This is a genomic window from Agromyces badenianii (genome assembly GCF_003070885.1).
Classification (GTDB): domain Bacteria; phylum Actinomycetota; class Actinomycetes; order Actinomycetales; family Microbacteriaceae; genus Agromyces; species Agromyces badenianii.
The window spans coordinates 1,881,088-1,937,179 of record NZ_CP028913.1; the positions used below are offsets into that span (position 1 = coordinate 1,881,088).

Sequence of the window (56,092 nt, forward strand, 5' to 3'; positions counted from 1 at the left end):
CCGCGGAAGCAGGCGGCACGCCGAGCCTCACCGCCTGAGGCGCCTCACCACGGCAGCCGCAGCATCCTGGCGGCGCGTTCTCCATCGCCGCTCGGCGACACGAGGAAGCCGTCGGCATCGGCGAGGCCGCGCAGCATCGCCGATCCGCGCCACCGGCTCGGCTCCGGCACGCCGTCGCGCCATTCGAACGGCGTCAGTCGGCGCTCGTGACCGGTGCTCGGGATGTCGAGAGCCGCGACACGGTCGAGCTCGGCCATCGGACGCCCCGATGCCCCGTCGAGCCATGGCGGCAGGAAGCTGAGCAAACAGGCGAACGCCGCGAGCGGGTTGCCCGGCAGGCCGAGCACCGGGATCCCGGCGCTCGTGCGGGCGAACAGCACGGGATGCCCCGGACGCATCGCCACCCCGGCGAGCTCGACGGTGCCGCCCTCGGCCACGATCGCCCGACGAAGCAGGTCTCCATGCCCACCGGCGGTGCCGCCCGTCGTGACGAAGACGTCGGGACGACCCGTCGCGAACGCATCGATGAACGGGTCGAGCCGATCGGGGATGCGCCTCGTCGTCGCTGCTGCGCCGAGTCGCCCGAGCAGCGGCGGCAACGACGGCGTGAACGCGTCGCGCACGGCGCCGGGAGCCGGCACCCCCGCCGCGACGACCTCGTCGCCCGTGACGATGAGGTCGACCCGCGGGGTCGCGAGCACGCCGAGCGTGTCGTGGCCTGCAGCCGCCGCGAGTGCCAGACGGGGCGGCGTCAGCCGCGCGCCCGCTCGGATGAGCGGCTCGCCGAAGCGCAGCTCTTCACCGCGGCGGCGGATGTCGCGGCCCTCGTCGATGGCCTCCGTCGCGATGGCGCGCAGCACTTCGGGTTCACCGGGCAGCGGTGCACCGTGCTCGGCCCGCAGGATCCCGAGCGTGCCGAGCGGAACGGCGGCCCCGGTCGTGATCACGCGTGCGGTGCCCGCGCGCAGCCGTTGCGCGGGCGGCACGCCCATCGCGACGGCGCCGTCGAGCCGCCACGGCCCGGAGCCGGCCACCGCCCAACCGTCCATGGCGCTGACGTCGACGGTGGGCAGGTCGACCAGGGCGTGCACGGCGGCCCCGAGCCGTCGGCCATCACCACGCTCGACCGGGATCGTCTCGACGCCGAGGGGGCGGGCGGCGCCGGCGCGCCAGGCGATGGCCCGCGCCTCGTCCCAGCCGGTGCCGCTCACGTCTGCTCCTGGCGGAGTCGGCGTTCGACCTCGGCGACGACGGCGTCGAGCGGGATGCCCCGGGCGACGGCGTACCCCGCGAGAAACGTCGTCAACGGCGCGGCGGGGCGGGCGACACCGTGCGCGGCGATGCGAGCGAGGTCGAGCACGGCCGCGACATCCGGCTCGGAGTCGAGCCCGAGCGCCTCGGCGAGCTCGCGCGACCAGCTCTCGACGTCACGCGACCCGGACACAGCGCACCTCCCCGGTCGGCACTGCGATGCCGTGCCTGGCGGCGTCGGCCGCGGTGTCGACGTCGGCGCACCAGCTGTCGCGGAGCGCCACGCCGCGCACCTCGAGTCGGTCGAGGACCGCGCGCATCGAAGCGCCCTTGCCCCTACCCATGCGGCTGCCGCTGCCGCTCGGCGCGCCACCCGTCGTGCCGAGCACGTCGGCGACCGCCGCGGCGAGAGCCGGGGTGCGGTACACGGCGAGCAGCGGTTGGCGGTGCCCATCGGGGTCGACGCCGATGACGCCGTCGACCGTGTACGGCACGCGGGCGAGCAGCTCGGCGACGGCCGGTGCTGCACCGACCAGGTCGCCGGCGAGCACGACCGTGAATTGTTGTGCATCATCGTCGAGTCCGGCGAGTCCTGCGGCGATCGCCGGGACCGGCCCTCCCCACGGCGGCTCCTCGCCGGCGACGCGGATGCGCCGATCGGCCGCGACCCAGCGCGGCACGGGGGCGTGCGAGACGTAGGCGACCGCGCGAGCGTTGCTCACTGCCCGGATCGCGAGCGCGGCGAGGCTCACGCCGTCGATCGTCAGCGCCGTCTTGTCGATGCCACCGAGCCGTGAGCCGCGGCCCCCCGCGAGCACGATCGCGTCGTGGGCGACCGCATCGCGCTGCGCGGCGACGATGCCGGACGCGCCGGAGTTGCCGGTCATGCTCGCTCCAGGCGAGTGACCCCGACGTCGGCATAGCGCTCGAGCACGAGTTCGACGAGCTGCTGCGGCGCCGGCTCACCCGGCAGCAGCAACGGCTCGGCGATGGCGTCGGCCCCGACCGCCCTGGCGGCGTCGTAGAAGGTGCCCGGTGCGAGCAGGTAGCTGCCGACGACGACCCTCGCCCCGGGGTGCACCTCTCGGATCATCTCGATCGCGTCGGGCAGCCGCGGAATCGCGGCGGCGATGAATCCGACGGTCACCGACCGCCCGAGGCGCTGGCCGAGCCGGCGAGCGGTCTCGAAGCACTCCCGCACCGCACGCGGGTCGTTCGATCCTGCCGCGGCGAGCACGATCGCGTCCGTCTCGGCGAGACGCAGTCGGTCGAGCCGGGCGGCGAGCACCTCGACGATCCGGTCGTCGGGTCCGAGCTCCGCCGCGAGGCGCGTGCCGGCGCCGAGGTGATCGAGCCCGAGCGAGAGCCCCGTGCGCACGTGGAATCCGGCTGAGAGCACGAGGGGCACGATGACCGCCTCATGATGGGCCTGCGAACCGAGCGCCGTCGCGACATCCGACCGGCTCGCGTCGATGAAGCTGATGGACACGTCGAGGTCTGGGCGCGCAGAGGCGACACCGTCGACGAGCCGGATCACCGCCTCACGGTTCGCGCTCGAGGGTGCGCCGTGTGTGACGGCGACGAGCCGGAGGGGGTGCGCCGCTTCGTGCTCCGCCGGGGAGCCGGCACTTCTCGACCCGACCATGTGCTGACCCGCGCTCTCCGGCGGAACCTGTTGCACCCGCCGCTTCGACGCTAGGGAGGGCGTGTTTCGCGCATCGCTCCCGCGTGTTTCGGGCACGTGAAGACTGCCGCGCCGCAGGGCGGAGCGCTGAGCCGCCGAATGCTACTCGCCGAGGAGTTCGGGCCGTACGCGGCGCGTGCGCTCGATCTGCTGCTCACGCCGCCAGGCGGCGATCGCGCCGTGGTTGCCCGAGAGCAGCACCGGTGGCACCTCGCGTCCGCGCCACGACGCGGGCTTGGTGTAGCTCGGATACTCGAGCAGCCCGTCTTCGTGCGATTCCTCGACGAGGCTCTCGGGGTTGCCGACGACGCCGGGCACGAGACGACCGGCCGCCTCGATCATCGCCATGACCGCGACCTCGCCGCCGTTCAGCACGTAATCGCCGAGGCTGATGAGTCGCACGCGCATGCGCGTCGCGTAGTGATCGACCACGCGCTGGTCGATGCCCTCGTACCGACCGCACGCGAACACGAGGTGCGTCTCGGCGGCGAGTTCGCGGGCGATCTGCTGGGTGAACGGCTCCCCGGCGGGCGACGGCACGATCAGCAGGGCATCGGATGCCCCGTCTCCGACGATGCCGTCGAGCGCCTCGCCCCACGGCTCGGGCTTCATGACCATGCCCGCACCGCCGCCGTACGGAGTGTCGTCGACCGTGCGGTGCCGGTCGTGGGCGGCGTCGCGCAGGTCGTGGGCCGTCACCTCGATGAGGCCCGACTGGCGGGCCTTGCCGAGCAGCGACAGGTCGAGCACCGAGAAGAACTCGGGGAAGATCGTGACGATGTCGATGCGCATCGGCCGGCTATTCGTCGCGCTCGGCCTCGGCGGGCGCCGCGGCATCCGCCTCGGTGGTCTCGGCCTCGGTGGTCTCGGCGGAAGCCTCGGGAACCGCCTCTGCCTCGGGGAGCTCTTCGAAGAGCCCTGGTGGCGGCGTCACCGTCAGGGTGCCTGCGGCCAGGTCGACCTCGGGCACGATCGCCGAGACGAACGGCACCATGACCTCGCCGCCGCGGGTCTTCACGATCAACAGGTCTTGCGCCGGCAGGTGATCGACGTGCGCGACCTCGCCGATGCGCTCACCGTCGCGCACCACCGCGAGGCCGATCAGCTGGTGGTCGTACCAGGCGTCGTCTTCGGGCGCCTCTTCTTCGACGTGGGTGACCCAGAGGATCGCCTTCGCAAGGCCCTCGGCCGCGGTGCGGTCATCGACGCCGTCGAAGAATCCGACGGCGTGCCCGTTGTACCAGCGGAGCTCGCGGAGCACGAGGTTCTTGCCATGCCAGGGCGACGAGTCGGGCACCTGGAGGGAGAACTCGGCGCCGGGCACGAAGCGGCGCGCGGGGTCATCCGTGTAGAGCTCGACCTTGATCGCGCCCTTCAGGCCGTGGGCCTTCAGGAGGCGGCCGACCCGGAGTTGCGTTCCTGCGGTGTCGGCCACGTCAGTCGTCGGTGTCGACGACGTCGACGCGAACGCGGCGACCGTCGGCGAGGGCGGTGACGAGGGTGCGGAGCGCCTTCGCGGTGCGGCCGGCACGGCCGATCACGCGACCGAGGTCCTCGGGGTTCACGTGAACCTCGAGGACCTCGCCACGTGCGCTCGACGCGGAGACGACCTTCACCTCGTCAGGGTGATCGACGATCCCCTTGACGAGGTGTTCGAGCGCGGACTGGAGCAAGGCTTTACGCCTCGTCCGTCGCGGTCTCGGCGGGAGCCTCTTCGACCTTGGGTGCGGGCTTCTCGGCCTTGGGCTTGAGCACCGGCTTCTTCTTCTCGTCGGCGACGAAGGCGGCCTTCGGCTCAGCGACCTGCACGGTCGAGACGGCGTTCTTGTCGCCCTTGAACTTGCCCCAGTCGCCCGTGAGCTTGAGGATCGCCGCGACCTGCTCGGTCGGCTGCGCGCCGACGGAGAGCCAGTACTGCGCGCGGTCGGAGTCGACCTCGATGAACGAGGGGTTCTGGGTGGGGTGGTACTTGCCGATCTCCTCGATCACGCGACCGTCGCGCTTGGTGCGCGAGTCGGCGACGACGATGCGGTAGTACGGCGCACGGATCTTGCCGAGGCGCTTGAGACGGATCTTGACAGCCACAATTCTCCTGAAGTGTTGTGAGTTGGCGAACTGACAGCCGTGAGAGTGGGGTGCACACTCGGCGGAAGCTCAATGGGGTTCTGCGTGCCGGATAGAGGGTCGGGCGTAACAGAACTCGACTGACCATTCTTGCAGATCTCGGGCCGCAACGGTAATCGCCCGGGCGAGGTGCCGGTGCCGCGTCATCGGGTGACACGGCGCACATCACCGCCGGAGACCGGCGTGGCATGATGTCTGCACGTCGGCGCACGCGCCGCGGGAACGGGGGTCGTGCCATGACGATCGGGTTCGCGGACTCGCCGCGCTCGAGTGTGGGCCTCGAGTGGGAGGTCGCGATCGTCGACCGGGCCAGCGGCGAACTCGCCTCGATCGCCGATCGAGTGCTCGAGGTGCTCGACCGCACGAGCGATGGGGCGGCGCATCCGTTCATCACCTCCGAACTCCTCACGAACACCGTCGAGCTCGTCAGCGGCCCCCACGCCCGCGTCGCCGACGCGGTCGCCGACCTCGAGACCCAGCTCGCCGAGGTGCGGACCGTCATCGACGGCCTCGGCGAGTACGAGCTCATCTGCGCCGGCTCGCACCCGTTCAGCCAGTGGTACGACCAGCACCTCACCGACAAGCCGCGGTACCACAAGCTCATCGAGCGCACCCGGTGGTGGGGCCGCAACATGATGATCTGGGGCGTGCACGTGCACGTCGGCATCGAAGATCGCGACAAGGCCCTGCCGATCCTCGACGGGCTGCTCGCCTACCTGCCGCATCTGCAGGCCCTCTCGGCCTCGAGCCCGTTCTGGGCCGGCGTCGACACGGGATACGCCTCGAACCGCGCCCTCATGTTCCAGCAGCTGCCGACGGCCGGACTCCCCTACCCGCTCGCGGACTGGCCGGCGTACGAGCGCTACGTCGACGACCTCGTGCGCACGGGCGTCATCGAGGATCACAGCGAGGTGCGCTGGGACATCCGGCCCTCACCGAAGTGGGGCACCGTCGAGGTGCGCGTCTGCGACGGGCTTTCGACCGCCGCCGAGATCGCCGCGATCGGGGCCCTCGTGCAGTGCCTCGTGGAATGGATGAGCACGACGCTCGACGAGGGCGGCACGCTGACCGTGCTGCAGCCGTGGTACGTGCGCGAGAACAAGTGGCGGGCGGCGCGATACGGGCTCGAGGCCGAGGTGATCACGGATGTCGCGGGCACCGAGCGTCCCGTGGCCGATCACCTCCGGGAACTCATCACCACGCTCGCGCCGATCGCCGAGCGCCTCGGCTGCGCCGTCGAACTGCAAGGCGTGCGCGGCATGCTCGACGCGGGCGCGAGCTATGCTCGCCAGCTTCGCGTCGCCGAGGCGGCAGGCGGCGACCTCAGGGCCGTGGTCTCCCACCTCGCCCGCGAGCTGCGCGACGGCATCGAGAGCGGGCCGTCCGCAGCATCCACCGGTCGTTGAACCGGCCGGCCGAGACTACGCGGGCGGGAGCCGCCGCGTGCGGATCAGCTCGGCATACCAGTGCGCGCTGTCTTTCGGCAGGCGTTCGAACGAGTCGTAGTCGACGCGAACGATGCCGAATCGCTTGGAGTACCCGTAGCCCCACTCGAAGTTGTCCATGAGCGACCACACCTGGTACCCGCGCAGATCGACGCCGCGCGCCATCGCCCGATGGGCGGCCGTGAAGTGCCGACGCAGGTAGTCGGTGCGCTGCTCGTCGTGCACGGCCGGCCCCTCGGGCCCGTCGACGACGACGTCGGGGAACGCCGCCCCGTTCTCGGTCACCATGAGCGGCAACTCGGGGTACCGCTCGCTGAGCGAGACGAGCAGGTCTTCGAGGCCCGAGGGGTCGATGTTCCAGCCCATGTCGGTGTACGGGCCGGGTTGCTCGAGGAACTCGACGTGCTCGGAGCCGGGCCACGGCGTGCCGCCCATGTCCTTGTGCCCGTCGGCGTTGACGCGCGGCGAGACGCCGTTCCACATGTCGACCGTCACGGTCGAGTAGTAGTTCACGCCGAGCAGGTCGAGCGGCTCGGCGATGATCTCGGTGTCGCCTGGCCGCACGAACCCCCAATCGGTGACTTCCGCCGTGTCGGCGATCACGTCGGCCGGGTAGCCGTCACCGAGCAGCGGCCCGAGGAACACTCGATTCGCGAGCCCGTCGATGCGTCGCGCGGCCTCGGCGCCGCCCTCGCCCGAGGGGCGGATGACGTGCAGGTTCAGGGTGATCGAGTAGCCGGGGTCGTTCGTCGCGACCTCGCGCAGGGCGGCGATCGCGAGCCCGTGGGCGAGGTTCAGGTGGTGCACCGCGGCGAGCGCCTTCGCACCGTCCATGAGGCCGGGCGCGTGAGCGCCGGAGCCGTAGCCGAGGTAGGCGCTGCACCACGGCTCGTTGAGGGTCGTCCACACGGCGACCCGGTCGCCGAGCCGTTCGCCGACGATGCGCGCGTATTCGGCGAACGCGTACGCGGTCTCGCGGTTCGCCCACCCGCCTTCGTCTTCGAGGGCCTGCGGCAGGTCCCAGTGGTACAGCGTCGCAATCGGGCGGATGCCGCGGGCGATGAGCCCGTCGACGAGGCGCTCGTAGAACGCGAGCCCGGCCTCGTTGGCGACGCCGCGCCCGGTCGGCTGGATGCGCGGCCAGGCGATCGAGAAGCGGTAGGCCTCGAGGCCGAGCCCGGCCATGAGGTCGAGGTCTTCATCGAGCCGGTGGTAGTGGTCGCACGCGGTATCGCCGGTGTCTCCGTTCCACACCTTGCCCGGCGTGTGGCTGAAGGTGTCCCAGATCGACGGTCCGCGGCCGTCTTCGCGCACCGCACCCTCGATCTGGTACGAAGCGGTGGCCGAGCCGAACAGGAAATCCTCGCCGAATTCGAGGCCTGCATCTCGGTAGTCGGGGGTGCCGATCGTCATCGTCAGGGCTCCAGTCGTCGCGCCGTATCGTGCAGGGGCACCACTGTATCGCGCAGACCGCGTGCCGTGCTCGGCTGCCGGAGCGCGACGCGGCCGCCTCGTCGCGGCATCGCCTAGGGTCGAATCATGGAGACTCCGCCGACCCTCGAGACCGCTGAATACCGGGCCGAGCTCCAGCCCGATCGCGGCTCGAACGGCGGCTTCTCGCTCGTGATCGACGACGTGACCCAGTCCCACGTCAATCCCGACGATCCCCTCGACCTGCAACTGCCCTACGTGCGCCGCATCGCGGCGGCCCTCTCGGCCCTGCCCGTTGGGGAGCCCGCGGTGCTGCACCTCGGTGCCGGCGGGCTGACGCTCCCCCGCTACGTGCACGCACTGCATCCGCGCAGCCGGCAACGCGTCGTCGAGCTGCATCCTGAGCTGCTCGAGTTCGTCACCCGGCATCTGCCACTCCCCGAGGGTGCACCCATCGAGCTCGCGATCGGCGACGCCAGGGCCGAGGTGCAGCGGCTCCGCGCCGACGACGACGCGAACTGGGACCTCGTGCTCGTCGACATCTTCGCTGGCGGCATCGTGCCCCGGCACGTCACGACGTTGGAGTTCTTCGAAGAACTCGTCTCCCTGCTCTCGCCGGGCGGTGTGCTCATCGTCAATTGCCTGAACGGCGCCGAGCCGCGGGTCACGAGCGACACGCTCGCGGCTGTGCTCGACGTGCTGCCGCAGACGCTCGCGATCGCCTCCGAGGCCGTGCTCATGGGCGTGGCACCCGGCAACACGATCATCGTGGCGTCGCGGCATCCGCTCGACGCGGCCGCGGTGGCCCGTCGGCTCGCCGCCGACCCGGTCTCGGTCGCCACCGGAGCCGCGGTCGTCGACGGGCAGGCCCTCGAGATGTTCGCGGGTGAGGTGCGCCGCGACGCGCTGCCCTGACCGACCCGGTCGGGCACCCGCTCCGCCGTGCCTAGCGGCGGAGCATCCGCTGCAGGGCGGCGAGCTCCTCTTCGCTCGGTGCCGCCTTCGCGCCGCCGCCGCCGAGCCCGAAGCCCGAACCGGCCGGTGCGCTCGACTCGCCGGGTGCGCCGCCCGAAGCTATCGCCGCGTTCTCGGCGGCACGCTTGGCGGGATTGCCCGACCGCGACGCGTTCGACTTCTTGCCCTTGCCCGACTGACGCTTGCCGCCGCCGTGGCCGCCGCCGCCCGGAATCGGCCCCATGCCGGGGATCTGCGGCATGCCACCGCGCGCGACCGTCTTCATCATCTTCGCGGCCTGCTCGAAGCGCGAGACGAGCTGGTTCACGTCGGTGACGGTCATGCCCGAGCCCTTCGCGATGCGCAGGCGCCGCGAGCCGTTCAGCAGCTTGGTGTTCTCGCGCTCCGCTGGAGTCATCGACTGGATGATCGCCTCGGTGCGCACGATCTCTCGCTCGTCGAAGTTCTCGAGCTGTTGCTTCATGCCGCCGGCGCCCGGCAGCATGCCGAGCATCTTCTTGATCGACCCGGCGCCGCGCAACTGCTGCATCTGGCCGAGGAAGTCGTTGAGGGTGAACTGGTCGGTCGCGAACTTCTCGGCGACCTTCAGCGCCTCTTCTTCGTCGAAGGCGGATTGCGCCTGCTCGATGAGGGTGAGGATGTCGCCGAGGTCGAGGATGCGGCTCGCCATGCGGTCGGGGTGGAACGGCTCGAAGTCGTCGAGCCCTTCACCCGTCGAGGCGAAGATGATGGGCCGGCCGGTGACGGAGGCGACGCTGAGCGCGGCGCCGCCGCGTGCGTCGCCGTCGAGCTTGGAGAGCACGACGCCGGTGAAGTCGACACCTTCTTGGAAGGCCTTCGCCGTCGTGACGGCGTCTTGGCCGATCATGGCGTCGATGACGAAGAGCACCTCGTCGGGGTTCGTGGCCTTGCGGATGTTCGAGGCCTGCTTCATCATCTCGGCGTCGACGCCGAGCCGGCCGGCGGTGTCGATGATGACGACGTCGTGCTGGGCGCGCTCGGCCTGCTTCACGGCGTCTTTCGCGACCTTCACGGGGTCGCCGATGCCGTTGCCGGGTTCGGGGGCGAAGACCGGCACGCCCGCCTGGCCGCCGACGACCTGCAGCTGGTTCACGGCGTTCGGGCGCTGGAGGTCGGCCGCGACGAGCAGTGGCGTGTGCCCGTCTTTCACGAGCCACTTCGCGAGCTTGCCCGCGAGCGTGGTCTTGCCGGCGCCCTGGAGGCCGGCGAGCATGATGACGGTGGGCGGGTTCTTCGCGAACTGCAGGCGCCGCTGCTCGCCGCCGAGGATCGCGATGAGCTCGTCGTTGACGATCTGCACGACCTGCTGCGCCGGGTTCAGCGCCTTGTTGACCTCGTCGCTGAGCGCGCGCTCGCGCACGTGCGCCGTGAACTGCTTGACGACGTCGAGCGAGACGTCGGCGTCGAGCAGTGCGCGGCGGATCTCGCGAACGGTGCCGTCGACGTCGGACGCGGAGAGCTTGCCCTTGGTGCGGAGATTCTTGAAGGTCTCGGCGAGGCGGTCAGACAGGTTTCCGAAGGTAGCCATGGTCTGCCAAGTCTAAATGAGGTCGGATGCCGCGTCGGCGCCCGGTCGGCCGAAGCGCTCGCCGACGCGGCCGGAACGGCCGCCCTTCCCTGCGACGAGCTCAGGCGTCGAAGCGGAGGTCGACCAGGTCGCGGCCGATGTCGATGGAGGCGACGAGGCGGGCGTCGAGGTCTTCCGGCGCGAGGCCGTATTCGAACTCCGCGAAGGTCTCGCCGTCGCCGTCGGCGTCGGGGCGGAGGTCGACGCGCACGAGGCTCAGCGAGCGCAGCGCGTCGATGTGGCGGTCGCCTGAATCCCGGGTGATCGCGTCGGCCGCGGCATCCGCGTCGTCGCCGTCGAGCACCGCGACGAGGAATTGCGAGACGACGCTGCCGCCTGAGTCGAGCTGGCCGACGAAGACGCCGCGCAGCTCGTCGTCGATGAGCTCGAGTTCGCCGACCATGGTCGCCGCCGCGTCGAGCGACGCCGTGGAGACCGCGTCGGAGTCGGCGTCGAGCACGACCTCGACGTCTTGGTCGCCGTACTCCTTGCGCTCGGCCCAGTAGTCGCCGATGAGTCCGAAGTAGTCGTGTTCGATCGCCATGTCGCTTCTTCCTCTCAGCCGACGAGCTTCTGCGCGAAGACGTGCGGCGTGAATCCCGTGAGGTCGCCGATGCCCTCGCCCTGGCCGATGAGCTTGATCGGCAGGCCGGTCTTCTCCTGCACCGCGAGCACGAACCCGCCCTTCGCGCTGCCGTCGAGCTTGGTCAGCACGAGGCCGGTGACGCCGCCGTGCTCGATGAACGCCTCGGCCTGGGCGAGTCCGTTCTGGCCGGTCGTCGCGTCGAGCACGAGCAGCACCTCGCTGATCGGCGCCTGCTTCTCGACGACGCGCCTGATCTTGCCGAGCTCGTCCATGAGCCCGCCCTTGGTGTGCAGCCGGCCCGCGGTGTCGATGATGACGATCTCGGTGCCGTCGCGCTTGGCCTGCTCGACGGTCTGGAAGGCGACGGATGCGGGGTCTTGCCCTTCGCGCTCGGGGCGCACGATGCCGGCCCCGGCGCGCTCGGCCCACGTCGCGAGCTGGTCGACGGCGGCCGCACGGAAGGTGTCGGCCGCTCCGACGACGACGCTGCGGTCGTAGTTGCGCAGGAACTTCGCGAACTTGCCGATCGTCGTGGTCTTGCCCACTCCGTTGACGCCGACGACGAGCACGACGGCCGGCCGCTCGGTGAGCTTCAACGTCGGGTCGTACTTCGCGAGCCGCTCCTCGACGATCTCGCGGAGCATCCGCTGCACGTCTTTGGGGTCCGTCGTCTTGAACCGCTCGACCTGCGCCCTGATCTGCGCCACGATCTCCTCGGTGACGGCCGGGCCGAAATCGGCTCGGATCAGCGCCGACTCGAGGTCGTCCCAGGTGTCGTCGTCGATCGTCTTCGCACCGAAGACCCCGCGAAGGGCCGCGCCGAGGGACCACGATGCACGTTCTGCCATGGCTCCAGCCTAGGGCGCGCTCCCGGTACACCGATCCAGGGATGAGCCGCAAGGGGTTGCCGGGCACCGTGCGACGCGGAAGCCTCGAGGCAACGGAAGGAGTGCGAATGACGATCGTGGGATTCCACGCCTCGCACGAACAACTCCCGCCGAGCCGCCTCCTCGACGCGGTCAAGCACGCAGAGCAGGCCGGTTTCGATGCCGCGTTGTGCAGCGACCACCTCGAACCCTGGAGCGTCCGCCAAGGACACTCCGGGTACGCGTGGAGCTGGCTCGCCGCCGCACTCGAGGCGACGAGATTCTCGCTCGGCGTCGTCACGGCTCCCGGGCAGCGATATCACCCGGCGATCGCCGCGCAGAAGATCGCGACGCTCGCCGAGATGTACCCGCATCGGTTCTGGGCGGCGATCGGCAGCGGTGAGGCGATCAACGAGCACGTCACCGGCGACCCCTGGCCCGAGAAGGCCGAGCGCGACGCGCGGCTCGCCGAGACCGTCGACGTCATGCGGCGGCTGCTCGCGGGCGAGCAGGTCTCGGCCGACGGCCGCATCAGGGTCGATCGAGCCCGCATCTGGAGCCTGCCCGAGTCGCCGGCCCCGCTGTTCGCGGCCGCGGTGAGCGTCGAGACGGCCCGCGAGGTCGCCGCGTGGGCCGACGGTGTCATCACGGTCGACCAGCCGCGGGAGGAGCTCCAAGAGTTCATCGGCGGGTATCGCGATGCCGGCGGGCGCGGCCCGGTCGCCGTGCAGGTGCACCTCAGTTGGGCGCCGACCGACGATGAGGCGCTCGCCATCGCGCACGACCAGTGGCGCCAGAGCCTCGTTCCCGCGCACCTCTCGTGGGAGCTCGACACCCCCGAGGCGTTCGACGAGCGCACTGCGGATGTCTCGGCCGAGCAGGTCGCCCGGACCCTGCAGGTCTCCTCCGACCTGAGCCGGCACCTCGATCACCTGACCGGGCTCGCCGAACTCGGCGTCGACCGCATCTACCTCCATCACGTGGGCACCGAACAGGCCGGATTCATCGACGCCTTCGGCGAGCACGTGCTTCCCGCCCTCAAGGAGGCCGGCCGATGAAGATCACCGATCGCAGCGACCTGTGGTGGAAGACCGCCGTCGTCTACTGCCTCGACGTCGAGACCTACATGGACTGGAACGACGACGGCTTCGGCGACTTCGAGGGCCTCGCGCACCGGCTCGACCACCTGGCGGAACTCGGCGTGACGTGCATCTGGCTCATGCCCTTCCAGCCGACCCCCGATCGCGACGACGGGTACGACATCACCGACTTCACCGGAGTCGACCCGCGTCTCGGCGCCCTCGGCGACGTGGCCGAGTTCACGCGCACCGCCCGCGACCGGGGCATGCGGGTGATCATCGACTTCGTCATGAACCACACCTCCGACCGCCATCCGTGGTTCGCGGCCGCGCGCCGGAGCCGCACATCGCCGTATCGCGACTACTACGTGTGGCGTGACGAGCCGCCGGCGAAGCAGGCGAAGACCGTCTTCCCCGGCGAGGAAGACAGCGTGTGGGAACTCGACGAGCGCAGCGGGCAGTACTACCTGCACAGCTTCTACCGCCACCAGCCCGACCTCAACATCGCCAACCCCGCGGTGCGCGACGAGATCGCGAAGACCATCGGATACTGGCTCGAGCTCGGCATCTCGGGCTTCCGGGTCGACGCGGTGCCGTTCCTGATCGAGCCGCCCGAGGGCGTCGACATCGGCGACCCGCACGAGTTCCTCCGCGACATCCGCCGCTTCCTGCAGCGCCGCTCGAGCGACGCCGTACTGCTCGGCGAGGTGAACCTGCCGTACGACCAGCAGCTCGAGTACTTCGGCCGAACCGGCGCCGCGCCGGAGCTCACGATGCAGTTCGACTTCCTCGGCATGCAGGCGCTCTACCTCTCGCTCGCGAGGGAGGACGCCCGCCCGTTCGCGGCGTCGCTCGCGCAGCGCCCGCAGCTCGAACCCGAGGCCCAGTGGGCGAACTTCGTGCGCAACCACGACGAACTCACCCTCGACAAGCTGAGCGAAGCCGAGCGTCACGAGGTGTTCGAGGCGTTCGCGCCCGAGGAGTGGATGCGCGTCTACGACCGCGGCATCGCACGGCGCCTGCCGACGATGCTCGACGGCGATCCGCGTCGCATCCGCATGGTCTACAGCCTGCTCTTCTCGTTGCCGGGAACCCCTGTGCTCTTCTACGGGGAGGAGATCGGCATGGGTGAGAACCGCAACGGCGGCGGCCGGATGACGGTGCGCACCCCCATGCAGTGGACCGACGGGCCGAACGGCGGCTTCTCCCGCGCCGCGCCGCGCCGGCTCACCGCGGCACCGCCCGCCGACGGGTACGCCCCCGAGCACGTGAACGTCGAGGCGCAGATGCACGACCCCGATTCGCTGCTCAACCACATCCGGAGCTTCGCGGTGCGGTACCGCAGCTCCCCCGAGATCGGCTGGGGCCGCCACGAGGTGCTTCCGAGCGGGCAGCACGCCGTGCTCGCACACCGCATCACGGCGGATGTCGGGCGATTCGTGGCGGTGCACAACTTCGCTCCGACCCCGACGGTCGTTGCGCTCGAGCTCGGACCGGTGGCGCCCGACACAGTGCTCTCCGACCTGTTCGCCGTCGACACCTTCGCCCTCGACGAACGGGGGCGCATCGACGTGCACCTCGACGCCTACGGCTATCGCTGGTTCCGCATCGTCGAACCCGACGACCGCCGGCTCACCTGAGCGGCGCGGCGGCATCGACGAGCGGATGCCGCGGCATCCTCAGCTCGCCTTCGCCTCGCGCTCCTCGCGGACGCGCTGGCCGACGACCGCCGACACGCCGTCTTGTCGCATCGAGACGCCGTAGAGCGCGTCGGCGATCTCCATGGTGCGCTTCTGGTGCGTGATGACGATGAGCTGCGAATCCTCGCGGAGGGACTCGAGGGTCGTGAGCAGCCGGCCGAGGTTCGCGTCGTCGAGCGCCGCCTCGACCTCGTCCATGATGTAGAACGGGCTGGGCCTGGCCTTGAAGATCGCGATCAGCAGTGCCACGGCGGCGAGTGAACGCTCACCGCCCGACAGCAGCGAGAGACGTTCGATCTTCTTACCCGCGGGCTTGACGCTCACCTCGATGCCGGTGGTGAGCATGTTCTCGGGGTCGGTGAGCGAGATGCTGCCCGCGCCCCCAGGGAAGAGCACCGGGAACACCTCGGCGAACGCCGCCTTCGTGTCGTCGAAGGCGCTGCGGAAGATCGACTCCATCTTGCCGTCGATCTCCTCGATGATCGTCAGCAGGTCTTTGCGGGTGTTCGCGAGATCGGTCAGCTGCTCGGTGAGGAACAGATGGCGCTGCTCGAGCGCCGCGAACTCCTCGAGCGCGAGCGGATTCACCCGGCCGAGCTGGGCGAACTTGCGTTCGGCCTGCGCGAGCCGGCGCTGCTGCTCCTCGCGCCGGAAGGGGCGGGATTCGCCCTCGCCGTCCTCGGCCGGGACCTCCTGATCGGGGCCGTACTCGTCGACGAGCACGTCTTCGGTCAGCCCGAGCTCCGACTCCGCACGTTCGACGAGTCCGCCCACGTGGAGCTTCTTCTCGTAGATGCGCAGCTCGAGCCCGTGCACGTCTTCGGTGACCGAGTGCAGCCGCTCGCGCGCGGCGGCCTCCTCGCGGCGCACCGCCTGCAGCTCTTCGTTGCGGCTCGCGCGTTCGGCCTCCGCGCGTCCGAGCGCCACGCGCGCCTCGGCCACCGAGGCGTCGACCGACGAGAGCGCCGCGGGCAGCGCGTCGGCGACCCGGGTGGCCGCCTCCAGCTGGGCGCGGCGGATCACGGCCCGCCGCGCCGCATCCGCTGCGGCCTGCCGCTCGGCTTCGAACTGCGCCTCCATGGCACGGATGCGGGCCTCCTCGGCACGCACGCGCTCCCTCGCCGTCTCGAGGCGCAGCTTCGCCTCCACCTCGGCCTCGCGGGCCGTCTCGAGGGCCGCGAGCGCTCCGTCGCGCGCCGCGGTCTCGAGCACCGGTCGCGGCTCGGCGCGCGCCGCGTCGAGCGCCGCCCTCGCGGCGACCGCGAGCTGCTCGGCCTCGGCGACGCGCTCCTCGGCGTTCGCTGCGGCCTGGCGCAGTCGTTCGGAGTCGGCATCGGCCGCCTCGGCCTGCACGCGCGCCCGGTTCAGTCGCTCTGTTCGCTGCGCGAGCTGCGCGTCGAACTCGCGGAGCGCGGCGAGCGCTCCCTTCGCCTGATCCTTGGACTGCTGCACGATCTGCCGCTGCTCGGCGAGCTCGAAGCGCGCGCGCTCGATCTCGGCGCGCACCTCTTCGAGACGGGCGGCGGCGCGATCGCGCTCGGCGATGAGCTCGATGCGGCTCTGCTTGCGTCCGGAGCCGCCGCGCAGCACGAATCGGCCGACCACGGTGCCGTCCTTCGTGATGACGGTGGCCGGCGATTGCCGCTGCGCGAGGGCGGTCTCGGCCGTGCGAGCTGCCGCGAGGTCGTCGGCGATCAGCACCTCGGCGAGGAGGCCGAGCACGCCGGCAGGGGCCGTGACGACGGCGGATGCGGCGGTGAGCCCTTCGACCGGCGATGCCGGTGCCGGCGCGGAGCCGGCGTCGGCGAGCGCAAGGGCGACGCGGCCGAGCTCGCCGCGTTCGGCGTGCTCGAGGGCACGGAAGGCGGCCGCGCGATCGTCGACGAGCACGGCGTCGCCGAGGGAGCCGAGCGCTGCGGCGATCGCCGGTTCGTAGCCGGGTTCGACCTGCACCGCCTCGGCGAGGAGGCCTCGCACACCGGCGACGCCGGCGGTGACGAGCGCCGCAGAGCCGTCTTTCTGGTCGAGGGCGAGCGAAAGCGCCTGGGTGCGGGCGGCGAGCGCCCCGTGCTCGCGTTCGCGGTCGTGCAGTGCTTCGCGAATGCGCTCGATCTCGGCTTCGGCCTCGAACACTGCCGCCTGAGCCAGTTCGTAGGCCTCGTCGAGGTCGGTCTCGGCGGTCTCGCCCGAATCCGCGTCGGCCTCGGCCGCGGCGAGCGCCGTGGCGGCTGCAACGCGTCGCTCGGCAGCGGCCTCGAGCGCGTTCTCATGCCGCAGCACCTCGCCGCGCACCGCGGCGAGCTTCGAGGCTGCGGAGTCGGCCTGGCCTGTGAGCTTGGAGATCTCGAGGTCGTATGCCGAGACGAGCGCGCTCTGGCGCGCGATGCCCTCGTCGACGGCGTCGAGTTCGGTGCGGCGCAGCATCGTCGCCTCGTGGGCGTCGTCGAGCGCGGATGCCGCGGTGCCGACGCTGTCTCGAATGCCGGTGAGTTCGGTCACCGCCTCGTCGATCATCGCGCGGGTGACGCTCGGCGAGGCATCCGTCTGCTCTGCTGCACTGCCGAGCAGGGCGATGCGCTGGCGGGCGAGGGAGTCGAGCGAGCGGAGACCGCCCTGCGCCTGCTCGAGCGCGAAGGTCGTCGACCGCGCCCGGTCGACGGCATCGCCGACCTGCGCCTGCTCGAGCCGGGCCACCTTCGCCTGGTGCTGCTCGAGCTGGTCCTGCAGCACGAGTCGCTCGGCGTGGCGCTCGTGCTCGCTCTTGCCGTGCTCGTCGAGGGCCCGGCGGAGGCCGACGACCTCGTCGGCGAGGAGCCTGGCCTTGGCGTCGCGCACGACGGCGGCGATCGTCGCGGCCTCGCGCGCGACCTCGGCCTGGCGACCGAGGGGCTTCAATTGACGGCGGATCTCGCCGGCGAGGTCGGAGAGTCGGGTGAGGTTCGCCTGCATGGCATCGAGCTTGCGGAGCGTCTTCTCCTTGCGTCGCCGGTGCTTCAGGATGCCGGCCGCCTCCTCGATGAAGCCGCGCCGGTCTTCGGGCGTCGCCCGCAGCACCTGGTCGAGCTGGCCCTGCCCGACGATGACGTGCATCTCGCGGCCGAGTCCTGAGTCGCTGAGCAGTTCCTGCACGTCGAGCAGGCGGCAGTTCTCGCCGTTGATCGCGTATTCGCTCGCGCCGTTTCGGAAGAGCGTGCGCGAGATCGTGACCTCGGTGTACTCGATCGGCAGCGCGCCGTCGCTGTTGTCGATCGTGAGGCTGACCTCGGCGCGGCCGAGTGGCCCGCGCGTCGACGTGCCCGCGAAGATGACGTCCTCCATCTTGCCGCCGCGCAGGGTCTTCGCACCCTGCTCGCCCATGACCCAGGCGAGCGCGTCGACGACGTTGGACTTGCCGGAGCCGTTGGGACCGACGATGCAGGTCACGCCGGGCTCGAACGCGAACGTCGTCGGCTGTGCGAAGGACTTGAAGCCCTTGAGCGTCAGGCTCTTCAGGTACACGTCCCACCCTCTCCTGGTCGCGAGAACGCTGCGGACTACGGTATCCGAGGTTCGGGCGGGTGCCGCGCGCGCGCGCCGGTCGGGTCCCGATCCGCGCTTGCCGGCATCTGCCGCCCGCCGATATTCTGAACGGCTGCCACTGGGGCGGCGAGGAGGCAGACGTGGACATCGACATCCGACCACTCGACATACCCGAGCGACTCGGCACGCCCGAGGCCGCAGACTTCGAGGCCTTCGTCGAACTCACCGCCGACGTGCAGGAGTCGGTCTGGGGACACCGCCGGTTCGCCCAAGAGGCAGCGGAGCTGCTGCCGGAGTTCCGCGACGACCGGTACACCGGCCGTCAGGCGTTCGCGGCGTGGAAGGACGAACGCTGCATCGGCCGCGCCGAGGTGCTGTGGGAGCGCGGCGAGGAGGCACGCACCGCCGAGATCTCGGTCGGCGTGGCCGTCGACGAACGGGGCCGCGGGCTCGGCGCCGAACTGCTCGCACGCGCCGAAGCGCATGCGCGATCGCTCGGACGCGACATCGTCGCGGGCTATTCGGATGTCGCGCTCGCGAACCTCGACGCCCCCGGGCCGCGCCTCGAGGCGCCCGACGGCACCGGCTCGATCCCGGCGGGGGCGGTCGGCGCATCCTTCGCGCTCCGCCACGGCTACCGGCTGGCGCAGCTCGAGCGGGTCAGCGGCCTGAGCGTGACGGGCCGGCTCGAGGAGTTCCGCACGTTGCTGTCCGCTCGGCTGGCCGCTCAAGGGGCGGATTCCGCGGCGTATCGTCTCACCGGCTGGGTCGACCGTGCGCCCGAGGAACTGCTCGACACGCTCGCCGTGGCGCATGCCTCGATGGCGACGGACCCGCCGTTCGGCGCGGTCATCGTCGACGAGGAGGTCTGGGACGCAGCGCGGGTGCGCGCCGGTGAGGCGCGGGCGCTCGAGGCCGGGCGGACGACGCTCGTTCAGGCGGCCATCGCCCCCGACGGGTCGGTCGCCGCCTACACCGAGCTCTCGCTGCCCTCGAACTCGACCGCCGCGTTCCAGTGGGACACGATCGTGCTCGGTCCGCACCGTGGCCACGGGCTCGGCATGCTGCTGAAGCTCGCCAACCTCGTGCACCTCGGCGAGACGACGCCCGATCGCACCGACATCTACACCTGGAACGCCGATGAGAACGACCACATGCTCGCGATCAACATCGCGCTCGGGTTCACGCTCCGCGGGATGAGCGCGGAATGGCAGCGCGACTGAGTCGCTGACACTTCGGGCAACGGTGCGAGGAGCGGTTCATGAAGGGCTCCCGCACCATCGGCGTGCCGCACCGCGGGCACGGCAGGCCGGTGCGCCCGTAGGCGTTCAGCGAGTGCGCGAAGTAGCCGGATGCGCCGTTGACGTTGACGTACTGGGCGTCGAAGCTCGTGCCGCCCTCGGCGAGCGCCTTGCCGAGCACCTCGCGAACGGCGTCGAGCAGCTGCCGTGCCCGACGGGTCGACAGCGACGATGCGGGCTGGTCGCCGTGCACCCGCACCGCCCACAACGACTCGTCGGCGTAGATGTTGCCGATGCCGCTGACGACGCCCTGATCGAGCAGCACGCGCTTGACGGCCGTGTGCCGCTTCGCGAGCGCCGTGAGGAACGCACGGTCGTCGAAGGCCGGATCGAGCGGATCCCGGGCGATGTGGGCGACCTGTGCAGGCACGTGCCGCGCCCACTCCCCCGAGACGCCGCCGGAGAACCCGCCGACCTCGCCGTCGGCCGTGGGCACGAGCCGATCGACCGCGAGCGAGCCGAAGATGCGCTGGTCGACGAAATCGACCCGAAGCTCACCGAGGCCTGGATGCTCGAGGTGCAGCCGCACGCGCGCGTGCGCGTCGTCGCCGGGGTGGTCGGGCGTGCGCAGCAGCATCTGCCCGCTCATGCCGAGGTGCCCGACGACCGCCCGCCCCTCGCGTGCGCGGTCGCCGCCGAGCGGAAGCCAGAGGAACTTGCCGCGGCGCACGGCCGCCTCGATGCGCGCCCCCGTGACGAGGGCCTCGAAGTCACCGGATGCCGCGTCGTGCCGTTTCAGCGAACGGGGCTCGAGCACCTCGACCGCCGACACGACGGCGCCCGTGACCGCCGGCGCGAGTCCGGCCCGCACGACCTCGACCTCGGGCAGTTCGGGCACGTCAGTGCGAGTTCAGGCGGGTCCAGGCCTCGAGCGCGGCGGCCATCTCGGCCTGCTTCTTGCTCGACCCCTCGCCAGACGCTTCGACGAGGTCGCCGACGGCCACCGTCGCGATGAAATGCTTGTTGTGGTCGGGCCCGCTCTCGGCGACGGTGTACACCGGTGCAGCGGCTCCGCGGCGTGCGGCGACCTCTTGCAGGCTCGTCTTCGGATCCATGGCGGCGCCGAAGCGGGCGGGATCGCTCATGAGGGGGGCGACGAGCCGCAACACGAACTCGGTGGCGGCATCGCCGCCGGCGTCGAGGTACACGGCACCGATGATCGCCTCGACGGTGTCGGCGAGGATCGACGGCTTGTCGGCACCGCCGGTCAGCGTCTCGCCTCGGCCGAGGCGCACGAACGGCCCGATGCCGACCGAGCGGCCCACTTCGGCGAGCGCGACACTCGACACGAGGCTCGCCCGCCGCTTGGCCAGCTCGCCCTCGTCGAGGTCGGGATGGTCGCGGAAGAGCTTGACCGTCACCGCCTGACCGAGGATCGAGTCGCCGAGGAACTCGAGGCGCTCGTTGGTCGGGATGCCGCCGTTCTCGTACGCGAATGACCGGTGCGTGAGCGCGAGCAGGAGCAGGGCGGGATCGATCGAGATCTGCAGGCGTTGCTGCAGCTCCTCGAGCGTCTGATCCATTGCCCCGGTGAGTTCCGTTCGCGTCACGACCGGTCGTTCGGGTGTCTGGGGCCGACTAGACGTCGGCGACCTTGCGGCCCTTGTACTCGAGGAAGAGCGGGGTGCCCGCAGAGTCCTCGACGACCTTCGCGCGGTGCGGAAGGCTGTAGGTGACCTTGCCGTTCTCGACGGTCTTGACGAGCGTGGGAACCTCGGCCTTCCACTGCGAGCGGCGCGCGTGGGTGTTGGAGCGTGACTTCTTCCGCTTCGGAACAGCCATGACTATCTCTCTTCTCTCTGCTGGTCGGCGTCGGATGCGTCATCCGAGCCGTTGTCTTCGGAAGCCTGGAACCCGGCGAGCGCGGACCAGCGTGGATCGCTGTGCTCAGGGGTGACGAGTTCCGGATGATCGGCCAGTCGGAGCCCGGTCTCGAGGTCGAGTCCGGGGCAATCCGGTCGGCACACCGGCTGGAACGGCAGTGCCAGCACTACCGCATCGCGGATGAGTGGTTCAAGATCCACGTGGTCGTCTTGAACCTCATACTCGATGGCTTCCCCAGAATGATACCCGAAGAGTTCTTGGAACTCGACTTCGACCGGCAGGGCGATGTCGATCAGGCAGCGCCCGCACTCCCCCTCGGCGACGGCGTCGACCTCCGCAGTGACGAGAATGCCCTCGTGCACCGACTCGAGCCGGACGTCGACATCGAGCTCGGAGCCGGCGCGTACGGCGACGAGCCCCTCGCCCATCTGGTCGGCGGCGACTGCGGTGAAGGGGTGTTCGCGCATCTCACCGGGACGATTGACGAGGTCCCGCACGTTCACGCGGAAAGGGGAATGCTTGATGGCCACGATCGACGAGTCTACGCGTCGGCGGGTGGGCGTTCGCCGAGTGCACGGCGCGCGGCGTCGAAGAGCGATCGCGGCACGAGCACGGCCCTGATGCGCACCGGCGGTGTTGCGTCCGCGAGCAGGGCCGCGCGGACTCGCGCGAGCGCGTCGCGCAACTCCGTTCCGTCGACCGGTGACCCGGGATCGGGGCCGTAGCGCTCTCGTTCCACGGCGTCGCGCAGCACGGTGAGTGCGGCGGCGGGCTCCGCCGCGCCGAAGGCCTCGCGCCCCGCGAGCGAGGCCGCGAACGCCCGGGGCGTCTCGACGGCGCCGCCGCCTGCACCGAGGTCGCGCGCGGTGGCGATCACCTCGTCCCACGCGGCATCCGCCGGTCGATCGCCCCTCGCGAGCCGTCGGCGACGCGACCAGCGCTGGCCGAGCCGCAGACCGGCCGGGATCAGCAGCAGGAGCACCACGACGAGCGCGACCGGCGCACCGCGCTGCCACCACGAATCCGCGGAAAGGCCGTCGCCGCGCTGCCCCGCGAGCCCTCGGTCGGGATCGAGTTCGGGGCGACCGTCGGCCCCGGGCGTCGAGGGAGCCGCACTCGGCGCCGCGGCACCGGTTCCCTCGCCGGCACCCGGGCGCGAGTACTCCGGCACGCTGCCCCGGCCCGGGGTCGGCTCGAACGGCACCCAGCCGACGCCCTCGAAGTACAGCTCGGGCCACGAGTGCAGGTCATGGGAGTCGACCTCGACGCGCTGCACGCCGTCGACGCGCTCCTGGGCGGGCCTGCCCTGGGTGTAGCCGAGCGAGATGCGCGAAGGGATGCCGACCTCGCGCGCGAGCACCGCCATCGTCGACGCGAAGTGCACGCAGTAGCCGGCCTTCGTCTCGAGGAACCGCGCGACGACGTCGAACCCGCCGCCGTCGTATCCCTCGGCGACCGGGGCCTCGGTCGAGTAGTCGAAGTCCGCCGAACGCAGATACGACTGGATCGCGACCGCCGCGTCGTATCGCGAGGTGGCGATCGCGGTGATCTCGGCCGCGGTCTGGGCGATGATCGGCGGCGCATCTTCGGGCAGTTCGAGATACGGGTCGAGATCGGACGGAAGATCGCCGCTCGCACCGCGCAGCTGCGCCACCGTCGGCTCCACCTCGAGTCGGGTCACCCGATACCGCTGGCCTCCGGTATTCGTGTCGACGCTGCGAACGGCGAGGGAATCCGAGTCCCAGAACCAGGATCCGCTCAGCCCTTCGATGCGCGACGACGGATACGGCACCGGCAGCCACGTCGTTCGGACCTCGTCGACGATGACCTCGATCGGATGCTCCGAGGTCGCGACGTCATCGGAGAGGCCGTCGGGCCGCGGCATCGCGTCGACGGTGTTGTCGCCGTCGACGGCCGCGTCGGTGGCTCCCCACACCTCGCCCTCGAATCGATCGAGCGTGAGGAGCGTGAAGTAGGGCCGGTCGGCGTCGCGCGCGAAGTAGTGGAACGCGGGTCGCGCCTCTGGGCGCCGAAGGTCTCGACCGAGGTCGATGAACGGGCTCACCCCACGCGCGAAGAGCGTGCCCTGGCCCGGCGAGCCGAGCAGGAGGCTCGTCGACACGCTCGGCGTCGACGCGGCGAGCACCGATGCCGTGAGCAGGCCGACCGCGGCGAGGCCGAGCGAGGCGCCGAGGGTCGACACGATCGGCACGCGCTTGGGCGGCACGATCGTCGCGGCATCGTCGCCGTCGCCCTCGCCGTCGCCGAGCAGGCGCGCGCGTCGGCGCACCCGCACGTCGACGCGGAGCAGCAGCAGGTACGCGGCCGCGGTCAGCACGAGCGTGGGTGCCTCGGCCCCCGCTTCGATGATGAACCCCGGCACGAGCACGGGCACGAGCGCCGGTGCCGCGGCGAGCGCCGGCACGCGCAGCGTCTGCACGAGGATGTCGACGACGACCGCGAGCAGGCCCACTCCGACGGCCAGGGCGAACAGCAGCGGCGGCACCGGGATGGCGGGCACCGACTGCTGTTCGATCGTGCGCTGTGCGCCCGACATCAAACCGCCGAACGTCTCGAACGTGCCCTGCGTCGGAATGATCAGCGCGATGCTCGTGGTGCCGCCGAACACGAGCGTGAGCAGCAGCAGGAGCACGACGAGTTCGAGCACCGGCACGAGCGACGCCGGAGTGCGCAGCGCGCGCAGCCCCGCCCCCGCGAAGAGCGTGCCGGCTGCGATGAACGCGCACAACCACCACCAGCCGCTTCCCGCGATGAGCGGGCCGAGTGCCATCGTGGCGATCGCGAGCAGGAGGAACGACGTCGACGTCAGGGCCAGCCGTTGGGCCCGCGAGAGGGGAACCGGGTCAGGACGCATCAGCCGTCACCGCCCCATCGCCGTCTCTGTGCGGCGTCGCCGCGCCGCCGCCCGAGGTGCCGCCACCGCCCGACCTCGCGGGAACGGTCGTGCCCGACCTCGCGGGAACGGTCGTGCCCGACCATGCCGGCCCGATGTCGGCGGACCGGCGCACGCGCACCACCCGCCAGTCGGACTTCTCGAGCGCCTCGACGACGCCGGCGGCGACCCCCTCGGTTGCGAACACCACGGCAGGCTCGAACGTCGATCGCAGCGCGACGAGCGCGCGGGCGTCGTGCTCGTCGGGGTCGACGAGCACGGCGAAGCCCGGCATGCGCGCTTCACGGCCGCGCGGGGCCGCCGCGTGGGTCGGAGCGCGCGACTCCGCTCGCGCACCGGACTGCCGGGAAGGACTCTCGAGCCGGGCGAGGTCTTCGAGCAGCAAGCGGTCGCCGCCCGGCAGTCGGTACCCGGCGCCGGACTCCTCGGAGAGGATGCTCCGCTCGGGATCGTCGACCCGGTCGCATCGCACGCGATACCCGCGCTCCAGCAGGTGCATGCCGATCGAGGCCGCGACCTCGACGCCGAGCTCGAACCCGAAATGCGTGCGATCGTCACCGTCTCGGCGCACGGCCGACGCCTTGCCCCGCCCCGAGAGGGTGGTGTCGAGGATGATGCGCACCTCGGGGTCGCCGCGCTGCTCCTCTTCGCGCACCATGAGCTCGCCCCGGCGAGCCGTCGCGGCCCAGTTCACCCGGCGCAACGGATCACCGTAGCGGTACTCGCGCGCGATGAGCTCGTCGGAGTTCGGATGCGTGCGCCGCTGCAAACCGTTGAGCACGCCGTCGACGCTCGCGGCCGACCCGAGCGCGGCGTCGAGCGGGGTCACGCGCGGCGTCACCGCGACCTCGCGACCGGTGCCCACGTCTCGGTCGACCCGGGCGAGGCCGAACGGGTCCGTGATGCCGACGCGGAGCGGCCCGATCTGGTAGACGCCTCGCCGCGGCGTCAGGAGGCGGTACTCGACACGGACGGTGTCGTCGCCCGTCGGGAGCATCGACTCGTGCGGCCCGATCGCGGGCAGGATCGCCTCGGCGGGTGCGGTGAGGCCGGAGGGGACGCGGTCGCGCCAGTGCGCGCCGTCGAACGTGCGACGAGCGCGATTCTTGACGACGAGCGAGACCTTCGTCGATCCGCCCGCTGAGACGACCGGGGGCGCGAACCGCCGCGTGACGGCGAGTCGGGGCTTTCGCAGGGCGACGAAGGCCGCCGCCACAGCCGGCATCGCGATGCCGACGAAGGCGAGCACGAGGATGTCGCGAAGATCGAACCACAACGACACCGCGAGGAGCAGGACACCGACGATCACGAGCGTGGCACCCCGGCGCGTGAGTCGCGGCCAGGTCGCGATTCGAGCGGAGCGGGGGCGCCACATGTCAGTTCCTTCGCGCGCTGCCGACCGGAACCGGCGTCTCCCCTACGATGCGGCGCACGATGGCGTCGATGAGCGGCCCGCTGTCGCGGTCGTGCGCCCCGATCGCACGGCTGGTCGGGACGAGGCGGTGGGCGAACACCGGAACCGAGAGCGCGTCGACGTCATCGGGCAGCACGAAATCGCGGCCGTGCATCGCCGCGTGCGCCTTCGCTGCGCGGATGAGCTGCAGCGTGGCGCGCGGACTCGCCCCCAGTCGCAACTGCCGGTCTTCACGGGTGGCCCGTGCGAGATCGACGGCGTACTCCTTGACCGGTTGCGAGGTGAACACGTGCTGCACGGCCTCGATCATGCCGCGCAGCTCGTCGAGCGTGACGACCGGCTCGAGCTCGTCGAGCGGGCTCGACGTCTCGCGGGTCGAGAGCATCGCCAACTCATCGGCCGACGACGGGTACCCCATCGAGATGCGGGCCATGAACCGGTCGCGCTGCGCCTCGGGCAACGGGTAGGTGCCCTCCATCTCGACGGGGTTCTGCGTCGCGATCACCGTGAACGGCGGGTCGAGCCGGTAGGTCGTGCCGTCGGCGGTGACCTGGCGCTCCTCCATGCACTCGAGCAGCGCCGATTGCGTCTTCGGGCTCGCACGGTTGATCTCGTCGCCGATCACGATGTTCGCGAAGACCGGTCCGTGCTTGAACTCGAAACGACGGCTCGCCTGGTCGAATACCGAGACGCCGGTGACGTCGCTCGGCAACAGGTCGGGGGTGAATTGGATGCGGCTGACGGTCGCATCGACCGAACGGGCGAGGGTCTTGGCGAGCATCGTCTTGCCGACGCCCGGCACGTCTTCGATGAGGAGGTGCCCCTCGGCGAGCAGCACCGTGAGGGCACTCGTCACGGCGTCGCGCTTGCCGGCGATGACCGCTTCGACGTTCTGCACGATCGTCGCCGCGCGGGCGCCGACCTCGTCGATGCCCATCTGCGCCACGACGGCCGTGGTCTCGCTCATGGCGTCATCGCCGCCTGGAGGTAATCGGCCACGACGGCCGGCACGTAGGGGGCGACGTCGCCGCCGAGGGCGGAGACCTGGCGCACGAGCGAACTCGACACGTGGGCGTTGGCCGGGTCGGGCAGGAGGAAGACCGTCTCGACCCCTGCGAGGTGGCGGTTGACGATCGCCATGGGCGTCTCGTAGCCGACATCGAGCTGCGACCGCACCCCCTTCACAAGCACCGTCGCGCCGACGTCGGTGCAGTAGTCGACGAGCAGGCCCATGCTCCACGACGCGACGACGATGCGACCCTCGATGCCGGCATCGGCGATCGCACGCTCGATGAGCGAGACCCGCTGGGCGATCGGCAGCAGCGCCGACTTGCCGGGGTTGTGCACGACGACGACATGCAACTCGTCGTAGAGCCCCGCCGCCCGCTCGATGACGTCGAGATGACCGAGCGTGACAGGGTCGAACGATCCGGGGACGACGGCGATCCGCTGCATATGCAACAGCGTACTGCCCGCGTGGCGCTGCGAGCGGGGCAGTGGAGAGTTTCAGCCCTTGCTCAGGTACCCGCTCGTCTCCTCGTCGAGCCGTCTGCGCACCGCGGCCGCGAGCGCCGGGTGGCCGGCCAGGCCGCCCGCCTCGGCGAGCACCCCCTGGGCGAGCTCTCGCGCTTCGGCGATGAGGTCGCCGTCGCGAGCCACCCGGAGCAGTTTCAGCGATGAACGCCCGCCCGACTGGGTGGCGCCCAGCACGTCGCCCTCCTGCCGCAGCTCGAGGTCGGCCTGCGCGAGTTCGAACCCGTCGAGCGTCGCCGCGACGGCTTCGACGCGCTGCAGTGCGAGCGAGCCGGGTACGGCCGAGGTCACGAGCAGGCAGAGACCCGGTACACCGCCTCGACCGACCCGCCCGCGCAGCTGGTGCAGCTGCGAGACCCCGAAGCGGTCGGCGTCGACCACGACCATCGCGCTCGCATTGGGCACGTCGACGCCGACCTCGATGACGGTCGTCGCGACGAGCACGTCGAGCTCACCCGCCGAGAAGGCCCGCATCGTGGCGTCCTTCTCCTCGGCCGACATGCGGCCGTGCAGGGGTGCGATGCGCGTCTCGGCGAAGCGCGGGTGGGCGCGCAGCTCGGCGAGCACCGCGGCGACGGATGCCACGGGGGCCGCGGAATCGGCCGGCCCGTCGCCGCGCGGCGCCGCGTCATCTGCTGCACCGCGGGCGACCGTGTCGCCCGCACCGTCGTCTTCGACGACCTTCGCCTCGATCGCGGGACACACGACGAACGCCTGACGACCGAGGGCGAGCTCTTCGGCGAGGCGCTCCCAGATGCGCGGCCTCCACGAGGGCCGGATGGCGAGCGGCACGACCTGCGAGGTGATGCCCGCGCGGCCTGCCGGAAGTTCGCGGATCGTGGAGACGTCGAGGTCGCCGAAGACGGTCATGGCGACGGTGCGCGGAATCGGCGTGGCCGTCAGCACGAGCACGTGGGGCGGATTGCGGCCCTTCAGGCGCAGCGCCTCGCGCTGCTCGACGCCGAAGCGGTGCTGCTCGTCGACGACGACGAGCCCGAGGTCGGCGAAGGAGACCGTGTCGCCGAGCAGCGCGTGCGTGCCGACGACGATGCGCGATTGGCCGGCCGCGGCGCGCAGCATGGCCTTCTTGCGCTCGGCGAGGGGCAGTTGCCCGGTGAGGAGGGTCGGGATGAGCTCTGCGGCGAGGTCGGGGCCGAGCATCTTCACGATCGATCGCAAGTGCTGGCCGGCCAGCACCTCGGTCGGAGCCAGCAGTGCGGACTGCCCGCCGGAGTCGGCGACGGCGAGCATCGCCCGCAGCGCGACGACCGTCTTGCCGGAGCCGACCTCGCCCTGCACGAGCCGGTTCATCGGCACGGCTTCGCCGAGGTCGCCGGCGATCTCGGCGCCGACGTCGCGCTGGTCTCCGGTGAGGGTGAAGGGCAAGGCTGCATCGAAGCGTTCGAGCGCTCCGCCCGGCACCGGGTGCCGAGCGGCCGTGGTGTGCGTGCGAAGTTCGGCGCGACGCTCGAGCAGCGCCGTCTGCAGCACGAAGGCCTCGGTGAAGCGGAGAGTGCGCCGTGCGCCCTTCCAGTCGGCATCGCGCTCGGGGCGATGCACGAGTTCGAGCGCCTCGCGATGGGCGAGGAGCGACTTCGCCTGGCGCACGCTCGTCGGCAGCGGGTCGTCGAGCGCTGCGAGCCCGTCGAGCACGAGCGCCACGGCCTTCGCGATCTGCCAGCTCGCGAGGGTGCCCGTCGCCGGGTAGATCGGGATCGGCGCCTCGGCCCACCGTCTGGCCGCGGCATCCCCGGCCTCGATCGGTGCGGCGTCGTCGAACAGTTCGTAGTCGGGGTGCGCGAGCTGGCGTTGCCCCTTGTAGTCGCTCACCTTGCCCGCGAAGATGCCGCGACGGCCGGGGCGCAGCTCTGCCGCCCGCCAACGCTGGTTGAAGAAGGTGAGGGTCAGCACACCCGTGCCGTCGGTGATCTTCGCCTCGACGATCGAGCCGCGGCGAGCGCGCATCGAGCGCTCGCCCACCTCGATGACCTCGGCGATGATCGTGATGTTCTCGTCGAGCGGCAGGGAGGCGAGGGCGGTGAGCTCGCCGCGCATCGCGTACCGCCGCGGGTAGTGGGCGAGCAGGTCGCCGACGGTGCGGTGGCCGAATCCTCGTTCGAACGCCTGCGCCGTGCGGCCGCCGAGCGCTCCGGACAACCGGGAATCGAGGGTGAACGAGCCCGGAGCGCTCTCGCTCCCGCTGGTCGCGCCTGTGCCCTCGGTCATGCCTCGATCGTAGGCTCCGCCTCCGTCAGCGCGGCGAGTTCGGCCTGCACGTACGGGTCGTCGGGGCGCGCCGCGATGAGCTCCTGCTGCAGTGCGAGCGCCGCCTCGTTGCGGCCGAGGGTGCGCAGGCAGCGGGCCACCGACCACCGGGCCACGTGACGCTGCTCGGCGGTGCCGTAACGGTCGGCCGCCTCGACGGCCTGCTCGAAGTGCCGCAGCGCCGCCTCGGCTCGCCCAGCGTCGTGCATCGTCCAGCCGAGGTTGTTGTGCAGGGCGACCCCCCAGCGGAGGACGCGTGCGTCACGCACCCCGGCGAGCACGTCGAAGCCCTCGGCGGCCCACTCCTCCTCATGGCCGGCGTCGTTGAGCGCGAGCATGTGCAGGGCATCGAGCACGAGGAACGGCGAGCCGGCGAGCGCCGCTTCGCGAACCCCGCGGGTGAGCTCGGGCACCGCGTCGACCGGGCGGGCAGCGGATGCCGCGAGCCGGCCCCGCTCGATGGCCACCCTCGCGCGCAGCTCTGCGGCATCGGTCTCGGCGTCGATCGCCGGAATCCCCGCGGCGACCGCCTCGAGCGCGGCGAGCGCTTCGTCGACCCGCCCTTGGATGCCGAGCGCCCTCGCGAGCTGGGTCGACATCACTGCGCGCAACTGCGCGGGGTTCTCCTCATCGTCTGCGGCTCCCCGGAACCGCTCCTCGCTGGCTGCTGGGTCGCTGAAATCCCAGAGTCGGTCGATCATCTGCTGTTCGGCGCCGCGGCTTCGGGACGGTTCGGCGGGCACCTGGTCGGTCGAGTCATCCACCCGTCCATCATGGCAGCGCAACGGGGCCGCCCGTTATGCTGCCGTGAGCATGACCCGCATCATCGCCGGATTCGCCGGCTCCCTCACCCTCCGTGTTCCGCGTTCCGGCACCCGGCCCACGAGCGACCGCGTACGCGAGGCGATCTTCTCCGCTCTCGAGGCGCGAGACGCGATCGAGGGCGCCCGCGTGCTCGACCTGTACGCCGGATCCGGCGCGCTCGGACTCGAAGCCGCGAGCCGCGGAGCGACCGACGTCGTGCTCGTCGAACGCGCCAAGCCGGCGGCCGACGTCTGCCGCGCCAACGCCGACGCGCTGCTGAAGGCGATGCGCGGCCATTCGGCCCCGCACGTCAGGGTCGTCGTGCGCGCCGTCGCCGCCTATCTCGAAGGCGCACCGGGCGGAGTCGACATCGCGTTCATCGACCCGCCGTACGATCTCGCCGAAAGTGCACTCGCCCGCGACCTCGAGCTGCTCGCCCCGCTGCTCGCGCCCGACGCCGTCGTGATGGTCGAGCGGAGTTCCCGCTCGCCCGAGCCGCAGTGGCCGGAGGGCATCGCCGCCGAGCGTCGACGCGACTACGGCGAGACGACCCTCTGGTGGGCGAGCACGGCTCAGCCCGCCCTGCCGTCCCAGCCGGAATAGGGGTCCCACCCGACGGCGTCGATCGGGGCGCCGTCGACGAAGAGTTCGCCCGCGGCATCCGTCACCCGCCCGATGCGTTCGAAGGGTGCGGGCAGCGTCGTGGCGGGCGGAAACGTCGCGAGCAGGCCGTGGTCTTCGGCGCCGGCGAGCGCCAGTCGCGCGTCGGGGCCGAGCGCTGCGGCCGAGAAGTCGATGCCGACGCCGCTCGCCAGGGCGATGCGCCGGGCGTCACGGGCGAGTCCGTCGGAGACGTCGAGCATCGCCGTGGCCCCGGCGAGCGCAGCGGCGACCCCGGCTGCGACCGGCGGCGCCGGGGCGAGCTGGGCGGCGATCAGGGCCGGATGCCGGCCGCGGAGCGCATCGGCCGCATCGGCATCGGGCTCCCCCGCGGCATCCCGCGCCTCGTCGAAGAGCAGCGCGAGCCCGCGGGCGGCGTCGCCGCGCACGCCGGCGTGGGCGACGACGTCGCCCACCCGCGCCCCGCTGCGGGTCACCGGCGGCCGTCCCTCGAGGTCGCCGAAGGCGGTCACCGCGATCGTCAGGACCGTGGAGGCCGAGAGGTCGCCGCCGACCACCCCGGCGCCCGGCGCGAGCACGGCGAGCGCTTCGCGGAAGCCGTCGGCAATGCCCTCGAGCACCGTCGCGTCGGTCGACGGCGGGGCGGCGATCGCCACGACGAGGGCGGTCGGCCGGGCGCCCATGGCCGCGACATCCGTGAGGTTGGTGGCCGCGGCCTTCCAGCCGAGCTCGAACGGGGTCGACCAGGCGAGACGGAAGTCGGGGCCGTGCACCATGAGGTCGGTGGTCACGACGAATCGTCCGTCGGGCGCGGCGACGACCGCGGCATCGTCGCCGGCGCCGAGGAGCGCGGCATCGCCGGCGCGCAGCCGCGGCAGGATCCGCCCGAGCACGGCGTCTTCTCCGAGGTCGCCGACGGTTCGGGGGTGGGCCGCGGCATCCGCTCGCTGGGGCTCGTGCATGTCTCTCACGCTAGCGTGCGCGTCGTCGCCGGTTCGGCGGCCGACGCGCTGCGAGCGGTCAGAGGTGAGCACCGCGCTCCGGGTCGCCCGGCACCCAGCTCGAGCCGCGCGGCTCGCGATAGCCTGAACGGGATGACTGAGTCACCCTCGCCCGCCCGGCGGCACCGTCGATCCCGCGTGCTCCTCGCCGCTGCCGTGACGGCCGCGTCGGTCTTCGTGCTCGCCGCGTGCACCCAGATCGTTCCGGTCGACGCCGGCCCCGAAGCCCGCGATTCCGCCTGCGCTGCCGTCGTCGTGCGCCTGCCCGACACGCTCGCGAGGGACACCGAGGCCGAGCAGCCGAAGCGCGAGACCAATGCGCAGGGCACCGGGGCGTGGGGTACGCCCGCCTCGGTCGTGCTGCGCTGCGGCGCCGAGACCCCCGGCCCGACGACCGATCGCTGCGTCAGCGTCAACGGGGTCGACTGGGTCATCGACGAGACGGATGCCCCGCGCTACCTGTTCACCACCTACGGCCGCACGCCGGCCGTCGAAGTGCTCGTCGACAACGACGTGGTCTCGGGTACGACGGTGATCACCGAGCTCGCCGACGCCGTCTCGGTCATTCCGGCCGAGGGCGGCTGCACGACGCTCGACGAGACCTTCGGCTGATGCGACCGCCGACCGGCACCCGGCGTCGGAACGCCGCCGTCTAGAGGCTGCCCCGCGCGTGGCCGCCGTCGATGAGTTCGGCGATGAGATCGGGGTAGCTGAGCCCCGACTGCAGCCAGCACGTCGGGAACATCGAGATCGGGGTGAAGCCCGGCATCGTGTTGATCTCGTTCACGACGAAGCCCTCGCCCGTCAGGAACACGTCGACCCGGGCGAGCCCCTCGCCACCGATCGCCTCGAACGCCCGCCGCGCGATGCGCTGCAGCTCGAAGAGTTCGCCGTCGCCGAGGTCGGCCGGGCAGACGAGCTCGATGCCGGGGGCATCGAGGTACTTCGCCTCGAAGTCGTAGAAGTCGCGCCCGCTGACGACGACCTCGCCGGCGACGCTCACCCGCACGGATGTGCCGGCGCCGCCGAGCACTCCGCACTCGATCTCACGGCCGACGATCGCCGCCTCGACGATCACCGTTCCGTCTTCGGCGAAGGCGGTCTCGAGCGCGGCGTCGAGCGCCGACCAGTCGGCCACCTTGCTGACCCCGACCGAGGAACCCGCGCGAGCGGGCTTGACGAACACCGGCAGGCCGAGCGCCTTCGTGCGGCGCTCCCACAACTCACGGTCATCGGCGAGCGCAGCTCGGGTCAGGGTCACCCACGGCGCGACCGCGATGCCCGCACCCTCGAGCACGGTCTTCGTGAAGTGCTTGTCCATGCCGACCGCAGAGGCGAGCACGCCGTTGCCGACGTACGGCAGGCCGAGCAGCTCGAGCAGCCCCTGAACCGTGCCGTCTTCACCGAATCGGCCGTGCAGGATGGGGAAGACCACGTCGACGTCGCCGAGCGATCGTTCGCCCGCGGCATCCGTCACGCGCAGTTCTCGCGACGCCGCACTCTCGGGCCAGCGCACCCGACTGCCATTGTCGACGACCTCGGGCAGGTGTGCCGGGTCGAGGGCGAACCGATCGGGGTCGTCGGACTCCAGCACGAACGCACCGTCGCGGGTGATTCCGACCGGAATCACCTCGTACCGGCTACGGTCGATCGCTCGAAGCACCCCGCCCGCCGTGGCGCAGCTGATCGAATGCTCGCTGGAACGCCCTCCGAACAGCAGAACCACCCTGAGCTTGTCCATCGTTCGTCCTTTCGCCCTGCGGCTCGTCATCGGTCGTGAGGTGGGGCGCGATGTCCTTGGGGTCGAGGGTGCCCGCGAGCACCTGTCGCACCTGCTCGACGATGGGCATGTCGACGCCCATCGCTCGCGCCAGTTCGAGGATCGGTCCGACCGACGCGAGCCCCTCGGTGGTCTGCTGCATCTGATTGACGACGTCGTTCAGGTGGTACCCCTGGCCGAGCAGCCGACCGGCCGTGTTGTTGCGTGAGAGCGGCGACTGGCTCGTGGCGATGAGGTCGCCGAGTCCGGCGAGACCGGCGAGGGTCTCGGGGTGGGCGCCGTACGCGACCGCGAAATCGGTCATCTCGACGAGGCCTCGGGTGATGATCGAGGCCTTCGTGTTCTCGCCGTAGCCGACGCCGTCGACGATGCCGATCGCCACGGCGATGAGGTTCTTCAGCACGCCGCCGAACTCGGTGCCGATGACGTCGGTGTTCACGAACGAGCGGAAGTATCGGTTGCGGGCGACGGATGCCACGGACTGGGCCGTCTCGAGACTCGTGGAGGAGACGACCGCCGCCGTCGGCTGCTCCTTCGCGATCTCGAGGGCGAGGTTCGGCCCCGAGATCACGGCGATCTGCGACGGGTCGATGGGCAGCACCTCGGCGATGACCTCGCTCATGCGCTTGCCCGTGGACTTCTCGACGCCCTTCATGAGGGAGACGACGGTGGCGTTCGCGTGGAGGTGCGGCGCCATCGTGACGAGGTTGTCGCGAAGCGATTGACTCGGCACCGAGACGTAGACCTGCTCGGCTCCGGCGAGGGCGAGGTCGAGGCGACTCGTGGCGCGGAGGCCGATCGGCAGGTTCACGCCCGGGAGGTAGTCGCTGTTGCGCTTGGCCTCCTGGATCTCGCGCGCGAGTTCGGGTCGCCTCGCCCAGATCACGACGTCTGCGCCGCCATCGGCGAGGATCTTCGCGAACGTGGTGCCCCAGCTGCCGGCACCGAGCACGGCGACGCGCTTGCCGGCGGCCTTTCTCGCCGGAGTTCTAGTCTTCAATGCGGCCCGTCTCCTTCTGGCCGTGAGCCGTCGGATCCCAGCGTTCGGCCGGGGCCGGTTCGCCGCGCACTTCCGACAGCAGCTCGGCGATGGCGCTCATGAGCAGGTCTGTGGCCGCGAGGAGCGACCGCTGGTCGAGTGGCTTGCCACGGTAGGCACTGAGGTCGACCGGTTCGCCGACGATGACATCGATGGTCTTGCGGGGGAAGGGGTGGATCTTCTTCCCGTAGCGGGGCATGAGGTGCTGAGTGCCCCAGTGCGCGGCCGGGATGATCGGGATGCCGCGTTCGAGCGCGATGCGCACGGCCCCGCTCTTGCCGCGCATCGGCCACAGCTCGGGGTCGCGGGTGAGCGAACCCTCGGGGTAGACGACGACCATGCGACCCTTCTCGACGAGCTGCTCGGCCGCGCGGAGTGCCGCGTGGCTCTTGCTGCCCGCCCGCTCGACCGGGATCTGGCCCGAGGTGCGCAGCAACCAGCCGAGAACGGGGTTCTTGAAGAGCGACGCCTTCGCGAGGAACCGCGGCGCGCGACCGAGCTTCCAGACGGCTGCGCCGATGATGAGCGGGTCGATCTCGCTGTAGTGATTGGGAGCGAGCACGAACGCGCCGGACTGCGGCATCCGCTCGCGGTGGTGGAACCGGTAGCGGACCGCGACGCTCAGGGGCGGCAGTGCGATCGCGGCCAACAGCCAGAAGAACGAGGGGCGGCGGGTCTCCGAACGAGCCTTCGGCGAGGGGTTCGAGGACGAGTCGTCGTGTGGCACTCCCCCATTATCCTTCGAGTTCGAAGTCCGCCCCGAGCAGCTCGAGCTTCGTGATGAAGTCCTCGTAGCCGCGAGCGATGATTCCGACGTTCGAGACGGTGGAGCGTCCTTCGGCCGTGAGCGCGGCGATGAGGTGGCTGAAGCCGCCGCGCAGGTCGGGAACCTCGATGTCGGCGCCGGTGAGCTTCGACGGACCCGAGATGACCGCGGAGTGCTTGAAGTTGCGCTGTCCGAACCGGCAGCTCGCCGGACCGAGGCACTCCTTGTGCACCTCGATCGAGGCGCCCATCTCGACGAGCGCGTCGACGAAGCCGAAGCGCTGCTCGTAGACCGTCTCATGCACGATGGAAACGCCCTTGGCCTTGCTGAGGGCGACCACGAGCGGCTGCTGCCAGTCGGTCATGAAGCCGGGGTGCACGTCGGTCTCGATGATCACGGGCTTGAGCTCGCCACCGGGGTGGTAGAAGCGGATGCCGTCGTCCTCCACCTCGAAGTCGCCGCCGACCTTGCGGAAGACGTTGAGGAAGGTGAGCATCTCGGCCTGACGCGCGCCGCCGACGAAGATGTCGCCCTCGGTCGCGAGCGCGGCCGCAGCCCAGCTCGCGGCCTCGTTGCGGTCGAAGAGCGCGCGGTGCGTATAGCCGTCGAGCTTCTCGACTCCCTCGATGCGGATGACCCGGTCGGTGTCGACCGTGATGATCGCACCCATCTTCTGCAGGATGTTGATGAGATCCATGATCTCGGGCTCGATGGCCGCGCCGGAGAGCTCGGTGATGCCGTCGGCGAGCACCGCGGTCAGCAGCACCTGCTCGGTCGCTCCGACACTGGGGTACGGCAGAGCGACCTTCGCACCGTGCAGCCCGCCGGGTGCCGACATGCGGATGCCGCTCGGGAGCTTCTCGATGATGGCGCCGAAGTTGCGCAGCACCTCGAGGTGGTAGTCGATCGGGCGGTCGCCGATGCGGCAGCCGCCGAGGTCGGGGATGAACGCCTCGCCGAGACGGTGCAGCAGCGGTCCGCAGAAGAGGATCGGGATGCGGCTCGAGCCCGCGTGCGCGTCGATGTCGGCCATGTGCGCCGTCTCGACCGCCGAGGGGTCGAGGATCAGCTCGCCCTCGTCGACGCCCTGCGTGACGCTCACGCCGTGCACCTCGAGCAGGCCCCGCACGATGCGCACATCGCTGATGTTCGGCACGTCTTTCAAGACGCTCGGAGTGTCACCGAGGATCGCTGCGACCATCGCCTTGGTGACGAGGTTCTTCGCGCCCTTCAGCTCGATGCGGCCGCGGAGTGGCTTGCCGCCGTTGATCGTGATCTTGTCGACGTTCAAACCGACTGCCGTTCCATGGTTCTTGGCATCTTGCCCGAGTGTGTTCACAGACTCCCTGATTCCGCCGGCTCCCTGATGGGGAGCGTTTTCGGCCGCCACGCTTCTCGATGAGATTCGAATTCGGCGATTGCTGCTGCATCCCTGAGGGTGAGCCCGATGTCGTCGAGCCCCTCGAGCAGCCTCCACCGAGTGTAGTCGTCGATGTCGAACGGCACTCTGAGCGACCCTACGGTCACAGTTCGCTCAACGAGATCGACGGTCACGGGTATTCCCGGGTCGGCCTCGATGACCTCCCAGAGCCGCTCGATGTCTTCGTACGCGACCTGCGCGGCGACGAGGCCCTGCTTGCCGGCATTGCCGCGGAAGATGTCGCCGAATCGAGAACTGATGACGACGTCGAAGCCGAAGTCGCGCAGCGCCCAGACGGCGTGCTCGCGGCTCGAGCCGGTGCCGAAGTCGGGGCCGGCGATGAGCACCTTCACCCCTTGGTACTCGGGGCGGTTCAGGATGAAGTCGGGATCTTGACGCCAGGCGTAGAACAGGGCGTCGTCGAAGCCCGTCTTCGTGACGCGCTTCAGGAACACGGCGGGGATGATCTGGTCGGTGTCGACGTTCGAACGCCGCAGCGGTGCCGCGGTGCCCGTGACGGTGGTGATCTTCTCCATGGTCAGTTCCCCTCCCCTGCGGTCTGCAGATCCCACGGGCTCGACAGCGTGCCGCGGATCGCGGTGGCCGCCGCGACGAGCGGCGAGACGAGGTGCGTGCGACCGCCCTTGCCCTGGCGCCCCTCGAAGTTGCGGTTCGACGTCGAGGCGCACCGCTCGCCGGGGGCGAGCTGGTCGGGATTCATGCCGAGGCACATCGAGCAGCCCGCGAAGCGCCACTCGGCGCCGAACTCGGTGATGATCTTGTCGAGCCCTTCGGCCTCGGCCTCGAGCCGCACGCGGGCCGAGCCCGGCACGACCATGACCCGCACGCCGTCGGCCTTCTGCTTGCCCTTGATGATCGAGGCGAACGCGCGCAGGTCTTCGATGCGGCTGTTGGTGCACGAGCCCATGAATACGGCGTCGACCTTGATGTCTTTCAGCGGCGTGCCGGGCTCGAGCGCCATGTACTCGAGCGCGCGTTCCGCGGCCGCCCGCTCGTGCTGGTCGGGGATCGCCGCGGGGTCGGGCACGGTCTCGGAGAGCGAGACGCCCTGACCGGGGTTCGTGCCCCAGGTGACGAACGGCTCGAGCGTGTCGGCGTCGATGAACACCTCGGCGTCGAACGTCGCACCCTCATCGGTCGCGAGGGTCTGCCAGTATTCGACGGCGGCGTCCCAGTCAGCGCCCCGGGGTGCGTGATCGCGACCCTCGAGGTACTCGTAGGTCGTGGCATCCGGCGCCACCATGCCGGCTCGTGCGCCCGCCTCGATCGACATGTTGCAGATCGTCATGCGGCCGTCCATCGAGAGCGCGCGGATGGCGCTGCCGCGGTACTCGAGCACGTAGCCCTGCCCGCCGCCGGTGCCGATCTTCGCGATCACGGCGAGGATGATGTCTTTCGCGGTGACGCCCGGGCGCAGCGAACCCTCGACGTTGATCGCCATCGTCTTGAAGGGCTTGAGCGGCAGGGTCTGCGTGGCGAGCACGTGCTCGACCTCGCTCGTGCCGATGCCGAACGCCATCGCGCCGAATGCGCCGTGGGTCGACGTGTGCGAGTCGCCGCACACCACCGTGATGCCGGGCTGCGTGAGACCGAGCTGCGGGCCGACGACGTGCACGATGCCCTGCTCCTTGTCGCCGAGCGAGTGCAGGCGGATGCCGAACTCGGCGGCGTTGCGGCGAAGCGTCTCGATCTGCGTGCGGCTCGTGAGGTCGGCGATCGGCTTGTCGATGTCGAGCGTCGGGGTGTTGTGGTCTTCGGTCGCGATCGTCAGGTCGGGACGGCGCACCGGGCGGCCGGCCATGCGCAGGCCGTCGAAGGCCTGCGGGCTCGTGACCTCGTGCACGAGGTGCAGGTCGATGTAGATGAGGTCGGGAGTGCCGTCTTCACCCTGCTTGACCAGGTGGGCGTTCCAGACCTTCTCAGCCAGGGTGCGCGGGTGCTGGCCCGTCGCGACAGCGCTGTTCGGGGATGCTGCGTTCATGCGTTCGTCTTCCTCAGTTCCGGGGGTCAGCCGACGACGGACTCCGCGGCGGGGATGGCCTCAGAACGAAGCCCCGCCGCGGCACCGAAGGAGAAGACGTCGTCGTGCGCGCACACCCACAGGCTAACACCTCGGAATCGACGCACTCACCAGCTCGCGCCTGATGACCGCTCGATCGTCACGACGAACGATCAGGGCCTCTCATCGTCGTCGGAGCCGAGCACGGACTCGACGACGATCGCCGTCACGTTGTCCCGACCGCCGTGCGCGAGCGCGGCATCGACGAGTTCGCCCGCGAGTCCAGCCGCGTGGCCCGTATCGCCCGCGAGGATGTGGGCGATCGATCGGTCGTCGACCTCTTTCGAGAGACCGTCGCTGCACACGAGGAACACCTGACGCCCTGACACGGGGATCAGCCACACGTCGGGATCGACGAACTCATCGGCCCCGAGCGCCCGAGTGATGACGTTGCGGTCGGGATGCCGCTCGGCGTCTTCTGGCTTGATGAGTCCGGCGTCCACGAGCTCCTGCACGGCCGAATGGTCGACACTCAGCTGCTCGAGCGTGCTGCCGTCCCAGGAGTAGACCCGCGAGTCGCCGATGTTGAAGACCATCCAGTGGAACCCCGCGCCGTCGCCGGCATCGACCAGCGCGATGCCCGAGAGCGTCGTGCCAGCGACGGCAGTGCCCTCTTCGCCCTCCTCGCTGAGCGCTCGGACGGCTTCATTGGAGGTGTGGATCGCATCGAGCACCTGCTCGGGCGACGATGGCACCCCGAGCTGCAGATGTCTTGAGAACGTCTCGATCACGGCCTGGCTCGCGGCGTCACCGCGGGCATGACCGCCCATGCCGTCGGCGACGAGGTAGACCGGCGCCTCGGCGAGGAAGGAGTCTTCATTCACGCTGCGCACGCGACCGACATCAGTTCGCGCGCTGTGCGCGATGAGCGCTGACCCGTGCGTCAGGGCGACGACGCCCTCGCCATCACCTGACACGGTTCTCCTCGATCGAGTGGGGAAGCGGGCGGCGGCCGCGACGATGCATCCGGGCGCCGAGCCTCCACGCTAGCAACTCCCGCGCCGTGCCGACGCCGGTGGAGGGCCTCAGCGGCCGTCGGTGTGCGAATCCTCGGTGAAGTGAGGCACCTCGTCCATGAGCTTGTGCCCACGGGACTTCGCGTCGAGCCGGGCCTTCACGAGGCTCGCGACGGTCGCCACCGCCATGGCTGCGAGGATCACGCCGAGCGACATCCACGTGGAGATCTCGGGTGCCCACTCGATGTGCTCGCCCCCGTTGATGAACGGCAGCTCGTTCACGTGCATCGCGTGGAGCACGAGCTTCACCCCGATGAACGCGAGGATGAAGGCGATGCCGTACTTGAGGTACTCGAGGCGCTCGAGCAGTCCGCCGAGCAGGAAGTAGAGCTGCCTCAGGCCCATGAGCGCGAACACGTTCGCCGTGAAGACGATGAACGGGCTCTGCGTGATGCCGAAGATCGCCGGAATCGAATCGAGGGCGAAGAGCAGGTCGGTCGTACCGATCGCGACGAAGACGATGAGCATCGGCGTGAAGAATCGCTTGCCGTCGATGACCGTGCGGAGCTTGACCCCGTCGTACTCGTCGGTGAGCGCGACCCGCCGGCGGAGGATCCGCACGATGAAGGTGTCGCTGTCGTCGTCTTCGTGGCTGTCGCGCACCTGCTGGATCGCCGTCCAGACGAGCCAGGCACCGAAGATGTAGAAGATCCACGAGAAGTTCTCGATGAGCGAGGCGCCCAGCAGGATGAAGATGCCGCGCAGCACGAGGGCGATGATGATGCCCACCATGAGCACCTCCTGCTGCAGCTTCCGCGGTACCGAGAACTTCGCCATGATGATGACGAACACGAAGAGGTTGTCGATCGAGAGGCTGTACTCCGTCAGCCATCCGGCGAGGAACTGGCCTCCGTGCTCGGCATCGCCGAGCACGAACATGAGCCCCGCGAAGATGAGCGCGAGCACGACGTAGAAGACGACCCAGAGCGTCGATTCCTTGATCGACGGCACGTGAGGCCGCTTCAATACGAGCAGGAGATCGGCGACGAGGATCAAGGTCAGGATGACGAGGGATCCGACTTCGAACCAGACGGGGAGATCGAGCACGTTGTGCCTTTCGGAGTATGCGGGGACGACGGAATCCGAAAGTCTCTCCCCCTGCGTGCACAGGTCCCACGCCCGGAGCGGCGACGACGGCGCTCGTACTGACGATCGTGGGTCGAGGCCGGGCCTCGCGGGATACTCCCCTTCGCTTCCGAGAGTCTAGTCGAAACGGCCGTGCGACCGGGCGCACCCGGGCGCAGGCTTCTGTTCCGTTCGCGCCCGTAGAATCGTGGTCCGCACGAGAAGGAGCGCCAGTGAGCCCCACACCACCCGTCCGCCAGTACCGTCCCTCCCCGGGTTCCGCCCTCGTCGGGTATGCGATCTTCGCGAGCCGCTGGCTGCAGGCACCGCTCTACCTCGGCCTGATCGTCGCGCAGGCGATCTACGTCGTCGTCTTCATGGTCGAGTTGTGGCACCTCGGCGAGGGGGTGATCGCGCATCCCGAGAAGATCGAGGAGGCCGACATCATGCTCGCCGTGCTCGGGCTCATCGATGTCGTGATGATCGCGAACCTGCTCATCATGGTGATCATCGGCGGCTACGAGACCTTCGTCTCGCGCATCAACGTCGACGGCCACCCCGACCAGCCGGAGTGGCTCTCGCACGTGAACGCCAACGTGCTGAAGGTCAAGCTTGCGATGGCCATCATCGGCATCTCGTCGATCCACCTGTTGAAGACCTTCATCGAGGTCGGCGACATGACCGACGGCGTCGCGAAGGGCACGGAGACCGGCCAGGACTACAGCTCGGAGGGTGTCATGTGGCAGGTCATCATCCACACCGTCTTCATCCTCTCGGCGCTCGCGCTCGCATGGATCGACCGGATGTCGTACCACAAGGTCGCGCCGCACGAGGTGCACGACGGCGTCGCCGTCGCCTATCCCGACGCCCGCTCGGGCCTCGGCGGCACCGAGGCGCCGGAATTCGCCGACACCGACGCGCGCCACTGACGGCAGCGCGGTGCGGCATCGATCGGGATGCCGCACCGCGCCGCAGACCTGGCGCGCTCCAACGCAGAAGGGCGCACCGCGCCAGATGCACCGATCGACGCCGGAAACGCCGAAAGCCCTCGCAGAAGCGAGGGCTTTCAGGTGGTTGTCGCATGTCACATGCGTGACCCCAGCGGGATTTGAACCCGCGCTGCCGCCGTGAGAGGGCGGTGTCCTAGGCCGCTAAACGATGGGGCCGAATCGACAACTTGAAGAGTATGACACAGCTTCGGGGCCGCTGCAAAATCGAGGCCGACGCCGCATCCACCGCCTGAAGCCACTCGCCGATCGACCCGTTCAGACGAACACGGAAAGCGCCCCGGGCACGATCTCGACGTCGATCGGCAGCGACCCGATGCGCTCACCGTCGGCGTACGCGATGATGTCGTCGGCCTCGATGCGCACCTCGCGTGCGGTGAGGAACTCGACGGCCGGATGGTCGGAGTGCCGGCCCGCGAACACCTTCGGGAACACCGCGACGAGCCGCGCCCGCGAGAGCGGATGCACGATGAACACGTCGAGCAGGCCATCGCCGAGGTCGGCGTGCGGCACGATGCGCATGCCGCCGCCGAGCGAGGAGTTGTTGGCCACGGAGACGAGCATCGCCCGTTGCTCGCGGCGCACCCCGTCGACGGTGATGGTGTAGCGGCGCGGGCGGAAGGTGATGAGCTCGCGCACCATGGCGAGCGTGTATCGGCTCGGCCCTCTCGGACGCGTCATCCGGTTCGCCCGTTCGTTGACGACGGCGTCGAAGCCGGTCGAGACGACCGACGCGAACCAGGTGCGCAAGGCCCCGTGCCGGATGAGTCCGGCATCGATACGTCGAGGCTCACGACCGAGCGCCTCCACGAGCGCGTCGGTCGCCGCTGCCGGGTCGTCGTGCGGCAGTCCGAGGCCGCGCGCGAGGTCGTTGCCCGTGCCGGCGGCCACGATGCCGAGCGGCACGCCGGTGCCCGCGAGCAGGTTCACGCCGAGCGACACCATGCCGTCGCCGCCGACCACGACCAGCCCATCGGTGCCGAGTTCGAACGCCGACTCGGCTTCGCGGCGGAGCAGTTCGAAGTTCGCCTCGCGTAGCACCGACACCTCGTACCCCTCGCGCATCAACCGCTCGGTCACGGCCGGGCCGACCGCGCGGTTGCGCCCGAACGACGCCGCGGGATTGATCGCGACGAGGAGCCGCCTTGGAGCGCTGGGCATGCAGCGATTCTGGCAGGCCCGCCGCTTGCGCACCGACCACGCGCGGGTGTTGGCTCGGAGCATGCGCCTCACCAAGCTCGAACACGCCGCGCTCGTCGTCGATGACTCCGGCGACAGGCTCTACGTCGATCCCGGCAAGTTCACGACGCCGATCACCGAGTCGGGGGGCGCGATCGCCGTCGTCATCACCCACCAGCACGATGATCACTGGACGCCGGAGCAGCTCGCCCGCATCGTCGAGGCCAACCCCGAGGTGCGCATCTTCGGACCGGCAGGCGTCGCCTTGGCGGCCGCCGATTTCCCCGTCGAAACCGTCTCGGCCGGGGACACGGTCGAAGTCGGGCCGTTCCGGCTGCGATTCTTCGGCGGGCGACACGCGGTGATCCACGCGTCGATCCCCGTGATCGACAACCTCGGCGTGCTCGTGAACGACGCCCTCTACTACGGCGGCGATTCGCTCATCCTCCCCGACGTGACCGTCGACGTGCTCGCGGCCCCGGTCGGCGCACCGTGGATGAAGACGAGCGAGGCGATGGACTACGTCATCGGCGTCGCCCCGCGGCGCGCCTTCCCGACCCACGAGATGCTGCTCTCGCGTGCCGGAAAGGATCTCTTCAACACCCGGCTGAAGTGGGCGACGGAACAGGGCGGTGGCGAGTACCTCCCGCTCGAGCCGGGCGACACGCTCGACTTCTGATCAGGCTCCGGATGCCGCTGAACCCTCGACCTTCACGGTGAAGGCCTGCGCCCGCGGGGCCGCGAGCGGAGTCATCCGCACTTCGACGCGGAGTCGCCCCGATGCGCCGGCGAGGAACCACACAAGGTGGTCCGGGGAGTCGCACCTCGCGTCGACTGGGGTCGCGCTCTCCGCCGTGCGCCCGCCGACGGCGAGCCACGCAGCCTCGATGGCTGTGCGGCGCTCCTCGAACGGAACATCGAGCGGCACGTTCGTCGCGAGCACCGCCGACGCAGTGGCATCCGACCAGTCGACGACGAGCCTGCTGAGAGCGACGGATGCCTCCACCGTCTCGGGCCACGGCACCGGCGCGGGTGTGACGGGGCTTCGCCGCTCGGCCGCCGCCAGCACGAGTCGGAGCGCCTGCTCCGCCCCTTGCGAGACCTTCGCGTACGTCGCGTTCTCGAGTGCGACGACGCCGAGCCCCGACGCCGTGTGCCAGCGCATGTGCGCGCTGAACCCGGGATAGCCGCCCGAGTGCGATGCGATGGGGCCGAACCGCTCGTCGTGCTCGACGAACAGGCCGAAGCCGTACCCGGAGACGAGCGGAAGCACTGCTGCCGGTTCGACGGGCGGCGCCGGAGTGCCGTTCGCCGGCGCAGCGCTCGGCCGCTTGGCGGCGACCCGCATGAGCTGCTGCATCTCGCGCCGGCTCGCGGAACCGAGCGGGCCGCGCTCATCACCCGCCCAGGCCGCGGCGAGCCATCCCGCCCACTCGGCCAAGCTCCTCGCCGAGGCGAAGAGCCCGCCGATGGCGGAGAACACGCCAGGTCCGGTGAACGGAAGCGCGCGCCATCCCTCGCCATCGGCCCGCCGATAGCCCGTCGCCACCGCCGCCCCCTCGTCGCCGGGTCGCTCGAAGTGCATGTCGAGGCCGAGCGGTTCGATGAATTCGCGCGAGACGAATTCCGTGAACGCCATGCCCGCCACGCGCTCGACGACCTGACCGAGCACGGCGTAGCCGAGGTTCGAGTACTCGAACGCGGTGCCGGGCACGGAGGTGCAACGGACGCCCGCGGTGAGCAGCGCGCGGAACGCCTCACGCGTCATCGACTCCTCGCGATCGGCCCACGGGTCGTCGGTGGGCAGCCCGCCCGACATCGTCATGAGCATGCGCAAGGTCGGCGCGACGTCGAAGCCGCCGGGCACCTCGGGCGAGAACTCGGGCACGAACGAGCGCGCGGGGCGGTCGAGATCGAGGAGCCCTCGATCGCGGAGCAGGATCAGCGCCGCGGCGGTGAAGCTCTTCGTGCAACTCGCGATGCGGAAGAGCGTCTCGGGGCCGGCGGATGATCCGCCCACTCCCCCGAGTTCGGCATCACCCGAGCAGCCTGCGGCCACCACACCGCCGCGGTCGAACACCGCCCAACTCGAGCCGGGCGCGGTGCCCGCGGCGAGGCGCCCGGTGAAGACCGCCTCCACGGCCTGGATGGTGTCCGCGGCGACGGTCATGTGCCTCCCTCGTGATCCACCCGCCGGCGCGGGCCGCAACCAGCGTACAAGTCGGAGGTTTGATACGAGGATGCCCCGTGCGCCTGTAGCTCGCCCACAAGGAACGCCGGCGGCGATCTGATTCTGTTGGCGGTTTGCACACATCTTCTGCGGCATCCATTGACGAAATCTCGACCGCTGGTACGTTCATGACACTTCGCGGATGTTCTGCTCATCCGATCATGCCAACGCCGGCATTCTCGGGTGCGCGAACTTCCTCGCCGTATGCGCCGGCTCACCCGCACCGACGCTCGGCGGACGACCATCGCACCGGTCGTGAACCCACCCCCACCCCGGCACGCACTGTCGCGCGCCCGCACCTCTGGAGTCTCAATGTCGAGAATCGAACCCGAATCAGAGCACCGCCACGGCGTCGGGCTCAAGATCACCGTCGTCGTGCTCGCCCTCGCACTCGCGACGATGACCACGCTCTTCCTGCTCACGACCGGGAAACTGGCCGGCGGTGCGGATCAGCTCTCATCGGGTGCTTCACGCGCAGACGATGGCTCGTCCCGACTCTCCGTCGGCGCGACCACCCTCGCCGACGGCGCAGCCGACCTCACCGACGGCGCAACCCGTGCCGCCGGTGGCGCCGAGAAGGTCTCGGCGGGTGCCGGTTCGGCGGCCGAGGGTGCGGAGCGGCTCCGACTCGGCGCGGCGAAGGCCGCGACCGGCGCAGCGACCGTGGCCGATGGAGCGGCATTGAGCGCGAACGGCGCCGCCGAGCTCGCCGCGGGTGCCGACAAGGCCGCAACGGGATCGGTCGGCATCTCCGACGGCATCACCCGCGCGGCGGCCGGCGCCGCTGAGGTGCAGAGCGGTGCATCGCAGATCTCCGCCGCGAACGGCGAGATCGCCGGCAAGTCGTCCCTGCTCAGCGCCGGTGCGCGCGCGGTGGCAGTCGGAGCCGCGACGGTCCGCGACGGGGTGCGTGCAGCCGACGACGGCGCAGCGGCAGTGGCCGCCGGTGCGGTCGATGTGCAAGCGGGCGCCGACCAGGTCGAGGCAGGCCTCAATACCCTCAAGCCCGGGTTGGACGCCATGAACGCGGGGGCATCGGGACTCGCTGCCGGTACGGCGTCGCTGCAGGGCGGCGCCGCCGACCTCGCCTCCGCGAACACCGCCCTCGCCGCCGGGCTCACGACTCTGCGGGCCCAGCTCGCCGCAGGCGGGGCGTCGGCCGAGCTGCTCGGCGCTGTCGACCAGCTGCTCGGCGGTGCGTCCGCTGCCGCGTCAGGGGCGGGCGGCCTCTCGGCAGGCGCGAAGAGCGCGGCCGAAGGAGCCGCGACGCTCGAACGGGGTGTGAAGGCGGCGCACGGCGGGGTGTTCGCGCTCGCCGCAGGCGCCTCGGAGCTCTCAGCTGGCGCGGATGAGCTCGCCGCGGGCACCGCGGAGCTCAGCACGGGGATCGGGCCGCTCACCGCCGGTGCCACGACCCTCGCCGACAAGACCGTCACCCTCGCGGCCGGCAACAGCCTGCTCGCGGGCGGAGCCGCGACGCTGTTCTCGAAGACCGGTGAGCTCGTGGTCGGCACCGCCCGACTGGGCGACGGCACCGCGACGCTCGACCAGCGTGTCGACGAATTGGTCGCCGGCACACAGAAGGTCGCCGTCGGTGCCACGAGCCTGTCCTCGGGAGCCGATCGTCTCTCGGTGGGAGCGAGCGAGCTTTCTGCCGGCACCAACGAGTTGGGTGTCGGCGCGGCGAACCTCGCGGCGGGCACCGGGACCCTTCAGCGCGGTGCATCCGAACTCGCCACCGGCACCACCGACCTCGCCGACGGGTCGAAGCAACTCGCCGGTGGTGCATCCGAGCTCGCCGACGGCGCGGGCGAACTGAACGACGGAACGGCTCAGCTCGCCGACGGGAGCGCAACGCTCGCCACCGGCGCCGCGGGCGTCTCCCCTGCGACCCTGCTGCCGTGGCTGTTCGTCGTGCTCGGACTCGGCGCCGCAGCGATCGCCGGTTGGGTCACGCACCGCGTGCGGTTCGCACGACGGGAGATGGTCGCCGCCTGACGGGTGCGGCGAGTGCCGCTGGGCGGCGGCCCTGGTCGCCGCTCAGCGGCGGCCGCGGTCGCCGCCGTCGCGGTCGCCGCCGCGACCGTCATCCTGACCGTCGTCACGGCGGCCCGGGCCTCCGTCGCCCGGCGACTGTCCGCCGTCGAACCCGGTGGCCTCGGCCTGCGGAGCGATCGGCGCGTCAACGGGCTCCTCGTACGTCGCGGGTGCCGCGGTCCGCGGCGCGACCGGTCCGGGACCGGCCACCGTGAACGGGTCGCCGCCGTACTTCGCCGCCGCGACCGACATGACCATCGGCCACATTCGGTGGCGGGCCGTCGCCGCCTGGCCGCTGCCGAACGAGATGCCGCGCTGGTTGGCATCGCCGGTCAGGCTCACGACGCCCGCAACGGTCGCGACCTTCGAGCTGGCACCCGCCATCCACGTGTCCTTGTTGCCGTCCGTCGTGCCGGTCTTGCCGATGAGCGGCACTCGAGGCTGCACCCCGCTGTTCGACGCGGTCGCCGTGCCGCTCGTCATCACGAGTTGCATCGCATAGTGCATGGCCGCGGCCACCTCGGGTGAGACCGCCGGGGTGCATGATGACGCCGGCACCGCGACGTCGTTGCCGGTGCGGTCGACGATGCGGTCGATCGCGATCGGCGTGCATGTGACGCCGTTGTTCGCGATGCCGGCGAATGCGACGGCGAGGCTGAGCGGGGCCACCTCGTTGGTGCCGATCACCGTCGCCGGGCTCTGCAGCAACTCCGTGCCATCCGCTCGATGCATGCCGAACGCCTCTGCGGTCTTGCGGATGCCGCAGAGGTCGAGCTTCTTCGCCATGCCGATGAAGCCGGTGTTGATCGAACCGATGGTCGACTCGAGCGCCGTGTAGTTGGCGCCCGCCTCGTTGGCGTCGTTCTTCGGGCTCCACTTCTCGGCGTTCGTGTTCACGGGCCCGTTGCAGCTGTCTTGGAATGTTCCCCAGTTCGCCTTCGGCTTGGAGTCGACCCGTTCCGTCAGCGCGTGACCCTCATTCAGCCACTGCGCGAGGGTGAACACCTTGTAGGTCGACCCGGGCTGGAAGCCGCTCGAACCGCCATGCGTGTAATCGGTGTTGTAGTTGATGCTCGTGAACTGCGGCCCGGTCTCGAGCACCTTGGGGTCCTGGCTGTACTGCTTGTTCTGTGCCATCGCGAGGACGCGACCGGTGCCCACCTGCACGCTCGAGATCACGCTGCCCACATCCCAGCCGGGGTAGGTCTGCGGCACGTTCTGGCCGATCGCATTCTCTGCAGTGATCTGCAGGTCGAGGTCGAGGGTCGTATAGACGTCGTAGCCGCCGCGCCGGAAGTTCTGCATGCGCGTCTCCTCGTCTTCGCCGAACGTCGGGTCGGTCTGCAGGATGTTCTTGACGTAGTCGCAGAAGTACGCCGACCCGCCGGCGGTCTGGCATCCGGTGCTCGGTTCGGTGATGACCGGTTGCACGGGCGTCGCCATCGCCGCGTCGTACTCCTCCTGCGTGATCTTCTTCTCCCCGAGCATGTGGCCGAGGATGTAGTTGCGGCGGTCCAGGTTTCTCGCATACCCGTTCGCCGCGCCGTTCGTCTCACTCTCGGGCTTGTCGAGCTGGAACTCCACCGGGTTGTTGACGATCGCCATGAGCGACGCCGCTTGAGCGAGCGTGAGATTCGCCGCCGACGTCGTGAAGTAGTAGTTGGCCGCCGCCTCGATGCCGTAGACCGTGCCGCCGAACCCGGCGATGTTCAGGTATCCGAGAAGGATGTCGCTCTTGGAATACCGCTTCTCGATGCCGATCGCGAGTCGCATCTCCTTCAGCTTCCGTTCGATCCCTGCGCTGCCGTCGGATTCGGTGGCCGATTCGTAGCACTTCACCTTCTCGGCCTCGACGAGGGCGCTGCGGTCGTCGAAGCTGAGCGCGGCCTTCTCATCGTCCGTGAGCCCTTCGAGGGCGGTCACACTCGCTTCGGCCTCGCACTCCTGCACGCGCACGTTCTTCACGTACTGCTGCGCGATCGACGATCCGCCCTGCGTTTCGCCACCGGTCGCCGTCGTCACGGCCGCCCGAAGGGTGCCCTGCAGATCGACGCCGCCATGATCGTAGAATCGCGGGTCTTCGCCGGCGATCGCGGCGTCTTTGACGTACTGGCTGATTGCATCCCAACCGACCTCGACCCGGTTCTGGTCGTAGAAGGAGGCGAGCAGCACCGGCGCACCGTCGCTGCCCGTCGCGTAGATGTTGCTCTTCTCGGAGAGCTCGTCGATCTCGAGATAGCCGGGGAGTTTCTCGAACATGCCGATGGTTCCGGATGCCGCGATGCCGACGGTCGCGAGTGCGGGTGTGACTCCTGCGACGACGAGCAGCGCCACGCCGACGCTTGCCGCGACGAGCCCGACGAAGCCGGCGACGACGCCGAGTGGCGTGCGCGTCTCCTGGAAGTCACGATTCCGCATGTTGCCAGGACCCATGGCTCACCCAATTCCCTGTCGGCGTCTCGCGATGACCAGACGAGCCCGTAGGGAGGCCCGAAAGGGGCCGACACTCAATGCAAGCGCAGCGCACGCCGGATGTCCAGTCGCACTCCCCCGCATCAGTGCGGGCGAGCAGAAACAAAAAGGCCAGGATGACCTGGCCTTTCTTCACAAGAACCGGCTGAAGGGCGAAGCCTCGATCTGGAGCCGATCATGATCATCGCGAGACTCTGGTTCAATCGACGTCGAATTCGCCGTCTCTGAACAACTGCAACGTGACCTCCGCGGTGAGAGCGAGCCTCCCGCCCGTCGCGATCTCCTCGAGCACAGGTTCAGCGGCCACCGGATCCCACTCCAGCACATCGGTCGCGGCGGCAAGTCGTACCGCTTCCACGTCATCTCTCATGAGTGCGCCGATCGCTCGGCGACCCTCCTCGCTCTGGCGCAGGACGTCCCGGATGTCGTAGCTGCGGTGAAGGAGGATACCGGCGACCTCGGGGCGCGCAGCTCCTAGTCCCTCTTCAGGCCACCGCACAAGAAGGTCGCGGTACCGCCGGACGAGCCTCGCCACATCCTCAGGCATCGGAACGTCGTCTTGGTTCGTGTGCATCATCCGTTGACTACCAATCGAGGTTGAGATTTCCGTCCCTGTACTCGCGCAACGTCCACTTCGCGTCAAAGGCGACAAGTCCCGGGCCCGTCTCGATGTCCTCGAGCACGCGTTCAGCGGCCACCGGATCCCACTGAAGGGTGTGGACCGCGGCTGCGAGTCGAACGGCGTCCACGTCATCGTCCATCAGTCCCGAGATGGCGCGGCGACCCTCATCGCTCTCACGCAGAATCTTGTGGATGGCGTGATTCCGGTCGAACAGTTTGTTGGCCACGCTCGGCCGGGCAGACTCCATGCTGCGTTGCACAAGCAGGTCACGGTACTGCGCGACCAACTCTTCAACATCCTGAGCCATCGAGCTCTCCCCTTTTCAACCTGATCATGACTGCGGAAGTTGGTTCGTGTGCATCATCCGTTGACTACCAATCGAGGTTGAGCTTTCCGGCCCGATACCGGCGCAACGCCCACTTCGCGTTGAAGCCGACAATCCCTGGGCCCGCTTCGATGTCCTCGAGCACGTGCTCAGCGGCCACCGGATCCCACTGAAGCGTGTGGACCGCTGCTGTGAGTCGAACGGCGTCCACGTCATCGTCCATCAGTCCCGAGATGGCGCGGCGACCCTCATCGCTCTCACGCAGAATCTTGTGGATGGCGTGATTCCGGTCGAACAGTTTGTTGGCCACGCTCGGCCGGGCAGACTCCATGCTGCGTTGCACAAGCAGGTCACGGTACTGCGCGACCAACTCTTCAACATCCTGAGCCATCGAGCTCTCCCCTTTTCAACCTGATCATGACTGCGGAAGTTGGTTCGTGTGCATCATCCGTTGACTACCAATCGAGGTCGAGCTTTCCGTCCCTGTACTCGCGCAACGTCCACTTCGCGTTGAAGCCGACAATCCCCGGGCCCGCTTCGATGTCCTCGAGCACGTGTTCAGCGGCCACCGGATCCCACTGAAGCGTGTGGACCGCGGCTGTGAGTCGAACGGCGTCCACGTCATCGTTCATCAGTCCCGAGATGGCGCGGCGACCCTCGTCGCTCTCACGCAGAATCTTGTGGATGGCGTGATTCCGGTCGAACAGTTTGTTGGCCACGCTCGGCCGGGCGAACTCCATACTGCGTTGCACAAGTAGGTCACGGTACTGTGCGATCAACTCTTCGACATTCTCAGCCATCTCTCCCCTTTTCAACCTGATCATGGCTGCGGTAGTCCGTTCTGCGAGCGATACACGATATCGAGACCGAGCCTTCGCTGGAACTCGAAGACCTTGCGTGAAGCCAATCCCGCATCCCTGCGATCGCAGTCCCCGCGAGGGAACGTCGCAAGACACCCGCACAGCGGGAACCTATTCAGGTTCGCCCTCGGAACTCATTACGCAGACATTGAAAACTTGCGAGAGTTCATGAACGCGCCGGAGAGGTCGATCGAAGACCTGCGCCGACTGCTCGAGAGGGACCTCCGAGGTGGATGCTGATTTCGGTGCAGAAGACTTCATCGACGTCGTCTACTCCGACGTATGCGAGGCGGCCGTTGCCGGCGTCGTCGAGACGATGCTCGATCCCCCAGGACGTGCCCCAGCTTCGTCGACCGTCCAACTCCATCGGTGGTTCACCGAGTTACCCGAAACCGATCGTGCAATGGTCGTGCGGGCACTGCGAGAAGCGGCGGATAGTGCCGTGTTTCGTGAAGTCCACGGTCAGCTCTCGCTCGGACACAGCATGTTCTGAGCGAGAACAAAAACTCCCCGCACAAGGGCGGGGAGTTCAGTTTGACTGACGTCGATGTGGCTGGGGTACCTGGACTCGAACCAAGAACAACGGTACCAGAAACCGCCGTGTTGCCAATTACACCATACCCCAATGGCCGAAACCGAAGTCCCCGGCCGACATGTAACTCTAGCCTACGAGCAGGCGCCAGCCAAACTGAGCAGCGCTCAGGCGACCGGCGCCCGAACGCGTCAGGCGATGAGCGCCGAGAGCCGGTCGATGCGCTCGATCGAGTCGACTTTGCCGAGGATCTGCATCGATTCGAACAACGGCGGTGAGACGCGCCGGCCCGAGATCGCCGTACGCACCGCACCGAACGCGACGCGAGGCTTCAGGGCCAGCCCGTCGACGAGGGCTGCGCGCAGGGCCTCTTCGATCTGCTCGTGCGTCCACTCGGCGGCAGGCAATCGGTCGAGCGCCTCACGGGCTGCCGCGAGCACGACGGCGGCGTCGGCGGTGAGCGCGGCGACCGCCGATTCGTCGAACTCGAGCCCGGCGGCATCCGTGAAGAGGAATCCCAGCATGCCGGGAGCCTCGCCCAGCAGCGAGATGCGCTCCTGTACGAGCGGAGCGCCCTCGGCCAGCACAGCCTCTTCACCCGGCGTGATGGGGTCGGAGACGGCGCCGGCGGCCTGCAGGTAGGGCACCGTGCGAGCCGAAAAATCGGCGACCTCGAGCTGGCGGATGTGGTCGCCGTTGATCGCCTCGGCCTTCTTCAGGTCGAAGCGCGCCGGATTCGGATTCACGTTCGCGACGTCGAACGCGGCGATGAGCTCATCGCGGCTGAACACGTCGCGATCGGCGGAGAAGCCCCAGCCGAGCAGCGCGAGGTAGTTGATGAGCCCCTCGGGGATGAACCCGCGGTCGCGGTGGTGGAAGAGGTTCGACTCGGGGTCGCGCTTGGAGAGCTTCTTGTTGCCCTCGCCCATGACGTACGGCAGGTGGCCGAAGCGCGGCACGAACGTCGTCGCGCCGATGTCGATGAGCGCATGATAGAGCGCGATCTGCCGGGGCGTCGACGAGAGCAGGTCTTCGCCGCGGAGCACGTGCGTGATGCCCATGAGGGCGTCGTCGACGGGGTTCACGAAGGTGTAGAGGGGCGCGCCGTTCGGACGCACCACGACGAAGTCGATCGTCGATCCGATCGGGAAGTCGATGCGGCCGCGCACGAGGTCGTCGAAGCCGAGGTCGGCCTCGGGCACGCGCAGGCGCAGCGCGGGCTCGCGGCCATCGGCGCGGAACGCCGCCCTCTGCTCGTCGGTGAGGTCGCGGTCGAAGTTGTCGTAGCCCAGCTGCTTCGGCCGGCCGTTCGCCTCGTTGCGGGCATCGATCTCTTCGGCCGTCGAGTACGACTCGTAGAGGTGGCCCGAGGCCTTCAGCCGCTCGATGATCTCGTGGTAGATCTCACCGCGCTGCGACTGCCGATACGGGGCGTGCGGCCCGCCGACGTCGATGCCCTCGTCCCACGTCAGGCCGAGCCAGGTCAGCGCGTCGAGGATCTGCGCGTAGCTCTCCTCGCTGTCGCGTGCCGCATCGGTGTCTTCGATGCGGAACACGAAGGTGCCGCCGGTGTGCCGCGCATACGCCCAGTTGAACAGGGCGGTGCGCACGAGGCCGACGTGCGGCGTACCGGTCGGCGAAGGGCAGAAGCGCACGCGGATGTCGCTGCCGGTGGCCTGGGTCGTGGGGTGAGCTGTCTCAGACATACCCGTCAATGCTATCGAGCGGCGAGCCTTTCGAGTGCGGCCAATGCCGCCGCCACTGCCGGAACACGATCGGCGCCGCGCGCCGTGACGAGATGCAGCGAGCGCACATCGGCCCGAGCAGTGGGCCGGGCGACGACATCGGTGTGCCGGGGCGAGGCGGCGAGCGCGAGCGCCGGGAGCAGCGCCACGCCGAGCCCCTGGGCGACCATGCCCTCGACGGCGATGAAGTTGTCGGTCTCGAACGCGATGCGCGGCACGAAGCCGGCGGCACCTGCGAGCTCGAGCAGGTGCCCGCGACAGCGCGGACACCCGGCGATCCAGGCTTCGTCGCGCAGCATCCCGAGATCGACGAAGTCGGATGCCGCGGCGGCATGCCCTGCGGGCAGCACGAGCTGCATCGGCTCGTCGCCGTAGCCCCGCACGTCGAGCCCCCGCGCGCTCGCCCGGTGCGGGTCGTCGCGGTCGCCCGGGTAGCTGAAGGTGATGGCGAGATCGGCCCGGTCGGCTCGCACCGCGCGCACCGCCTCGGGCGGCTCCGCTTCGACGTAGGTGACCTCGATGCCGGGATGCGCCGCGGCGAGGGCTGCGATGAGTCGCGGCACGAGGGTGGCCGATGCCGATGGGAAGGCCACGAGCCGAATCCGGCCGGCCCGGAGGCCGCGGATGTCGGCGAGTTCACCCGCTGCGGCCTCGAGCGAGGTGGCTACGGCGTGCGCGTGCCTCGCGAGCACGCGACCCGATTCGGTGAGGCGGATGCCCCGGCCCACCCGCTCCACGAGGGCGATGCCGGTGCGCTCTTCGAATCGGCGCAGTTGCTGGCTCACTGCCGGCTGGCTGTAGCCGAGCGCCTCGGCGGCGGCGGTGACGGATCCGCGCTCGGCGATCTGCCGCACGACCCGCACCGTCTGCAGGTCGAGTGCGGCGGCGAGCGCTTCGAGCGAGGCATCCGTCATGCTCGAATCATAAGTCTGCCGCATGTCTTTCATCGAAATCTGGCCCTTGTCGAATGAATTTCCCGGATCGACACTGGACCCATGCACCGCCACAGTCGCGAGCGATTCGCCGCCGGACGCGGCTACCTCGCCGCCTGCACCCTCGGCCTCCCCGCCGACGTCACCCTCGACGCCGTGCGACGCGACCTCGAATCGTGGTCGGCCGGCACTGCGAGCACCGGCGAGTACGCGGCGCTGCATGAACGCGCCCGCGCCCACGCGGCCACCCTGCTCGGCCGGGCGACGACCGAGGTCGCCACCGGATCGCAGGTCTCGGTCTTCGCCGGAACCGTCGCGGCGTCGGCGCCGCCCGGTGCCGAAGTGCTCTGCGTCGACGGCGACTTCTCGTCGATCGTCGGGCCGTTCCTCGCCCGCGGAGACCTTCGGGTGCGGCACGTGCCGCTCGCCGATCTCGCGGATGCCGTGACCCCGGCGACCTGGCTCGTCTCGTACTCGCTCGTGCAGTCGGCGACGGGCGAGGTCGCCGACGCGGCATCCGTCACCGCCGCGACGCGTGCCGCGGGCGCACTCAGCCTCGTCGACACGACGCAGGCCACCGGCTGGATGCCGACGGACCGGCTCGATGCAGACGTCGTCGTCTGCCACGCCTACAAGTGGCTCTCGGCGCCACGCGGCGCCGCATTCGCGGCCTTCTCGCCGCGAGCGGTCGACGAACTGACGCCGCACGCGGCCGGCTGGTACTCGGGAGCCGACCCCTGGGCCTCCTGCTACGGGCCTGCCTTGCACCTCGCCGACGACGCGCGACGCTTCGACGTCTCCCCCGCCTGGCACGCGTGGGCGGGCGCGGAGGCGGCACTCGGCTTCGCCGCCTCGCTCGACATGGAGGGCGTGCGGCAGCATGACGTCGCGCTCGCGAATGCGTTCCGCGAGCGTCTCGGATTCGCGGCCTCGGACAGCGCGATCGTCGCATGGCCCGACCTCGACGGCGTGGCGCTCGCAGCGCTCGGAGCGGCCGGCATCACGGCATCCGGACGAGCGGGCCGGGCTCGCGTGGCGTTCCACATCTGGAACGACGACG

General features: G+C 70.0%; 54 protein-coding genes and 2 tRNA genes (2 of these 56 running past the window's edge). 13 read left to right on the forward strand and 43 right to left on the reverse strand.

All coding sequences use genetic code 11. The features are described 5' to 3' along the window. Positions 1–38, forward strand: the end of a protein-coding gene (locus DCE93_RS08935) for an FAD-dependent oxidoreductase (RefSeq protein ID WP_108595579.1). The gene continues 1,576 nt to the left of window position 1, outside the view; the window shows 38 of its 1,614 coding nt (coding positions 1,577–1,614); its start codon lies beyond the left edge, outside the window; the stop codon is at positions 36–38. Between the two features lie 6 nt (positions 39–44). On the opposite strand, the gene DCE93_RS08940 is transcribed toward DCE93_RS08935, so the two are convergent. The 8 genes from DCE93_RS08940 to rpsP all read right to left on the reverse strand — a co-directional run bounded on the left by DCE93_RS08940 (position 45) and on the right by rpsP (position 5,020). Beyond that, positions 45–1,211 carry a molybdopterin molybdotransferase MoeA gene (locus tag DCE93_RS08940; RefSeq protein ID WP_108595580.1) on the reverse strand — a complete coding sequence of 389 codons (1,167 nt, stop codon included), beginning with the start codon at positions 1,209–1,211 and terminating at the stop codon, positions 45–47. Then, positions 1,208–1,444, reverse strand: a complete 237-nt coding sequence (locus tag DCE93_RS08945; RefSeq protein WP_108595581.1) for a DUF6457 domain-containing protein — start codon at positions 1,442–1,444, stop codon at positions 1,208–1,210. The genes DCE93_RS08940 and DCE93_RS08945 overlap by 4 nt, the downstream gene beginning before the upstream one ends. After that, positions 1,428–2,138 (reverse strand): molybdenum cofactor guanylyltransferase, encoded by a 711-nt coding sequence (gene mobA, locus DCE93_RS08950; protein WP_108595582.1) that lies wholly within the window; start codon positions 2,136–2,138, stop codon positions 1,428–1,430. Before mobA ends, DCE93_RS08945 begins: the two co-directional genes overlap by 17 nt. Continuing rightward, positions 2,135–2,896 (reverse strand): sirohydrochlorin chelatase, encoded by a 762-nt coding sequence (locus DCE93_RS08955; RefSeq protein WP_108931289.1) that lies wholly within the window; start codon positions 2,894–2,896, stop codon positions 2,135–2,137. The genes mobA and DCE93_RS08955 overlap by 4 nt, the downstream gene beginning before the upstream one ends. A 141-nt stretch (positions 2,897–3,037) precedes the next feature. Beyond that, positions 3,038–3,727: a tRNA (guanosine(37)-N1)-methyltransferase TrmD gene (gene trmD, locus DCE93_RS08960; protein WP_108595584.1), complete on the reverse strand. Its 690-nt coding sequence runs from the start codon at positions 3,725–3,727 to the stop codon at positions 3,038–3,040. 7 nt (positions 3,728–3,734) lie between these two features. Beyond that, positions 3,735–4,370, reverse strand: coding sequence for a ribosome maturation factor RimM (gene rimM / locus DCE93_RS08965; protein WP_108595585.1), 636 nt, complete (start codon positions 4,368–4,370; stop codon positions 3,735–3,737). A 1-nt stretch (position 4,371) separates the two neighbouring features. Further along, complete coding sequence (locus DCE93_RS08970; RefSeq protein ID WP_022891825.1) at positions 4,372–4,608, reverse strand: RNA-binding protein; 237 nt, start codon at positions 4,606–4,608, stop codon at positions 4,372–4,374. Between the two features lie 4 nt (positions 4,609–4,612). Then, entirely contained in the window at positions 4,613–5,020 is a 408-nt protein-coding gene (gene rpsP, locus DCE93_RS08975) for a 30S ribosomal protein S16 (RefSeq protein ID WP_108595586.1), read from the reverse strand. Positions 5,021–5,295: 275 nt separating this feature from the next. Here rpsP and DCE93_RS08980 point away from each other — a divergent pair, with 275 nt between their 5' ends. After that, positions 5,296–6,465, forward strand: a complete 1,170-nt coding sequence (locus tag DCE93_RS08980; protein ID WP_108595587.1) for a glutamate--cysteine ligase — start codon at positions 5,296–5,298, stop codon at positions 6,463–6,465. A gap of 15 nt (positions 6,466–6,480) precedes the next feature. Here the strand turns inward: DCE93_RS08980 and DCE93_RS08985 are convergent, their stop codons facing one another. After that, a complete protein-coding gene (locus DCE93_RS08985; protein WP_108595588.1) occupies positions 6,481–7,917 on the reverse strand; it encodes a GH1 family beta-glucosidase in 1,437 nt (478 codons plus the stop codon). A gap of 126 nt (positions 7,918–8,043) precedes the next feature. On the opposite strand from DCE93_RS08985, the gene DCE93_RS08990 reads away from it, so the two are divergent. Next, on the forward strand, positions 8,044–8,850 hold the full coding sequence (locus DCE93_RS08990) for a spermidine synthase (protein WP_108595589.1): 807 nt from the start codon (positions 8,044–8,046) through the stop codon (positions 8,848–8,850). Positions 8,851–8,881: 31 nt separating this feature from the next. Here DCE93_RS08990 and ffh read toward each other — a convergent pair whose 3' ends face one another. The 3 genes from ffh to ftsY all read right to left on the reverse strand — a co-directional run bounded on the left by ffh (position 8,882) and on the right by ftsY (position 11,932). Next, positions 8,882–10,459: a signal recognition particle protein gene (gene ffh, locus DCE93_RS08995; RefSeq protein WP_108595590.1), complete on the reverse strand. Its 1,578-nt coding sequence runs from the start codon at positions 10,457–10,459 to the stop codon at positions 8,882–8,884. Between the two features lie 100 nt (positions 10,460–10,559). After that, on the reverse strand, positions 10,560–11,042 hold the full coding sequence (locus DCE93_RS09000; RefSeq protein WP_108595591.1) for a DUF2004 domain-containing protein: 483 nt from the start codon (positions 11,040–11,042) through the stop codon (positions 10,560–10,562). Between the two features lie 14 nt (positions 11,043–11,056). Then, positions 11,057–11,932 (reverse strand): signal recognition particle-docking protein FtsY, encoded by an 876-nt coding sequence (gene ftsY / locus DCE93_RS09005; RefSeq protein ID WP_108595592.1) that lies wholly within the window; start codon positions 11,930–11,932, stop codon positions 11,057–11,059. 107 nt (positions 11,933–12,039) lie between these two features. On the opposite strand from ftsY, the gene DCE93_RS09010 reads away from it, so the two are divergent. Both DCE93_RS09010 and DCE93_RS09015 read left to right on the forward strand, forming a co-directional pair. After that, on the forward strand, positions 12,040–13,008 hold the full coding sequence (locus tag DCE93_RS09010; RefSeq protein ID WP_108595593.1) for a TIGR03885 family FMN-dependent LLM class oxidoreductase: 969 nt from the start codon (positions 12,040–12,042) through the stop codon (positions 13,006–13,008). Then, on the forward strand, positions 13,005–14,669 hold the full coding sequence (locus DCE93_RS09015; RefSeq protein WP_108595594.1) for an alpha-amylase family protein: 1,665 nt from the start codon (positions 13,005–13,007) through the stop codon (positions 14,667–14,669). The genes DCE93_RS09010 and DCE93_RS09015 overlap by 4 nt, the downstream gene beginning before the upstream one ends. A 39-nt stretch (positions 14,670–14,708) precedes the next feature. On the opposite strand, the gene smc is transcribed toward DCE93_RS09015, so the two are convergent. Continuing rightward, complete coding sequence (smc, locus tag DCE93_RS09020; RefSeq protein ID WP_108595595.1) at positions 14,709–18,227, reverse strand: chromosome segregation protein SMC; 3,519 nt, start codon at positions 18,225–18,227, stop codon at positions 14,709–14,711. A 161-nt stretch (positions 18,228–18,388) separates the two neighbouring features. On the opposite strand from smc, the gene DCE93_RS09025 reads away from it, so the two are divergent. Continuing rightward, positions 18,389–19,471 (forward strand): GNAT family N-acetyltransferase, encoded by a 1,083-nt coding sequence (locus DCE93_RS09025; RefSeq protein WP_168186190.1) that lies wholly within the window; start codon positions 18,389–18,391, stop codon positions 19,469–19,471. Here DCE93_RS09025 and mutM read toward each other — a convergent pair. The 10 genes from mutM to DCE93_RS09075 are packed head-to-tail and all read right to left on the reverse strand — an operon-like array spanning position 19,431 to position 30,263. Beyond that, positions 19,431–20,387 (reverse strand): bifunctional DNA-formamidopyrimidine glycosylase/DNA-(apurinic or apyrimidinic site) lyase, encoded by a 957-nt coding sequence (gene mutM, locus DCE93_RS09030; protein ID WP_108595597.1) that lies wholly within the window; start codon positions 20,385–20,387, stop codon positions 19,431–19,433. The genes DCE93_RS09025 and mutM overlap by 41 nt on opposite strands. Before the next feature lies 1 nt (position 20,388). Beyond that, positions 20,389–21,072, reverse strand: coding sequence for a ribonuclease III (gene rnc, locus DCE93_RS09035; RefSeq protein ID WP_108595598.1), 684 nt, complete (start codon positions 21,070–21,072; stop codon positions 20,389–20,391). Positions 21,073–21,127: 55 nt separating this feature from the next. Beyond that, positions 21,128–21,331, reverse strand: coding sequence for a 50S ribosomal protein L32 (gene rpmF / locus DCE93_RS09040; protein ID WP_108595599.1), 204 nt, complete (start codon positions 21,329–21,331; stop codon positions 21,128–21,130). Positions 21,332–21,333: 2 nt separating this feature from the next. After that, positions 21,334–21,906 carry a YceD family protein gene (locus DCE93_RS09045; protein ID WP_244284288.1) on the reverse strand — a complete coding sequence of 191 codons (573 nt, stop codon included), beginning with the start codon at positions 21,904–21,906 and terminating at the stop codon, positions 21,334–21,336. An 8-nt stretch (positions 21,907–21,914) separates the two neighbouring features. Beyond that, positions 21,915–24,248 (reverse strand): transglutaminase TgpA family protein, encoded by a 2,334-nt coding sequence (locus tag DCE93_RS09050; protein ID WP_108595600.1) that lies wholly within the window; start codon positions 24,246–24,248, stop codon positions 21,915–21,917. Next, on the reverse strand, positions 24,238–25,662 hold the full coding sequence (locus DCE93_RS09055; protein WP_108595601.1) for a DUF58 domain-containing protein: 1,425 nt from the start codon (positions 25,660–25,662) through the stop codon (positions 24,238–24,240). Before DCE93_RS09055 ends, DCE93_RS09050 begins: the two co-directional genes overlap by 11 nt. A gap of 1 nt (position 25,663) precedes the next feature. Further along, positions 25,664–26,638 carry an AAA family ATPase gene (locus DCE93_RS09060; RefSeq protein ID WP_205647526.1) on the reverse strand — a complete coding sequence of 325 codons (975 nt, stop codon included), beginning with the start codon at positions 26,636–26,638 and terminating at the stop codon, positions 25,664–25,666. A gap of 26 nt (positions 26,639–26,664) precedes the next feature. Further along, positions 26,665–27,156 carry a pantetheine-phosphate adenylyltransferase gene (gene coaD, locus DCE93_RS09065; protein ID WP_108595603.1) on the reverse strand — a complete coding sequence of 164 codons (492 nt, stop codon included), beginning with the start codon at positions 27,154–27,156 and terminating at the stop codon, positions 26,665–26,667. 51 nt (positions 27,157–27,207) lie between these two features. Continuing rightward, positions 27,208–29,460, reverse strand: a complete 2,253-nt coding sequence (locus tag DCE93_RS09070; RefSeq protein WP_108595604.1) for an ATP-dependent DNA helicase RecG — start codon at positions 29,458–29,460, stop codon at positions 27,208–27,210. Then, positions 29,457–30,263: a tetratricopeptide repeat protein gene (locus tag DCE93_RS09075; protein ID WP_244284131.1), complete on the reverse strand. Its 807-nt coding sequence runs from the start codon at positions 30,261–30,263 to the stop codon at positions 29,457–29,459. The genes DCE93_RS09070 and DCE93_RS09075 overlap by 4 nt, the downstream gene beginning before the upstream one ends. Positions 30,264–30,312: 49 nt before the next feature. Here DCE93_RS09075 and rsmD point away from each other — a divergent pair, with 49 nt between their 5' ends. Further along, positions 30,313–30,906 carry a 16S rRNA (guanine(966)-N(2))-methyltransferase RsmD gene (gene rsmD, locus DCE93_RS09080; RefSeq protein ID WP_108595605.1) on the forward strand — a complete coding sequence of 198 codons (594 nt, stop codon included), beginning with the start codon at positions 30,313–30,315 and terminating at the stop codon, positions 30,904–30,906. Here rsmD and thiL read toward each other — a convergent pair. After that, positions 30,876–31,886: a thiamine-phosphate kinase gene (gene thiL / locus DCE93_RS09085; protein ID WP_108596680.1), complete on the reverse strand. Its 1,011-nt coding sequence runs from the start codon at positions 31,884–31,886 to the stop codon at positions 30,876–30,878. The two genes, rsmD and thiL, sit on opposite strands and share 31 nt — an antisense overlap. Positions 31,887–32,018: 132 nt before the next feature. Here thiL and DCE93_RS09090 point away from each other — a divergent pair, with 132 nt between their 5' ends. Further along, on the forward strand, positions 32,019–32,537 hold the full coding sequence (locus tag DCE93_RS09090) for a DUF3515 domain-containing protein (protein ID WP_108595606.1): 519 nt from the start codon (positions 32,019–32,021) through the stop codon (positions 32,535–32,537). 40 nt (positions 32,538–32,577) lie between these two features. On the opposite strand, the gene DCE93_RS09095 is transcribed toward DCE93_RS09090, so the two are convergent. The 8 genes from DCE93_RS09095 to DCE93_RS09130 form a co-directional block, all read right to left on the reverse strand. Further along, positions 32,578–33,666 carry a D-alanine--D-alanine ligase family protein gene (locus DCE93_RS09095; RefSeq protein WP_108595607.1) on the reverse strand — a complete coding sequence of 363 codons (1,089 nt, stop codon included), beginning with the start codon at positions 33,664–33,666 and terminating at the stop codon, positions 32,578–32,580. After that, entirely contained in the window at positions 33,566–34,705 is a 1,140-nt protein-coding gene (locus tag DCE93_RS09100) for an NAD(P)H-dependent glycerol-3-phosphate dehydrogenase (RefSeq protein WP_235825234.1), read from the reverse strand. The genes DCE93_RS09095 and DCE93_RS09100 overlap by 101 nt, the downstream gene beginning before the upstream one ends. After that, a complete protein-coding gene (locus DCE93_RS09105; protein ID WP_235825233.1) occupies positions 34,695–35,471 on the reverse strand; it encodes a lysophospholipid acyltransferase family protein in 777 nt (258 codons plus the stop codon). The genes DCE93_RS09100 and DCE93_RS09105 overlap by 11 nt, the downstream gene beginning before the upstream one ends. Positions 35,472–35,478: 7 nt before the next feature. Next, positions 35,479–36,849 (reverse strand): UDP-N-acetylglucosamine 1-carboxyvinyltransferase, encoded by a 1,371-nt coding sequence (murA, locus tag DCE93_RS09110; RefSeq protein ID WP_108595609.1) that lies wholly within the window; start codon positions 36,847–36,849, stop codon positions 35,479–35,481. Then, positions 36,846–37,466: a 3-isopropylmalate dehydratase small subunit gene (leuD, locus tag DCE93_RS09115; protein WP_108595610.1), complete on the reverse strand. Its 621-nt coding sequence runs from the start codon at positions 37,464–37,466 to the stop codon at positions 36,846–36,848. Before leuD ends, murA begins: the two co-directional genes overlap by 4 nt. A 2-nt stretch (positions 37,467–37,468) precedes the next feature. After that, a complete protein-coding gene (gene leuC, locus DCE93_RS09120) occupies positions 37,469–38,932 on the reverse strand; it encodes a 3-isopropylmalate dehydratase large subunit (protein ID WP_108595611.1) in 1,464 nt (487 codons plus the stop codon). Between the two features lie 191 nt (positions 38,933–39,123). Beyond that, positions 39,124–39,927, reverse strand: a complete 804-nt coding sequence (locus DCE93_RS09125; RefSeq protein WP_244284132.1) for a PP2C family protein-serine/threonine phosphatase — start codon at positions 39,925–39,927, stop codon at positions 39,124–39,126. A 108-nt stretch (positions 39,928–40,035) separates the two neighbouring features. After that, entirely contained in the window at positions 40,036–41,073 is a 1,038-nt protein-coding gene (locus tag DCE93_RS09130; RefSeq protein ID WP_108595612.1) for a TerC family protein, read from the reverse strand. A gap of 251 nt (positions 41,074–41,324) precedes the next feature. Here DCE93_RS09130 and DCE93_RS09135 point away from each other — a divergent pair, with 251 nt between their 5' ends. Then, the gene (locus DCE93_RS09135; RefSeq protein WP_244284133.1) at positions 41,325–42,020 is read left to right on the forward strand and encodes a TIGR00645 family protein; all 696 of its coding nucleotides are present in this window, start codon (positions 41,325–41,327) and stop codon (positions 42,018–42,020) included. Between the two features lie 164 nt (positions 42,021–42,184). Here the strand turns inward: DCE93_RS09135 and DCE93_RS09140 are convergent. Both DCE93_RS09140 and DCE93_RS09145 read right to left on the reverse strand, forming a co-directional pair. Then, positions 42,185–42,257, reverse strand: a tRNA-Glu gene (locus tag DCE93_RS09140). Between the two features lie 99 nt (positions 42,258–42,356). Beyond that, positions 42,357–43,259: a diacylglycerol/lipid kinase family protein gene (locus DCE93_RS09145; RefSeq protein WP_108595614.1), complete on the reverse strand. Its 903-nt coding sequence runs from the start codon at positions 43,257–43,259 to the stop codon at positions 42,357–42,359. A 61-nt stretch (positions 43,260–43,320) separates the two neighbouring features. On the opposite strand from DCE93_RS09145, the gene DCE93_RS09150 reads away from it, so the two are divergent. Beyond that, positions 43,321–43,956, forward strand: a complete 636-nt coding sequence (locus DCE93_RS09150; protein WP_108596683.1) for an MBL fold metallo-hydrolase — start codon at positions 43,321–43,323, stop codon at positions 43,954–43,956. Here DCE93_RS09150 and DCE93_RS09155 read toward each other — a convergent pair whose 3' ends face one another. Beyond that, entirely contained in the window at positions 43,957–45,447 is a 1,491-nt protein-coding gene (locus DCE93_RS09155) for a serine hydrolase domain-containing protein (protein ID WP_168186191.1), read from the reverse strand. It lies immediately after the preceding gene. A gap of 372 nt (positions 45,448–45,819) precedes the next feature. Between DCE93_RS09155 and DCE93_RS09160 the strand changes: the two genes are divergently transcribed. Further along, on the forward strand, positions 45,820–47,505 hold the full coding sequence (locus tag DCE93_RS09160) for a YhgE/Pip domain-containing protein (protein ID WP_165906087.1): 1,686 nt from the start codon (positions 45,820–45,822) through the stop codon (positions 47,503–47,505). Positions 47,506–47,547: 42 nt separating this feature from the next. Here DCE93_RS09160 and DCE93_RS09165 read toward each other — a convergent pair whose 3' ends face one another. The 5 genes from DCE93_RS09165 to DCE93_RS09185 form a co-directional block, all read right to left on the reverse strand. Continuing rightward, the gene (locus DCE93_RS09165; RefSeq protein ID WP_168186192.1) at positions 47,548–49,962 is read right to left on the reverse strand and encodes a transglycosylase domain-containing protein; all 2,415 of its coding nucleotides are present in this window, start codon (positions 49,960–49,962) and stop codon (positions 47,548–47,550) included. 253 nt (positions 49,963–50,215) lie between these two features. Then, positions 50,216–50,563, reverse strand: coding sequence for a hypothetical protein (locus DCE93_RS09170; RefSeq protein ID WP_146184968.1), 348 nt, complete (start codon positions 50,561–50,563; stop codon positions 50,216–50,218). Between the two features lie 37 nt (positions 50,564–50,600). Continuing rightward, on the reverse strand, positions 50,601–50,945 hold the full coding sequence (locus tag DCE93_RS09175; RefSeq protein WP_108595619.1) for a DUF2019 domain-containing protein: 345 nt from the start codon (positions 50,943–50,945) through the stop codon (positions 50,601–50,603). Positions 50,946–51,009: 64 nt separating this feature from the next. Next, entirely contained in the window at positions 51,010–51,354 is a 345-nt protein-coding gene (locus DCE93_RS09180) for a DUF2019 domain-containing protein (protein WP_108595620.1), read from the reverse strand. 64 nt (positions 51,355–51,418) lie between these two features. Next, positions 51,419–51,763, reverse strand: a complete 345-nt coding sequence (locus DCE93_RS09185) for a DUF2019 domain-containing protein (protein WP_168186193.1) — start codon at positions 51,761–51,763, stop codon at positions 51,419–51,421. Positions 51,764–52,052: 289 nt separating this feature from the next. Here DCE93_RS09185 and DCE93_RS09190 point away from each other — a divergent pair, with 289 nt between their 5' ends. Continuing rightward, positions 52,053–52,316, forward strand: coding sequence for a hypothetical protein (locus tag DCE93_RS09190; RefSeq protein ID WP_108595622.1), 264 nt, complete (start codon positions 52,053–52,055; stop codon positions 52,314–52,316). 57 nt (positions 52,317–52,373) lie between these two features. Here the strand turns inward: DCE93_RS09190 and DCE93_RS09195 are convergent. The 3 genes from DCE93_RS09195 to DCE93_RS09205 all read right to left on the reverse strand — a co-directional run bounded on the left by DCE93_RS09195 (position 52,374) and on the right by DCE93_RS09205 (position 55,014). Beyond that, positions 52,374–52,448 (reverse strand) — tRNA-Gln (locus DCE93_RS09195). Between the two features lie 98 nt (positions 52,449–52,546). Beyond that, the gene (gene gltX, locus DCE93_RS09200; RefSeq protein WP_108595623.1) at positions 52,547–54,061 is read right to left on the reverse strand and encodes a glutamate--tRNA ligase; all 1,515 of its coding nucleotides are present in this window, start codon (positions 54,059–54,061) and stop codon (positions 52,547–52,549) included. An 11-nt stretch (positions 54,062–54,072) separates the two neighbouring features. Then, positions 54,073–55,014: a LysR substrate-binding domain-containing protein gene (locus DCE93_RS09205; protein WP_235825230.1), complete on the reverse strand. Its 942-nt coding sequence runs from the start codon at positions 55,012–55,014 to the stop codon at positions 54,073–54,075. Between the two features lie 81 nt (positions 55,015–55,095). Between DCE93_RS09205 and DCE93_RS09210 the strand changes: the two genes are divergently transcribed. Then, positions 55,096–56,092, forward strand: the 5' portion of a protein-coding gene (locus tag DCE93_RS09210) for an aminotransferase class V-fold PLP-dependent enzyme (protein ID WP_108595624.1). The gene runs 38 nt beyond the window's last position; only the first 997 of its 1,035 coding nucleotides appear in the window; it begins with the start codon at positions 55,096–55,098; the stop codon falls past the right edge of the window.

What these genes read in the sequence shown, in the direction of transcription:
- DCE93_RS08985 (WP_108595588.1), bottom strand. Translation starts at nt 7,917, where the DNA reads ATGACGATCGGCACCCCCGACTACCGAGATGCAGGCCTCGAATTCGGC.
- rsmD (WP_108595605.1), top strand. Translation starts at nt 30,313, where the DNA reads ATGACCCGCATCATCGCCGGATTCGCCGGCTCCCTCACCCTCCGTGTT.
- DCE93_RS09090 (WP_108595606.1), top strand. Translation starts at nt 32,019, where the DNA reads ATGACTGAGTCACCCTCGCCCGCCCGGCGGCACCGTCGATCCCGCGTG.
- DCE93_RS09160 (WP_165906087.1), top strand. Translation starts at nt 45,820, where the DNA reads ATGTCGAGAATCGAACCCGAATCAGAGCACCGCCACGGCGTCGGGCTC.
- thiL (WP_108596680.1), bottom strand. Translation starts at nt 31,886, where the DNA reads ATGCACGAGCCCCAGCGAGCGGATGCCGCGGCCCACCCCCGAACCGTC.
- rpmF (WP_108595599.1), bottom strand. Translation starts at nt 21,331, where the DNA reads ATGGCTGTTCCGAAGCGGAAGAAGTCACGCTCCAACACCCACGCGCGC.
- DCE93_RS09150 (WP_108596683.1), top strand. Translation starts at nt 43,321, where the DNA reads ATGCGCCTCACCAAGCTCGAACACGCCGCGCTCGTCGTCGATGACTCC.
- DCE93_RS09205 (WP_235825230.1), bottom strand. Translation starts at nt 55,014, where the DNA reads ATGACGGATGCCTCGCTCGAAGCGCTCGCCGCCGCACTCGACCTGCAG.
- DCE93_RS09155 (WP_168186191.1), bottom strand. Translation starts at nt 45,447, where the DNA reads ATGACCGTCGCCGCGGACACCATCCAGGCCGTGGAGGCGGTCTTCACC.
- ffh (WP_108595590.1), bottom strand. Translation starts at nt 10,459, where the DNA reads ATGGCTACCTTCGGAAACCTGTCTGACCGCCTCGCCGAGACCTTCAAG.
- DCE93_RS09185 (WP_168186193.1), bottom strand. Translation starts at nt 51,763, where the DNA reads ATGGCTGAGAATGTCGAAGAGTTGATCGCACAGTACCGTGACCTACTT.
- DCE93_RS09060 (WP_205647526.1), bottom strand. Translation starts at nt 26,638, where the DNA reads ATGGGCATCGACGAGGTCGGCGCCCGCGCGGCGACGATCGTGCAGAAC.
- DCE93_RS08990 (WP_108595589.1), top strand. Translation starts at nt 8,044, where the DNA reads ATGGAGACTCCGCCGACCCTCGAGACCGCTGAATACCGGGCCGAGCTC.
- DCE93_RS08980 (WP_108595587.1), top strand. Translation starts at nt 5,296, where the DNA reads ATGACGATCGGGTTCGCGGACTCGCCGCGCTCGAGTGTGGGCCTCGAG.
- ftsY (WP_108595592.1), bottom strand. Translation starts at nt 11,932, where the DNA reads ATGGCAGAACGTGCATCGTGGTCCCTCGGCGCGGCCCTTCGCGGGGTC.
- leuD (WP_108595610.1), bottom strand. Translation starts at nt 37,466, where the DNA reads ATGGAGAAGATCACCACCGTCACGGGCACCGCGGCACCGCTGCGGCGT.
- DCE93_RS09055 (WP_108595601.1), bottom strand. Translation starts at nt 25,662, where the DNA reads ATGTGGCGCCCCCGCTCCGCTCGAATCGCGACCTGGCCGCGACTCACG.
- DCE93_RS09175 (WP_108595619.1), bottom strand. Translation starts at nt 50,945, where the DNA reads ATGGCTCAGGATGTTGAAGAGTTGGTCGCGCAGTACCGTGACCTGCTT.
- DCE93_RS08955 (WP_108931289.1), bottom strand. Translation starts at nt 2,896, where the DNA reads ATGGTCGGGTCGAGAAGTGCCGGCTCCCCGGCGGAGCACGAAGCGGCG.
- DCE93_RS09165 (WP_168186192.1), bottom strand. Translation starts at nt 49,962, where the DNA reads ATGCGGAATCGTGACTTCCAGGAGACGCGCACGCCACTCGGCGTCGTC.
- DCE93_RS09050 (WP_108595600.1), bottom strand. Translation starts at nt 24,248, where the DNA reads ATGCGTCCTGACCCGGTTCCCCTCTCGCGGGCCCAACGGCTGGCCCTG.
- mobA (WP_108595582.1), bottom strand. Translation starts at nt 2,138, where the DNA reads ATGACCGGCAACTCCGGCGCGTCCGGCATCGTCGCCGCGCAGCGCGAT.
- coaD (WP_108595603.1), bottom strand. Translation starts at nt 27,156, where the DNA reads ATGCAGCGGATCGCCGTCGTCCCCGGATCGTTCGACCCTGTCACGCTC.
- trmD (WP_108595584.1), bottom strand. Translation starts at nt 3,727, where the DNA reads ATGCGCATCGACATCGTCACGATCTTCCCCGAGTTCTTCTCGGTGCTC.
- rnc (WP_108595598.1), bottom strand. Translation starts at nt 21,072, where the DNA reads ATGGATCAGACGCTCGAGGAGCTGCAGCAACGCCTGCAGATCTCGATC.
- DCE93_RS09145 (WP_108595614.1), bottom strand. Translation starts at nt 43,259, where the DNA reads ATGCCCAGCGCTCCAAGGCGGCTCCTCGTCGCGATCAATCCCGCGGCG.
- DCE93_RS09015 (WP_108595594.1), top strand. Translation starts at nt 13,005, where the DNA reads ATGAAGATCACCGATCGCAGCGACCTGTGGTGGAAGACCGCCGTCGTC.
- gltX (WP_108595623.1), bottom strand. Translation starts at nt 54,061, where the DNA reads ATGTCTGAGACAGCTCACCCCACGACCCAGGCCACCGGCAGCGACATC.
- DCE93_RS09170 (WP_146184968.1), bottom strand. Translation starts at nt 50,563, where the DNA reads ATGCCTGAGGATGTGGCGAGGCTCGTCCGGCGGTACCGCGACCTTCTT.
- DCE93_RS09010 (WP_108595593.1), top strand. Translation starts at nt 12,040, where the DNA reads ATGACGATCGTGGGATTCCACGCCTCGCACGAACAACTCCCGCCGAGC.
- DCE93_RS09070 (WP_108595604.1), bottom strand. Translation starts at nt 29,460, where the DNA reads ATGACCGAGGGCACAGGCGCGACCAGCGGGAGCGAGAGCGCTCCGGGC.
- leuC (WP_108595611.1), bottom strand. Translation starts at nt 38,932, where the DNA reads ATGAACGCAGCATCCCCGAACAGCGCTGTCGCGACGGGCCAGCACCCG.
- DCE93_RS09180 (WP_108595620.1), bottom strand. Translation starts at nt 51,354, where the DNA reads ATGGCTCAGGATGTTGAAGAGTTGGTCGCGCAGTACCGTGACCTGCTT.
- DCE93_RS09000 (WP_108595591.1), bottom strand. Translation starts at nt 11,042, where the DNA reads ATGGCGATCGAACACGACTACTTCGGACTCATCGGCGACTACTGGGCC.
- DCE93_RS09095 (WP_108595607.1), bottom strand. Translation starts at nt 33,666, where the DNA reads ATGGACAAGCTCAGGGTGGTTCTGCTGTTCGGAGGGCGTTCCAGCGAG.